This window comes from Streptococcus oralis (assembly GCF_016127915.1).
In the GTDB taxonomy this organism is placed as follows: Bacteria; Bacillota; Bacilli; order Lactobacillales; family Streptococcaceae; genus Streptococcus; species Streptococcus oralis_BO.
In genome coordinates, this window is record NZ_CP066059.1 from 57672 (window position 1) to 115342 (window position 57671).

56 protein-coding genes (2 of these 56 cut by a window edge) are annotated in these 57671 nt (G+C 40.6%); 38 read left to right on the forward strand and 18 right to left on the reverse strand.

Annotated features, from left to right (window positions below; genetic code table 11):
* The 5 genes from I6H78_RS00255 to I6H78_RS00275 form a co-directional block, all read left to right on the forward strand.
* On the forward strand, positions 1–367 hold the end of the coding sequence (locus I6H78_RS00255) for a Tex family protein (protein ID WP_198459544.1). It extends 1763 nt beyond the left edge of the window; only the last 367 of its 2130 coding nucleotides appear in the window; its start codon lies beyond the left edge, outside the window; the stop codon is at positions 365–367.
* Positions 354–797, forward strand: coding sequence for a SprT family protein (locus I6H78_RS00260; RefSeq protein ID WP_198459545.1), 444 nt, complete (start codon positions 354–356; stop codon positions 795–797). Before I6H78_RS00255 ends, I6H78_RS00260 begins: the two co-directional genes overlap by 14 nt.
* Positions 798–856: 59 nt before the next feature.
* Entirely contained in the window at positions 857–1129 is a 273-nt protein-coding gene (locus I6H78_RS00265) for a PspC domain-containing protein (RefSeq protein ID WP_001060204.1), read from the forward strand.
* 380 nt (positions 1130–1509) lie between these two features.
* Positions 1510–2268 (forward strand): ABC transporter ATP-binding protein, encoded by a 759-nt coding sequence (locus tag I6H78_RS00270; protein ID WP_000173369.1) that lies wholly within the window; start codon positions 1510–1512, stop codon positions 2266–2268.
* Position 2269: 1 nt separating this feature from the next.
* Positions 2270–4258 carry an FtsX-like permease family protein gene (locus tag I6H78_RS00275; protein WP_198459546.1) on the forward strand — a complete coding sequence of 663 codons (1989 nt, stop codon included), beginning with the start codon at positions 2270–2272 and terminating at the stop codon, positions 4256–4258.
* Positions 4259–4295: 37 nt separating this feature from the next.
* Here I6H78_RS00275 and I6H78_RS00280 read toward each other — a convergent pair whose 3' ends face one another.
* A complete protein-coding gene (locus tag I6H78_RS00280; protein WP_198459547.1) occupies positions 4296–4991 on the reverse strand; it encodes a VIT1/CCC1 transporter family protein in 696 nt (231 codons plus the stop codon).
* 205 nt (positions 4992–5196) lie between these two features.
* On the opposite strand from I6H78_RS00280, the gene I6H78_RS00285 reads away from it, so the two are divergent.
* The 3 genes from I6H78_RS00285 to ftsY are packed head-to-tail and all read left to right on the forward strand — an operon-like array spanning position 5197 to position 8111.
* Positions 5197–5988 carry a Cof-type HAD-IIB family hydrolase gene (locus I6H78_RS00285; RefSeq protein ID WP_198459548.1) on the forward strand — a complete coding sequence of 264 codons (792 nt, stop codon included), beginning with the start codon at positions 5197–5199 and terminating at the stop codon, positions 5986–5988.
* The gene (locus I6H78_RS00290; protein ID WP_198459549.1) at positions 5988–6806 is read left to right on the forward strand and encodes a Cof-type HAD-IIB family hydrolase; all 819 of its coding nucleotides are present in this window, start codon (positions 5988–5990) and stop codon (positions 6804–6806) included. Before I6H78_RS00285 ends, I6H78_RS00290 begins: the two co-directional genes overlap by 1 nt.
* Positions 6807–6809: 3 nt before the next feature.
* Positions 6810–8111, forward strand: a complete 1302-nt coding sequence (gene ftsY / locus I6H78_RS00295) for a signal recognition particle-docking protein FtsY (RefSeq protein ID WP_198459550.1) — start codon at positions 6810–6812, stop codon at positions 8109–8111.
* Between the two features lie 43 nt (positions 8112–8154).
* Here the strand turns inward: ftsY and zwf are convergent, their stop codons facing one another.
* From zwf to I6H78_RS00310, 3 genes are all read right to left on the reverse strand, one after another.
* Positions 8155–9642, reverse strand: a complete 1488-nt coding sequence (gene zwf, locus I6H78_RS00300) for a glucose-6-phosphate dehydrogenase (RefSeq protein ID WP_198459551.1) — start codon at positions 9640–9642, stop codon at positions 8155–8157.
* Positions 9643–9790: 148 nt separating this feature from the next.
* On the reverse strand, positions 9791–10531 hold the full coding sequence (locus tag I6H78_RS00305; protein ID WP_001096337.1) for an amino acid ABC transporter ATP-binding protein: 741 nt from the start codon (positions 10529–10531) through the stop codon (positions 9791–9793).
* Complete coding sequence (locus I6H78_RS00310; RefSeq protein ID WP_198459552.1) at positions 10531–12696, reverse strand: ABC transporter substrate-binding protein/permease; 2166 nt, start codon at positions 12694–12696, stop codon at positions 10531–10533. The genes I6H78_RS00305 and I6H78_RS00310 overlap by 1 nt, the downstream gene beginning before the upstream one ends.
* Before the next feature lie 180 nt (positions 12697–12876).
* Here I6H78_RS00310 and uvrB point away from each other — a divergent pair, with 180 nt between their 5' ends.
* From uvrB to I6H78_RS00350, 8 genes are all read left to right on the forward strand, one after another.
* Complete coding sequence (gene uvrB, locus I6H78_RS00315; RefSeq protein WP_198459553.1) at positions 12877–14865, forward strand: excinuclease ABC subunit UvrB; 1989 nt, start codon at positions 12877–12879, stop codon at positions 14863–14865.
* Positions 14866–14879: 14 nt separating this feature from the next.
* A complete protein-coding gene (locus I6H78_RS00320; RefSeq protein ID WP_198459554.1) occupies positions 14880–15506 on the forward strand; it encodes an NAD(P)H-dependent oxidoreductase in 627 nt (208 codons plus the stop codon).
* 8 nt (positions 15507–15514) lie between these two features.
* A complete protein-coding gene (locus I6H78_RS00325; protein WP_198459555.1) occupies positions 15515–16078 on the forward strand; it encodes a GNAT family N-acetyltransferase in 564 nt (187 codons plus the stop codon).
* Positions 16044–16565: a GNAT family N-acetyltransferase gene (locus I6H78_RS00330; protein WP_198459556.1), complete on the forward strand. Its 522-nt coding sequence runs from the start codon at positions 16044–16046 to the stop codon at positions 16563–16565. The genes I6H78_RS00325 and I6H78_RS00330 overlap by 35 nt, the downstream gene beginning before the upstream one ends.
* Before the next feature lie 71 nt (positions 16566–16636).
* On the forward strand, positions 16637–17140 hold the full coding sequence (locus I6H78_RS00335) for a hypothetical protein (RefSeq protein WP_198459557.1): 504 nt from the start codon (positions 16637–16639) through the stop codon (positions 17138–17140).
* Between the two features lie 546 nt (positions 17141–17686).
* Entirely contained in the window at positions 17687–18169 is a 483-nt protein-coding gene (locus tag I6H78_RS00340; protein ID WP_198459558.1) for a hypothetical protein, read from the forward strand.
* On the forward strand, positions 18147–18590 hold the full coding sequence (locus tag I6H78_RS00345) for a hypothetical protein (RefSeq protein WP_198459559.1): 444 nt from the start codon (positions 18147–18149) through the stop codon (positions 18588–18590). Before I6H78_RS00340 ends, I6H78_RS00345 begins: the two co-directional genes overlap by 23 nt.
* A 23-nt stretch (positions 18591–18613) precedes the next feature.
* The gene (locus tag I6H78_RS00350; protein ID WP_198459560.1) at positions 18614–19081 is read left to right on the forward strand and encodes an 8-oxo-dGTP diphosphatase; all 468 of its coding nucleotides are present in this window, start codon (positions 18614–18616) and stop codon (positions 19079–19081) included.
* Here the strand turns inward: I6H78_RS00350 and I6H78_RS00355 are convergent.
* Together I6H78_RS00355 and I6H78_RS00360 are read right to left on the reverse strand one after the other, a co-directional pair.
* Entirely contained in the window at positions 19078–19593 is a 516-nt protein-coding gene (locus tag I6H78_RS00355; protein WP_198459561.1) for a transcription repressor NadR, read from the reverse strand. The two genes, I6H78_RS00350 and I6H78_RS00355, sit on opposite strands and share 4 nt — an antisense overlap.
* A gap of 11 nt (positions 19594–19604) precedes the next feature.
* Positions 19605–20132: an ECF transporter S component gene (locus I6H78_RS00360; RefSeq protein ID WP_198459562.1), complete on the reverse strand. Its 528-nt coding sequence runs from the start codon at positions 20130–20132 to the stop codon at positions 19605–19607.
* 135 nt (positions 20133–20267) lie between these two features.
* On the opposite strand from I6H78_RS00360, the gene I6H78_RS00365 reads away from it, so the two are divergent.
* A complete protein-coding gene (locus I6H78_RS00365) occupies positions 20268–20627 on the forward strand; it encodes a hypothetical protein (protein ID WP_198459563.1) in 360 nt (119 codons plus the stop codon).
* A 41-nt stretch (positions 20628–20668) separates the two neighbouring features.
* Here the strand turns inward: I6H78_RS00365 and I6H78_RS00370 are convergent, their stop codons facing one another.
* The 3 genes from I6H78_RS00370 to coaB are packed head-to-tail and all read right to left on the reverse strand — an operon-like array spanning position 20669 to position 22468.
* Positions 20669–21232 (reverse strand): ECF transporter S component, encoded by a 564-nt coding sequence (locus I6H78_RS00370; protein WP_198459564.1) that lies wholly within the window; start codon positions 21230–21232, stop codon positions 20669–20671.
* Complete coding sequence (gene coaC / locus I6H78_RS00375; RefSeq protein WP_198459565.1) at positions 21216–21767, reverse strand: phosphopantothenoylcysteine decarboxylase; 552 nt, start codon at positions 21765–21767, stop codon at positions 21216–21218. The genes I6H78_RS00370 and coaC overlap by 17 nt, the downstream gene beginning before the upstream one ends.
* 11 nt (positions 21768–21778) lie before the next feature.
* Positions 21779–22468, reverse strand: coding sequence for a phosphopantothenate--cysteine ligase (gene coaB / locus I6H78_RS00380; RefSeq protein ID WP_198459566.1), 690 nt, complete (start codon positions 22466–22468; stop codon positions 21779–21781).
* A 231-nt stretch (positions 22469–22699) separates the two neighbouring features.
* On the opposite strand from coaB, the gene I6H78_RS00385 reads away from it, so the two are divergent.
* The 4 genes from I6H78_RS00385 to radC all read left to right on the forward strand — a co-directional run bounded on the left by I6H78_RS00385 (position 22700) and on the right by radC (position 28062).
* Complete coding sequence (locus I6H78_RS00385) at positions 22700–24370, forward strand: formate--tetrahydrofolate ligase (RefSeq protein ID WP_198459567.1); 1671 nt, start codon at positions 22700–22702, stop codon at positions 24368–24370.
* 76 nt (positions 24371–24446) lie between these two features.
* A complete protein-coding gene (locus I6H78_RS00390) occupies positions 24447–24959 on the forward strand; it encodes a GNAT family N-acetyltransferase (protein ID WP_198459568.1) in 513 nt (170 codons plus the stop codon).
* Between the two features lie 88 nt (positions 24960–25047).
* Complete coding sequence (gene pcrA / locus I6H78_RS00395; protein ID WP_198459569.1) at positions 25048–27339, forward strand: DNA helicase PcrA; 2292 nt, start codon at positions 25048–25050, stop codon at positions 27337–27339.
* Positions 27340–27381: 42 nt separating this feature from the next.
* A complete protein-coding gene (gene radC / locus I6H78_RS00400) occupies positions 27382–28062 on the forward strand; it encodes a RadC family protein (RefSeq protein ID WP_000286942.1) in 681 nt (226 codons plus the stop codon).
* Here radC and I6H78_RS00405 read toward each other — a convergent pair.
* The 7 genes from I6H78_RS00405 to I6H78_RS00435 form a co-directional block, all read right to left on the reverse strand.
* The gene (locus I6H78_RS00405; RefSeq protein ID WP_198459570.1) at positions 28059–28748 is read right to left on the reverse strand and encodes a gamma-glutamyl-gamma-aminobutyrate hydrolase family protein; all 690 of its coding nucleotides are present in this window, start codon (positions 28746–28748) and stop codon (positions 28059–28061) included. The genes radC and I6H78_RS00405 overlap by 4 nt on opposite strands.
* Positions 28749–28763: 15 nt before the next feature.
* Complete coding sequence (locus I6H78_RS00410) at positions 28764–29405, reverse strand: redox-sensing transcriptional repressor Rex (protein WP_000653409.1); 642 nt, start codon at positions 29403–29405, stop codon at positions 28764–28766.
* A gap of 82 nt (positions 29406–29487) precedes the next feature.
* Positions 29488–29703 (reverse strand): DUF4649 family protein, encoded by a 216-nt coding sequence (locus I6H78_RS00415; RefSeq protein ID WP_000286094.1) that lies wholly within the window; start codon positions 29701–29703, stop codon positions 29488–29490.
* Between the two features lie 6 nt (positions 29704–29709).
* A complete protein-coding gene (locus I6H78_RS00420) occupies positions 29710–30057 on the reverse strand; it encodes a DUF1831 domain-containing protein (RefSeq protein ID WP_198459571.1) in 348 nt (115 codons plus the stop codon).
* 4 nt (positions 30058–30061) lie between these two features.
* A complete protein-coding gene (locus I6H78_RS00425; RefSeq protein ID WP_198459572.1) occupies positions 30062–31177 on the reverse strand; it encodes a cysteine desulfurase family protein in 1116 nt (371 codons plus the stop codon).
* A 9-nt stretch (positions 31178–31186) separates the two neighbouring features.
* Entirely contained in the window at positions 31187–32146 is a 960-nt protein-coding gene (locus tag I6H78_RS00430) for a ribose-phosphate diphosphokinase (protein WP_001283843.1), read from the reverse strand.
* Between the two features lie 111 nt (positions 32147–32257).
* A complete protein-coding gene (locus tag I6H78_RS00435; RefSeq protein WP_198459573.1) occupies positions 32258–32827 on the reverse strand; it encodes a CYTH domain-containing protein in 570 nt (189 codons plus the stop codon).
* Between the two features lie 128 nt (positions 32828–32955).
* Between I6H78_RS00435 and I6H78_RS00440 the strand changes: the two genes are divergently transcribed.
* The 8 genes from I6H78_RS00440 to I6H78_RS00475 all read left to right on the forward strand — a co-directional run bounded on the left by I6H78_RS00440 (position 32956) and on the right by I6H78_RS00475 (position 40518).
* Positions 32956–33627, forward strand: a complete 672-nt coding sequence (locus tag I6H78_RS00440) for a GTP diphosphokinase (RefSeq protein ID WP_000151555.1) — start codon at positions 32956–32958, stop codon at positions 33625–33627.
* Entirely contained in the window at positions 33611–34429 is an 819-nt protein-coding gene (locus I6H78_RS00445) for an NAD kinase (protein WP_198459574.1), read from the forward strand. The genes I6H78_RS00440 and I6H78_RS00445 overlap by 17 nt, the downstream gene beginning before the upstream one ends.
* Positions 34426–35322: an RluA family pseudouridine synthase gene (locus tag I6H78_RS00450; protein WP_198459575.1), complete on the forward strand. Its 897-nt coding sequence runs from the start codon at positions 34426–34428 to the stop codon at positions 35320–35322. Before I6H78_RS00445 ends, I6H78_RS00450 begins: the two co-directional genes overlap by 4 nt.
* Before the next feature lie 43 nt (positions 35323–35365).
* Positions 35366–36340 (forward strand): phosphate acetyltransferase, encoded by a 975-nt coding sequence (gene pta / locus I6H78_RS00455; protein WP_084859882.1) that lies wholly within the window; start codon positions 35366–35368, stop codon positions 36338–36340.
* Between the two features lie 82 nt (positions 36341–36422).
* Complete coding sequence (gene mutY / locus I6H78_RS00460) at positions 36423–37601, forward strand: A/G-specific adenine glycosylase (protein WP_198459576.1); 1179 nt, start codon at positions 36423–36425, stop codon at positions 37599–37601.
* Positions 37602–37657: 56 nt separating this feature from the next.
* Positions 37658–38365, forward strand: a complete 708-nt coding sequence (gene yycF, locus I6H78_RS00465) for a response regulator YycF (protein WP_000722058.1) — start codon at positions 37658–37660, stop codon at positions 38363–38365.
* Positions 38358–39707, forward strand: coding sequence for a cell wall metabolism sensor histidine kinase VicK (gene vicK, locus I6H78_RS00470; protein ID WP_061407142.1), 1350 nt, complete (start codon positions 38358–38360; stop codon positions 39705–39707). The genes yycF and vicK overlap by 8 nt, the downstream gene beginning before the upstream one ends.
* A 1-nt stretch (position 39708) precedes the next feature.
* Positions 39709–40518: an MBL fold metallo-hydrolase gene (locus tag I6H78_RS00475; RefSeq protein WP_198459577.1), complete on the forward strand. Its 810-nt coding sequence runs from the start codon at positions 39709–39711 to the stop codon at positions 40516–40518.
* Between the two features lie 34 nt (positions 40519–40552).
* Here the strand turns inward: I6H78_RS00475 and I6H78_RS00480 are convergent, their stop codons facing one another.
* On the reverse strand, positions 40553–40900 hold the full coding sequence (locus I6H78_RS00480; RefSeq protein WP_198459578.1) for a thioredoxin domain-containing protein: 348 nt from the start codon (positions 40898–40900) through the stop codon (positions 40553–40555).
* Between the two features lie 111 nt (positions 40901–41011).
* Positions 41012–42730 carry a phospho-sugar mutase gene (locus I6H78_RS00485; protein WP_198459579.1) on the reverse strand — a complete coding sequence of 573 codons (1719 nt, stop codon included), beginning with the start codon at positions 42728–42730 and terminating at the stop codon, positions 41012–41014.
* 410 nt (positions 42731–43140) lie between these two features.
* Between I6H78_RS00485 and I6H78_RS00490 the strand changes: the two genes are divergently transcribed.
* From I6H78_RS00490 to I6H78_RS00530, 9 genes are all read left to right on the forward strand, one after another.
* Positions 43141–44295 carry a DUF4352 domain-containing protein gene (locus I6H78_RS00490; RefSeq protein ID WP_198459580.1) on the forward strand — a complete coding sequence of 385 codons (1155 nt, stop codon included), beginning with the start codon at positions 43141–43143 and terminating at the stop codon, positions 44293–44295.
* Between the two features lie 78 nt (positions 44296–44373).
* On the forward strand, positions 44374–46275 hold the full coding sequence (locus tag I6H78_RS00495; protein ID WP_198459581.1) for an ABC transporter ATP-binding protein: 1902 nt from the start codon (positions 44374–44376) through the stop codon (positions 46273–46275).
* Between the two features lie 3 nt (positions 46276–46278).
* Entirely contained in the window at positions 46279–47142 is an 864-nt protein-coding gene (locus I6H78_RS00500) for an XRE/MutR family transcriptional regulator (protein ID WP_198459582.1), read from the forward strand.
* A gap of 80 nt (positions 47143–47222) precedes the next feature.
* The gene (locus tag I6H78_RS00505; RefSeq protein ID WP_198459583.1) at positions 47223–48401 is read left to right on the forward strand and encodes an MFS transporter; all 1179 of its coding nucleotides are present in this window, start codon (positions 47223–47225) and stop codon (positions 48399–48401) included.
* A 90-nt stretch (positions 48402–48491) separates the two neighbouring features.
* Complete coding sequence (gene ligA, locus I6H78_RS00510) at positions 48492–50450, forward strand: NAD-dependent DNA ligase LigA (RefSeq protein ID WP_198459584.1); 1959 nt, start codon at positions 48492–48494, stop codon at positions 50448–50450.
* Positions 50451–50606: 156 nt separating this feature from the next.
* On the forward strand, positions 50607–52892 hold the full coding sequence (gene pulA / locus I6H78_RS00515) for a type I pullulanase (protein ID WP_198459585.1): 2286 nt from the start codon (positions 50607–50609) through the stop codon (positions 52890–52892).
* Positions 52893–53089: 197 nt separating this feature from the next.
* Positions 53090–54514: an NADP-dependent glyceraldehyde-3-phosphate dehydrogenase gene (locus tag I6H78_RS00520; RefSeq protein WP_198459586.1), complete on the forward strand. Its 1425-nt coding sequence runs from the start codon at positions 53090–53092 to the stop codon at positions 54512–54514.
* 272 nt (positions 54515–54786) lie between these two features.
* Positions 54787–56682, forward strand: coding sequence for a 1,4-alpha-glucan branching protein GlgB (gene glgB / locus I6H78_RS00525; protein WP_198459587.1), 1896 nt, complete (start codon positions 54787–54789; stop codon positions 56680–56682).
* Between the two features lie 159 nt (positions 56683–56841).
* Positions 56842–57671, forward strand: the 5' portion of a protein-coding gene (locus I6H78_RS00530) for a glucose-1-phosphate adenylyltransferase (RefSeq protein ID WP_198459588.1). The gene runs 313 nt beyond the window's last position; 830 of the gene's 1143 nt are visible here — the first part of the coding sequence; the start codon lies at positions 56842–56844; the stop codon falls past the right edge of the window.

The window sequence follows — 57671 nt, forward strand, 5'->3', positions numbered from 1 at the left end:
GCAAGAACTAGATCTTGGCCCAGAAACCCTTAAAGATATCATTGCTGATCTTCTCAAACCAGGTCGAGATTTTCGTGACTCTTTTGATGCTCCTGTACTCCGTCAAGATGTCTTGGATATCAAGGATTTAAAAGTCGGCCAAAAGCTGGAAGGTGTGGTGCGTAATGTCGTTGATTTCGGTGCATTCGTTGATATCGGGATTCACGAGGACGGCCTCATTCATATTTCCCACATGAGTCGCAAATTTATCAAACATCCTAGTCAAGTGGTGTCTGTTGGAGATTTGGTAAAGGTTTGGGTTAAGAAAATCGATACCGAACGTGAAAAAGTCAATCTGTCGCTCCTAGCTCCAGATGAATCTAACTGAGTACGTTCAGTCTGTTTCACTCGAAGACTTTGGTAGACCTTTTATACACCAAGCCCGGTGGAATTCTCGTCTGCGAACGACAGGTGGGCGATTTTTCCCTAAGGATGGGCATTTGGATTTTAATCCCAAGGTCTATAATGAACTTGGTTTGGAGGTTTTTCGGAAAATCGTGCGCCATGAACTCTGTCACTATCACCTTTATTTTCAGAAAAAAGGATATCGACATAAGGACCGAGATTTTAAAGAACTTTTGAAAGAAGTGGATGGACTACGCTTTGTTCCCCCTTTGAAAGACCAAAGTACCTACCAAGTTTATCAGTGTCAATCTTGCCAGCAAACTTGTCAGCGCAAGCGTAGGATTGATACCATACGCTACCGATGTGGCGTATGCCGTGGCAAACTCGTCATCTTAAATCGGCCTAAGGACTGATGTTTGTGAACCCGTTTCATGCTATACTACTTGTAAGAATACCGAAAGAGGAACAAATCATGAATAACAAATTTTATAAAATGAAACGAAACAGCATGGTGTCGGGAGTTTTAGCTGGTCTATCAGACAAGTGGAATTTTGATGTAACTTTAGTCCGCTTTCTCTTTGCCATTTTTACCATATCAAATTTTGGGATTGGTGTGATTATTTACATCATTCTTGCGTCTATCCTACCAACTAAGGAAGAAATCGAAGCAGAAATGTACGGAACAGGACCACGCAAACGCAAGGAAGCCGAAGCCATTGATGACAATGATGGACGGTTTTGGTGAGTCAGATTTGAAAATAGTTTATAGATACTTTTCTTACTTCTAAAAGTAGTCAGAAAAAAAGTGAATCTTAACCCTTGCATCCGGCAAGGGTTTTCTTCTTGCCTTTCTTTTATGGTAAAATATTGATAGCGAAATTGCTTGATATTCTTCAATCTTACAAAAATGTAAGATTAAAGTCTCTTTTGTAAGGTTAGGTTATGGCAGGCAGTCCTTTTTTGCGATAAACTAGACTCATAAAGAACAAAGGAGCAAAACCATGAAAAGAATTTTACAAAAGAAAACAAGAAAACCAAGTCAAAAAGATATCGAGCGTGTTCAACTGGGATGCGCTATGATGCAAGCACAGTTTCAAATGATGGGATATTAAGAAGGAGAAAATCATGACACTTTTAGATGTAAAACACGTTCAAAAAATCTACAAAACACGTTTCCAAGGAAACCAAGTAGAAGCACTCAAAGATATTCACTTTACCGTAGAAAAGGGTGACTACGTTGCCATCATGGGTGAGTCTGGTTCGGGGAAATCAACCCTGCTCAACATCCTAGCTATGCTGGATAAACCAACTCGCGGGCAGGTTTACCTAAACGGAACAGACACAGCAACCATTAAAAATTCACAGGCTTCTAGCTTCCGTCGTGAGAAGTTAGGCTTCGTCTTCCAAGACTTTAACTTGCTAGATACCTTGTCTGTTAAGGACAATATCTTGCTTCCGTTAGTGTTATCACGAAAACCTATCACAGAGATGATGAAGAAATTGGTAGTGACAGCTGAAAATTTGGGCATCAACCAATTGCAAGAGAAGTACCCTTACGAGATCTCAGGTGGTCAAAAACAGCGGGTAGCAGTAGCACGCGCCATCATCACAGAACCTGAAATTCTCCTTGCTGATGAGCCAACAGGAGCCCTTGACTCCAAGTCATCTGCAGCACTTCTGGATGTATTTGATGAAATCAATGAGCGCGGTCAAACCATTCTGATGGTAACCCACTCAACGGCAGCAGCAAGTAGGGCCAAGCGTGTACTCTTTATCAAGGACGGCATTCTTTACAACCAAATCTACCGTGGAGACAAGACAGAGCGTCAGATGTTCCAAGAAATCTCTGATACTTTGACTGTTATGGCAAGCGAGGTGAATTAGTATGTTCCGATTAACCAATAAGTTAGCGGTATCTAACTTGATTAAAAACCGCAAACTCTACTACCCCTTTGCCCTTGCTGTTCTCTTAGCAGTGACCATCACCTATCTCTTTTACTCACTGTCACTTAATCCTAACATTGGCAAGATCCGAGGGGGAGAAACTATCTCTATGACCCTGGCTCTCGGTATGGTGGTTGTTACCATCGCTTCTGGAATTATTGTCCTTTATGCCAATAGTTTTGTCATGAAGAACCGCTCAAAGGAGCTGGGTGTATATGGTATGCTGGGTCTTGAAAAGCGCCATTTAATCAGTATGATTTTTAAGGAGCTTCTTATTTTTGGTTCCTTAACCTTGACAGCTGGTCTCGGCCTAGGAGCTCTCTTTGATAAGCTAATCTTTGCCCTTCTTCTGAAGCTGATGAAGATGAAAGTGGAGCTCGTTTCGACTTTCCAACCAATTGTCTTTATCCTAGTTCTCATCGTCTTTGGAGCTATCTTCCTAGGTTTGATTTTTATCAATGCCTTTCGCATCGCCCGCATGAATGCCCTTCAGCTCTCTCGTGAAAAGGCCAGTGGTGAGAAAAAAGGACGTTTCTTAGGCCTTCAAACTATTCTAGGTCTAATCAGTTTGGGAGCTGGTTATTACCTAGCAGTAACAGTTGAAAATCCACTTTCTGCTGTTCTGATTTTCTTCGTAGCAGTTTTGTTAGTTATTTTGGGAACTTATCTTCTCTTCAATGCAGGGATCACAGTTTTCCTACAAATCTTAAAGAAAAACAAGCGTTATTATTACCAACCCAACAACATGATTTCTGTATCCAATCTCATTTTCCGTATGAAGAAAAATGCGGTTGGTCTAGCGACGATTGCTATTCTTTCAACCATGGTCTTGGTGACCATGTCTGCTGCAACAAGTATCTTTAAGGGCTCTGAAACTTTCAAGAAAGTCATGAATCCACATGATTTCGGAATTACAGGACAGAATGTTGAAAAAGAAGACATAAATAAACTCCTAGACCAGTATGCTAGTGATAAGGGATTGACTGTTACAAAGAAAGAAGTCCTTACATACAGTAGCTTTGCTGTAGCAAATCAAGAAGGCACGAAATTGACTATTTTTGAGGAAGGTCAAAATCGTGTTAAACCGAAAACTGTTTTTATGGTCTTTGACCAAAAAGACTACGAGAATATGACGGGTCAGAAACTCGCACTTTCAGGAAAGGAAGTTGGATTGTTTACTAAAAACAAAGAACTTCAAGGACAGAAAGAACTGACTCTGAATGACCAGACCTACACGATCAAAGAAGAAATCAAAAAAGATTTTATTCTTGAACATGTCCCAAATCAGTACAATATTCTAACTTCGGACTATAATTATCTGATTGTTCCTGACTTACAAGCCTTTCTTGACCAGCATCCTAATTCTTCCATCTTTAATCAATACTACGGTGGTATGAACGTAACGGCTAGCGAGGAAGAGCAGCTTAAAATTGCAGATGATTATTCAAAATTCGTCAACAACTTTAATAGAGAATTAAGCAAAGAAGGAAGCTATGTTTATGGAAGCAATCTAGCTGATAGCAGTGCGCAGGTGAGTGCTCTCTTTGGTGGAGTCTTCTTCATCGGTATCTTCCTCTCTATCATCTTTATGGTGGGGACAGTTCTTGTCATCTACTACAAACAAATCTCTGAAGGCTATGAAGATCGTGAACGCTTTATCATTTTGCAAAAAGTTGGTCTCGATCAAAAGCAAATCAAGCAAACTATCAACAAACAGGTGCTAACTGTATTCTTCCTCCCATTGCTCTTTGCCTTCCTACACCTTGCCTTTGCCTATCATATGCTTAGCCTCATCCTAAAAATCATTGGGGTGCTAGATGCGACCATGATGTTGACAGTCACACTGTCCATCTGTGCGATCTTCCTCATTGTCTATGTCTTAATCTTTATGATTACCTCAAGAAGTTATCGCAAGATTGTGCAAATGTAAAAAAGATACCTCGATGTTTATCGAGGTATCTTTTATCTTAAATGCTAAAGAGTTGTCCAAACAGGTAAGTTACTGCCATGGTAAGAAGTCCGATACAGAGGTTACGGATCATAGCTGTTTTCGTAGGAGCCTTACCTAGTTTAGCACTGGTATAGCCAGTGACGAGAAGGGAAAGGGCCACGATAAAGACAGTAGCAGGAATGCGATAGTCATTTGGAAAGATAGTGATAGAAAGCATAGGAGGAAGACTTCCCAGTACAAAGGCGATAAAGCTAGAGATCGCAGCATGCCAAGGATTGGTAAATTCTTCGTACTCGATACCGTATTTTTCCTCAACCAAGGCTTTCAGTGGATTTTTTAAAAAGGCCTTGTTGGTCAAGAGTTGGGCGGACGTTTCACACTCACCATTTTGAAGGTAAGCCACATAGAGGGATTGTTTTGCAGATTCGATGTCTTTATCCAAGAGCAACTGTTCTCTGGCAACAGCGGCTTCTTCCGTGTCTTTTTGAGTGGATACAGAGACATATTCGCCACCAGCCATAGAAAAAGCACCAGCGAGGATAGCAGCCAAACCTGATAAAAAGATAATCCAGATACTGCTTGTCGCACTGGCAACACCGATAACGACTCCAGCGATGGAAATAATCCCATCATTGGCTCCCAGAACACCTGCGCGTAGGATATTGAGTCGTCCTGCAAAGTTTGCATCAATTTCATGTTTTATTTCAGTCATAGTCATCTCCTTTCTCTCCATTATAGAGAAAAGAGTAGGGGAATACAAACTTTTTAAACTATCTGAAAAAAGTTCTACGATTCTAATTTTTAGGCCCTTTGAAGTTTCACCGAAAAAGTAGTGCTATCCTACTGTACTGGACCTTTTTAAACTTATCTATGGTATAATAGAAGATAGATTTATCAATTGGAGAACGAAGGATTTTATGATTAAACTTGTAGCAACCGATATGGATGGAACCTTTCTAGATGGAGAGGGTCGGTTTGATATGGAACGCCTCAAAAACGTACTTGTTTCCTACAAGGAAAAGGGGATTTATTTTGCTGTAGCTTCAGGTCGTGGTATTCTGTCCCTGAAAAAGTTGTTTGCGGATGTGCGTGATGAAGTGATTTTTATAGCTGAAAACGGGAGCTATGTTGAGTTTCATGGTGAGGATATGTATGAGGCTACGATGTCTCGGGATTTTTACTTGAGCACTTTTGAAGCTTTAAAGAAATCACCATATTTTGATGAAAGAAAGATGCTCTTGACGGGGAAAAAAGCTTGTTATGTTTTGGACACAGTGGATGAAACTTATCTTAAGTTAAGTAGTCACTACAATGAAAATATTCAAAAAGTAGCGAGTTTGGAAGATATCACGGATGAGATTTTTAAATTCACCACCAACTTTACAGAAGAAACGATAGAAGTTGGTGAGGCCTGGGTCAACGAAAATGTTCCTGGTGTGAAAGCCATGACCACAGGTTTTGAGTCCATCGATATTGTCTTAGACTATGTTGATAAGGGTGTGGCTATTGTTGAGCTGGCAAAAAAACTTGGTCTAACCATGGATCAGGTTATGGCGTTTGGCGATAATCTCAATGACCTTCATATGATGCAGGTTGTTGGGCACCCAATCGCTCCTGAAAATGCGCGACCAGAGATTTTAGAATTAGCAGAAGCAGTGATTGGCCACCATAAGGACCAATCAGTGATGGCTTATATGGAGGGCTTGTAATGGCAGATATTAAATTGATTGCACTCGATTTAGATGGAACCTTGCTGACAACGGATAAAAAGCTGACAGATCGTACCAAGGCGGTCCTCAAAGCTGCGCGTGACCGTGGCATCAAGGTCGTTCTGACAACGGGACGTCCTCTGAAGGCTATGGATTTCTTTCTCCATGAGCTAGGGACTGATGGTCAGGAGGATGAGTACACCATCACCTTTAATGGTGGTCTAGTGCAAAAAAACACAGGAGGGATTCTCGATAAAACCGTCTTTTCAATCGACGATGTGGCACGCTTGTACGAGGAAACTGAAAAACTGAGATTACCGTTAGATGCCATTTCAGAAGGAACCGTCTATCAAATCCAGTCTGACCAAGAAAGTCTCTATGCCAAGTTCAATCCAGCCCTGACCTTCGTACCTGTCGCTTTTGAAGATCTATCTAGTCAGATGACATATAATAAATGTGTGACTGCCTTTGCCCAAGAACCTTTGGATGCAGCGATTCAACAGATTTCTCCTGAATTGTTTGACCAATACGAAATCTTCAAATCGCGTGAACTCTTATTGGAATGGTCGCCGAAAAATGTCCACAAGGCAACAGGGTTAGCGAAATTAATTAAACACTTAGGAATCGACCAAAGTCAAGTCATGGCTTGTGGGGACGAGGCCAATGACCTTTCCATGATTGAGTGGGCAGGTCTGGGAGTTGCCATGCAAAATGCAGTTCCAGCAGTTAAGGCAGTTGCCAATGTCATTACCCCGATGACCAACGACGAGGAAGCCGTTGCCTGGGCTATCGAAGAATACGTGCTAAAGGAGAACTAGAATATGGGATTGTTTGACCGTCTATTCGGGAAAAAAGAAGAGCCGAAAATCGAAGATATTGTAAAAGAAGCACTGGAAAATCTTGATTTGTCAGAAGAGGTTGAAGAAAACCAAACGGCAGTCGAAGAAGCTGCTCAGGAAGAGACAACAAAAGACAAAGTGGAAGAAACACCTGCTCAAGAAGAAATTCCTCAGACTTTGACAGAAGAAGTTATTGAACCAGAAGCAGTCGAAGAAACTGCTCAGGAAGATCTTGAGCTAGAAGCTGATGAACTGGAACGATTCAAAGAGCCAGAAGAAATTTTAGAAGAAGAGAACCAAGAAACTGAAGAAGAGCTAACTTCAGAAGTAGTAGAAGAAGAACTTCCTCAGGTTGAAGAAACCGTACAGGAAAAATATGACCGCAGTCTCAAGAAAACCCGTACAGGATTCGGTGCTCGTTTGAATGCCTTCTTTGCCAACTTCCGTTCTGTTGATGAAGAATTCTTTGAAGAATTGGAAGAACTGCTCATCATGAGCGACGTCGGTGTGCAAGTCGCTTCAAACTTAACAGAAGAACTACGCTATGAAGCTAAACTCGAAAATGCTAAGAAACCTGATGCACTTCGTCGTGTCATTATCGAAAAATTGGTTGAGCTCTACGAAAAGGATGGCAACTACGATGAACAAATCCATTTCCAAGATGGTTTGACCGTCATGCTCTTTGTCGGAGTCAATGGTGTTGGGAAAACAACTTCTATCGGAAAATTGGCTCATCGCTACAAACAAGCTGGCAAGAAAGTCATGCTGGTTGCGGCAGATACCTTCCGTGCGGGTGCTGTGGCCCAGCTAGCTGAATGGGGTCGACGTGTGGATGTTCCGGTTGTGACGGGGCCTGAAAAGGCTGATCCAGCAAGTGTGGTCTTTGATGGTATGGAACGCGCCGTAGCCGAAGGGATTGATATTCTCATGATTGATACAGCAGGTCGTTTGCAAAACAAGGACAACCTTATGGCCGAGTTGGAAAAGATTGGTCGCATTATCAAACGTGTCGTTCCTGAAGCACCTCATGAAACCTTCCTGGCACTCGATGCTTCAACTGGACAGAACGCCTTGGTACAAGCTAAGGAATTTTCGAAGATAACACCATTGACTGGTATTGTTTTGACAAAAATTGACGGAACTGCTCGCGGTGGTGTCGTTCTGGCTATCCGAGAGGAACTCAATATCCCTGTAAAATTGATTGGTTTCGGTGAAAAAATCGATGATATTGGTGAGTTCAACTCAGAAAACTTTATGAAAGGTCTCTTAGAGGGCTTGATTTAATACAAAATAAATATCCTGCAAGTCATCTTGCAGGATATTTTTACTATTCTAAACGGCCATCTTCACGATAGGCGATATCTGGTTGCCAGGTCCATTTGGCTCCATACTTTTCAAGTAAGTCAAAGCTAGCTTGAGGTCCCATACTTCCGGCTTTATAGTCATGAAGTGGGGCGCCATTTTCAGCCCAGAGTTCTTCGATACGGTCAATCAATTTCCACGAAGCACTTACCTCATCCCAGTGGCTAAAGTTGGTAGAGTTGTTATTCAAGACATCGTAGATTAATTTCTCGTATGGGTCTGGTGAGGCCCCAGTAGCAGTAGCATCTGTACGGTAATCCAGAGAGCTTGGTGCCAGGTTAAATTCTTCACCGACTTGCTTCCCATTTAGGCTAAGAGAGAATCCTTCAGTTGGTTGGATATAGATGGTCAAGATATTTGGCGCCAAAGGCTCGCCGAAGATTGAGTCCATTTGCTTAAAGACGATATTGACATGAGTTCCTTTTTCTGTCAGGCGTTTCCCTGTACGGAAGAAGAAGGGAACACCACGGAAGCGATCGCTGTCTACAAAGAAGGCACCAGATGCAAAGGTTTCTGTTGTAGATTCAGGATCGACATTTGGCTCGCTTCGATAGGAGATGTATTTCATGCCATCGATTTTACCAGAGCGATATTGACCACGGATAAACTGTTCTTTCAATTCTTCCTCAGTTGGATGATAGAGGTTTTTAAAGACTTTTATCTTTTCAGCACGAATCTCATCCTTTGTAAAGCTAGCTGGTTTGTCCATGGCTAGAAGAGAAAGGAGTTGGAGTGTATGGTTTTGCACCATATCACGAAGAGCACCAGATTGATCATAGTAGCCACCGCGTTCCTCAACACCCAAACGTTCCGCAAAGGTAATCTGAACATTATCGATGTGTTCGCGATTCCAAACATTCTCAAAAATCATGTTGGCAAAACGAATAGCAAAGATACTCTGAATCATTTCTTTACCTAGGTAATGGTCAATACGGTAGATTTGCTCCTCATCAAAGGCTGCAAGGAGATCTTCATTGAGTTTGCTAGCTGTTTCGTAGTCTGTACCAAATGGTTTCTCAACGATCAAGCGCTCAAAACCTTTGCCATCGACAATGTTTTCAGATTTGAGGTGCTTGGCAATGGTTCCAAAGAACTGAGGTGCCATAGACAAGAAGAAGAGCTTATTGTGTTCAGCTTGGTATTTTTCATTGAGCTCAGCTTGTAATTGGCGCAAAGCAATGTAATGTTCCGTATCATTCACATCATGGCTTTGATAGTAGAAGTGGCTAGCAAATTCTTGGGCTTGCTCGGTACTATCTGCCAAATCAAGGATGGACTCGACAACTACAGATTCAAAATATTCCTTACTCCAAGGTCTACGAGCTGTTCCGATAACTGCAAAATGTTCAGAGAGATTGCCTGATTTATAGAGTCTGAAAAGGGAAGGGTAGAGTTTGCGTTTAGCTAAATCTCCACTCGCACCGAAAATTGTAACAATAACCTTTGATGACATCTAGCTACCTAATTTCTATATTTTTTCCTAGTTGGACTAGGGATGAGATTTTCTCATTGTCATAGCTTTTATTTTATCATAATTTTCAAAAAAATCAAAAATCCAATACGCAATTAAAAAAGTGTAAGGAGAACCTCACACTTTCGTTTTATACGTTTAAGACCTTGTCCAAAAATTCTTTTAGACGAGGGTGTTGCGGATTATCAAAGATTTGATCTGGTGTCCCATCTTCCAGGAATTCACCATCAGCCGTAAAGATAACACGGTTGGCTACCTGACGAGCAAATCCCATCTCATGGGTTACGATAATCATAGTCATGCCTTGCTCTGCTAATTCCTTCATAACGTTTAGTACATCTCCGACCATCTCAGGGTCAAGAGCGGAAGTTGGTTCATCAAAGAGCATGATATCAGGATTCATGGCAAGTCCACGAGCGATAGCGACACGCTGTTTCTGACCACCTGAAAGGCTATCTGGGTTGGCATTAGCTTTATCTGCTAGTCCTACCTTTTCAAGCAGCTCCATCCCCAATTTTTCAGCTTCTTCTTTGGTCATCCGTTTGTGTTCAATAGGTGCAAAAGTGATATTTTCTAGGACGGACATGTGTGGGAAGAGGTTGAAGTGTTGGAAGACCATTCCCACGTTTTCGCGAACATGATCGACATTGGTTGATTTTTCAGTCAGATCATAACCATTTACTGTGATGTGGCCACTCGTTACCTCCTCGAGGAGGTTAAGGCTACGGAGGAAGGTCGATTTACCAGAACCAGAAGGACCGATGATACAGACAACATCTCCTTCATAGAATTTAGTCGTAATGCCTTTTAAAACTTCGTTTTTTCCATAATACTTATGCAAATCATTTACATCAATTTTTAGTTTTGCCATTAACGAATCCTCTTTTCTAAGCGTTTCGCTAGTCTAGTCAAAAGCGTGATAATTACAAGATAGAAGATAGCAAGGATTGCATACATCTTGAAACTTTGGTAGTTACGGGCGATGATGATCTTACCAGTTTGGAAAAGTTCAACCAAACCGATAGCAGACACGATGGTTGTATCTTTAAGAGCGATAACGAATTGGTTGACGAAGTTTGGCAACATCAATTTAGTCGCTTGTGGCAAGATAATCTTACGCATGGTTTTTCCATAAGAGATACCTAGACTGCGGCTGGCTTCCATTTGACCAACTGGAACGGCTTGGATCCCACCACGAACAATTTCAGCGATATAAGCAGCTGCATTGAGTGAGAGGGCGATAGTACCAGCTACAAAGTCGTTAATTGGACTTTGTTGGCCTGTGATGGACTCGATGAAGTTTGGAATTCCCCAGAAGATAAAGGCTGCAAGAATCATCAATGGAATACCGCGGATAACGTCAACGAAAATCTCAGAGATCAGACGAAGAGATTTGTATGGGCTAACGCTAAACATACCAAAGATAATACCGATGACAATGGCAATTGCAAATGAGATAAGCGCTAGAGCAAGAGTGATTCCAAGTCCACTAAGAAGTTGTTTGTAGTTGTTTTGAAGCAAGCCCCAGATAGTTGTTTCGTCAACTGTACTTGTAGAGTCAGTTGAAGTTTCGCTAGCTAGATACTTGTCAAGAATTTTTTGGAATTCTCCGTTAGCTTTGAGGTTGGCAAGTCCATTATTGAACATCTGGATCAATTCTGGATTTGTACCTTTTTTAACCGCAAAGGCTGTTTCACCGATTGGAGTTCCAGCGATTGGCGTTTTCAATTTTTGCCCTTGACTGATAGAATACTTGAGAACTGGCTCATCATCCATCACAGCATCGATAGATCCAGTGTTCAGACTGTCATACATAGAAGCCCCATCTGCAAAGGTTTTAATCTTATAGCCGTATTTGCTTTGGTTTTCAGTAAGGAACGTTTGAGAAGCAGTCCCGTTTTTAACACCAACAGTTTTATTCTTGAGGTCTTCATAAGAAGCGATGGTGCTTGATTCTTTCACACCGAGAATCGTATTTGCTGTGTAGTATGATTCTGAGAAGTCGAAGGTTTCCTTACGAGCATCTGTTACAGACATACCAGCAATGATACCATCTGCTTGTCCAGCTTGAACAGCGCTGATTGCTGCATCAAATCCTGGGTTGGTAATTTCAATTTCAAAACCTTGGTCTTTAGCAATAGCCTTGATGAGGTCCATATCAATACCGGTGTATTGATTACTTGAATTTTGAAAAACGAATGGGGCGAAAGATGAGTCGCTGGCAATAATGTACTTGTTTTTCACGGGAGTAGCTTTTTGCCCAGCAGAAGTAGTTGTCGTTGGGGTTGCCGTTGTTGTAGAAGCTGTCCATTTTTGGATGATTTGCTCCAAGCTACCATCCTTCTTCATTTGTGCTAAAGCTTCGTTAAACTCGGTAACCAAGTGTTCATACTTGCTTCCTTTCTTGACACCAAAGGCAAAGCTTCCAACTGCCTCACCATCCATATTGATGCTGAGATCTTGTCCTTGGTTAATCGCATACTCAATAACAGGTTTATCATCCATGATGGCGTTCACAGCACCAGCACTTAAACTGTTATTCATCAAATCACCTGTATCAAAGGTTTTGATAGAGAAACCGTATTTATCTTTGATACTTTCGAGGAAACGTTGAGCGGCAGTTCCGTTCTTAACTCCAACTGTTTTCCCGCTAAGTTCTTCATATTTGGTGATTTTATTTGCCTTTGTGGTAGCAATGACAACTTTTGTATCATAATAAGTATCAGACATGGTAAAGACATTTTCACGTTCTTTAGTTTTTGTCATACCTGCTATAATGGCATCTGCTTGACCTGACTGCACTGCATTTACAGCTGCATCAAAGCCAGGATAAGACATTTGGATGTTCCATCCTTTGATTTCTGCGACTTTATTGATAATATCAACATCAATCCCTTTATAGGTTTGATCTGAATCTTTAAACTCAAAAGGTGCGTAAGCTGTATCAGACACAATCTTAACAGTATCAGCTTTTGCCATACCTAGTGAGAAAATGGGAAATAAAATGAGCAAACATGCTAGTATTTTTTTCTTCATTTTTAGTCTCCTTTTCCGAATATTTTCCCATTATATCAGAAAATGAATGAAAAGGCAAATTTTATGAATTTTATGTAAGGAAATGTAACATGAAATACTCGCTCTTATCAATTTAGAGTAGAGTCTGAAAAGTAAATTTATGGTAAAATAGAAGGATAGAAAAATGCAGATGAGGCAATCATGATTAATAGAATTACAGATAATAAATTTAAACTAGTATCAAAATATGAACCTTCAGGAGATCAACCACAAGCGATTGAGCAGTTGGTTGACAATATCGAAGGTGGAGAGAAGGCCCAAATTTTGATGGGGGCGACGGGTACAGGGAAGACCTATACCATGAGTCAGGTCATTTCCAAAGTCAATAAACCAACTTTGGTCATTGCTCACAACAAAACCCTAGCTGGCCAGCTCTATGGGGAGTTCAAGGAATTTTTCCCTGAAAATGCTGTTGAGTACTTCGTATCCTACTATGATTATTACCAGCCCGAGGCCTATGTCCCTTCTAGTGATACCTATATAGAGAAGGATAGCTCGGTCAATGACGAGATTGACAAGCTCCGCCACTCGGCGACTTCAGCCCTTCTGGAGCGCAATGATGTCATCGTAGTGGCTTCTGTCTCTTGTATCTATGGTTTGGGTTCGCCAAAGGAATATACTGACAGTGTTGTTAGTCTCCGTCCAGGTCTGGAGATTTCTCGTGATAAACTTTTGAATGACTTGGTTGATATCCAGTTTGAACGTAATGATATTGATTTCCAACGGGGAAGATTTCGCGTTCGCGGGGATGTGGTGGAGATTTTCCCAGCTTCCCGTGATGAACACGCTTTTCGAGTAGAGTTTTTCGGGGATGAGATTGACCGTATCCGTGAAGTTGAGGCTTTGACAGGTCAGGTATTGGGAGAAGTGGATCATTTGGCGATTTTCCCTGCCACTCACTTTGTGACCAATGATGATCACATGGAAGTTGCTATTGCCAAGATTCAGGCAGAGTTGGAGGACCAGTTAGCTGTCTTTGAGAAGGAAGGTAAACTGCTAGAAGCTCAGCGTTTGAAACAGCGGACAGAGTATGATATCGAGATGTTACGTGAGATGGGTTATACAAATGGGGTTGAGAACTACTCACGTCACATGGATGGTCGTAGCGAAGGAGAGCCCCCTTATACGCTTCTCGACTTCTTCCCAGATGATTTCTTGATTATGATTGATGAAAGTCACATGACCATGGGGCAGATCAAGGGCATGTACAATGGAGACCGTTCTCGTAAGGAAATGTTGGTCAATTATGGTTTCCGTTTGCCGTCCGCCTTGGACAACCGTCCTCTCCGTCGGGAGGAGTTTGAAAGCCATGTGCATCAGATTGTTTACGTTTCAGCGACACCTGGTGACTATGAGAATGAACAGACCGAGACAGTGATCGAGCAAATCATCCGTCCGACTGGTCTTCTAGATCCAGAGGTGGAAGTTCGTCCGACTATGGGACAGATTGATGACCTTTTAGGTGAAATCAATGCCCGTGTTGAAAAGAATGAGCGTACCTTTATCACCACCTTGACCAAGAAAATGGCCGAAGATTTGACGGACTACTTCAAAGAAATGGGCATCAAGGTCAAGTACATGCACTCAGATATCAAGACCTTGGAGCGTACTGAGATTATCCGTGACTTGCGTTTAGGAGTCTTTGATGTCTTGGTCGGAATTAACCTGCTCCGCGAAGGGATTGACGTTCCTGAGGTAAGTTTAGTTGCCATTCTAGATGCTGATAAGGAAGGTTTCCTTCGTAACGAACGCGGTCTCATCCAGACCATTGGACGTGCTGCCCGTAATAGCGAAGGGCATGTCATCATGTATGCGGACACGATGACTCAATCTATGCAACGTGCTATCGATGAAACGGCTCGTCGTCGAAAAATCCAGATGACTTATAATGAAGAGCATGGTATCGTCCCTCAGACAATCAAGAAAGAAATCCGTGACTTAATTGCCGTGACTAAATCAGTAGCTAAGGAAGAGGACAAGGAAGTCGATATCAATAGCCTCAACAAACAAGAACGCAAGGAACTCGTCAAGAAACTCGAAAAACAAATGCAAGAAGCCGTCGAAGTACTTGATTTTGAACTGGCAGCTCAGATACGTGACATGATGTTGGAAGTGAAGGCGTTGGATTAGATAGGAGAAAACGAATGAAAATTTTAGTCATCAATGGACATCCTGACAAGGAAAGTTTCTGTCAAGAAATTTTTCGAACGATTGTAGAAAATATTGACTCAAATCATCATGAGCTTGAATCTATTAACCTAAATGAGATAGATTTTGATCCTGTATTACGTTATGGTTATCGAAAACGGATGGAAGAGGACTCTTTCATACTTCGCTCTCAGGAATTAATCCAGTGGGCAGATCATTTCATTTTTGTTTATCCAATTTGGTGGAGTAGTATGCCTAGCTTATTGAAGGGTTTGATTGATCGTGTTTTCACGCCAGGAATTGCGTACTCTGCCAATATTCAAGGAAGTTTTATTTGGAATTACTTAAGAGGTCAGCAGTTTAAAAAGTTACTAAAAGGAAAATCAGCCAGTATTTACGCAACATCCATGGCACCAACATGGTGGTACAAAGTATTCTCAGGTCCTATCAGTATCCCAGACAGTTATGGAATATCAGTATTAAAGAATGCTGTCCTAAATCACTGCGGTATTAAAACAAAGAAAGTTTCAATTTTGGGTGAGTTAGGGCGTGAGGTGAATACAAGTTCAACAAGAGAAAAGTATCTACAAAAAGTAGCTGAGGAAGTCAAGGCGTTGGGGTAGGAAAAAGTATGGTTTATTTAAGAAAACTAATTGAAGAAGATCTGTTGTCTTTGTGGAAAATTGCTTATTCACAATCTGATCCAATTTGGAAGCAGTATGATGCTCCCTATTATGACGATTATCAGCATTTTCCTAATTTTCAAGAATTTAAACTACAAAAATCAGAATCCGCTCTAAACAACTCAAATCGCCTTGGTATTTTTGTTGATGATAAACTAGTTGGGACTGTTTCGCGCTACTGGGTATGTAAACAAACAAGATGGATGGAATTGGGAATTTGTATTTATGACAAGAAATTTTGGAACTTTGGAATTGGAAAAGCTGCTATGCTACAGTGGATAGATCAGACATTTCAGGATTACTTGGAGTTGGAGCATCTTGGTTTGACAACTTGGTCAGGAAATCTTGGTATGGTAAAACTTGCTGAAAAATTAAGAATGAAAAAAGAAGCTCATATTCCAAAAGTTCGTTATTACCAAGGCAAATATTTTGATAGTATTAAATATGGTATTTTGAGAGAAAAATGGGGGAAAATAAATGAATCTTACTATCAAAAAGATGGAAACTCCTGAAGAGATAGAAGGTAAATCCCTCGTTCACTGGCAAGCGTGGAGAGAGGCTTATGACGACCTTTTGCCTGCAGAATTTCAGGAGACAATCACATTAGAAAGATGTCGATTCTTTAGTCAAAAGTATACAGAAAATACATTGATTGCGATAGATGGCATGAAGGTAGTTGGTTTTATCAGTTATGGAAACTTTCGTGATGAGACTATTCAAGCTGGTGAAATTATGGCTTTATATATTTTAAAAGACTATTATGGAAAAGGTATCGCACAAAAGTTAGTGAAAGCAGCTTTGAATGCTCTTGATCATTTTTCTGAAATTTTCTTATGGGTATTGAAAGATAATAAGCGTGCCATTGCTTTCTATCAAAAAATGGGTTTTACTTTTGATGGACAAGAAAAGATGCTTGACCTTGGAAAACCTATCACTGAAATTAGAATGGTACGTAAGAAATTATCAAAATCTGATAGTCAAATACTGGTAGAATTGTGATTTTGTTTTCAGATGACTCAATGAACAAACAATCATGTTTTAGAAAATATTTTTAATGGAAAGAAGTTATTATGAATTTGAAAGAGAAGAATTATAAGAAATCATCAGGCTTAGATTCAGTACGTTTTTGGTTACAAGGGCATCGATTTGTCAAATTTATGCTTGATATTATCTTTTATATCAGCTTGTTCCTAGTTATAGAATTTACAACATCACAGAACAAAAGCATTCCAGCTGATTTTAGGTACAGAGAACTCTTATTTCCCTTGCAATTAAATCTTTTTATCTTGGGAAACAGGCTCTGTGCTCTCTTTTTGTCAGTGAAAACTGAAAAAGAAAGGACCCTTAAAAGATTTTGTGAACCCTTTATTTATATCAATATCCTTAGCTTCATTTTTCAACTGATTGGTGTGAGAAAAAGAGGTAGAGTCGTTCTCTCACCTTTGTTTTCACTGGAGTCATCCTATATCTGGTTCCCTATTGTCGTCTACCTTCTAGTCTTGATGTTAACTTTGGCAATCTTCTTTCTCTCTAAAGGTTCAAAAAAAGGAGTAGATGAAAATGAAGATGAGTAGACAAATGAAGTACAAGACAAAAGAAAAGTCTTCTTGGACTAAGAGGTTTTCTCTTTGGACGGAAAGGCACCGAAGGATTGGTCAACTCTTGGATACGAGTGTATTATTTGGATCTATGTTTCTATCATTTCTCGCCGTCTCTTTCATTAGTTACCCATTACCGAACATAAACTATCTTTTCCCCTTAAGCTTCAATCTTTTTCTTCTGATCTTCTCAACCTATTTCCTTGTTTTTTATTCTGAAAGTGATAAACTTCAGAAATGGCGTTACTTTTCATGGATATTTATCGGTTTCAATGGTTCTCTTTTTCCTTTTCATCTCTTGGTGGGACTGAATTGGCTAGGACGTCGTAAGTCAACGAATTTCCCTCCCATAATTTCTATGGATCCAGCATATGTCTGGGTCCCTATTGTAAGTTATCTCTTTTTCTTTTTCTTGGGGCTGGGCATTCTGCTTTTGATTATACGGATAGAAAAGCGAAGAAGGAGGCGCAAATGGAATGAGAGACCAAGAGACAAAAGAAGGTCAAACTAAAGAAGATCAAAATGAGAAAAATCCATAAAAAGTATTCTTTGGTAGCTCACGTCCAATTGTGGCTGGAAAGACATTCAAAGCTTGCTTCTTTTATGGATGGTGGTATAATATTATTTTCTATTTTTAGTATCATGTATGTGTTGTTCGGGACATCACTTATCCCGAAACCATATCAAGAACTGTCCTATGTCTTTTTGGTGCACACACTCTATCAAGGTATTTTTAGAGATGGTTTTAGCAATAAGGTTTCAGTACAAGGATTTTTAAAAACTTTTCTATTCATAAACGGACCTATTTTTCTCCTCCACTTAATTGTGGGGGTGAAAGGGAGAAATGTTAAAAAAATTCCTTCCTTATTATCTGTTGATTATCACTACATCTGGCTTCCAATTGCTACCTATCTAATCTTTTTCATCATTCCAGCGATATTGATGGTGATTTTGAAATATAAGGACAAAAAGAGGAAAAATCATGACAAAAGAAAATCGAACTAAGTTATTTTCATTTAAAACTCTCTATTTGACTTTGCTAGCTTTTGTGATTCTTCATTTGGTGTTGTTGGTTTTTGGTCTATCCTTTACTCCAGTTTTGTGGAATAGTTGGTTTTTCATTCTTTGTTTGACCTTCTTAATCCATCCCTGGAGAATTTTTTATAGGACAAGAGATTTTCAATGGTATCACCTAATTTTCCAGTTATTTAGTGGATTGGTGGCACTTTATCTTTGGTTTGCAGCATTTTTTGTTTTGTCCATTATGTCGGATCCAGCTATTCCCATCAATATAGACTATCACATACAAGATAAGGAAATCATTATTGTTAGAGGTTTTGTGGTCCACAGTACCTATGAACATCATGAGTTGATCAATCCCTTTATCATGAAGTCAGAAGTAAAATACAACGAAGATACATTTTAATAACTTAGAAAGCGAGCAAATCTATGTCCCGTGCCCAAGCAACCATTTTAACCAACATCTGTCTGATTGAAGACCTCGAAACCCAGCGCGTGGTGATGCAGTATCGTTCACCCGAAAACAATCGCTGGTCTGGCTATGCCTTTCCAGGAGGACATGTTGAGAATGGCGAGGCCTTTGCCGAGTCTGTCATTCGTGAGATTTATGAAGAAACAGGTCTAACCATTCAGAATCCACAACTAGTCGGCATTAAAAACTGGCCCTTAGATACAGGTGGGCGCTACATCGTCGTTTGCTATAAAGCGACAGAGTTTAGTGGAAATCTCCAATCCTCAGAGGAAGGAGAAGTATCTTGGGTGCAAAAAGACCAGATTCCAAACTTGGATCTGGCCTATGATATGTTGCCTTTGATGGAAATGATGGAAGCACCTGACAAGTCTGAATTCTTCTATCGCCACCGCACAGAGGATGGCTGGGAAAAAGAAATTTTCTAGTCTTTTACTAAATAACCTAACTGATCCAAGGCCTCCTCGATATAGTGGAGGTCTTGTTGTGTCTCGGCTTCAACAAGGTGGTAATGGATGCCGTCTGTCAATTCAGCAAGGGGTCTAAAGTCTGAATTCTCGACTTGTTCCAGAAAGTGCTGGACATCTCGGAGGCAAGTTAGTTTGAGTAGGGTTTCAATTTCTCCATAAACGGGATGATCGATTAAGATATTTTGAACACGACCGCCATTATCTACAATGGCTAGTAGTTCCTGACCGATTTCTTCCAGTTCATGTTTTACTTTAAAGAGTTTGTGGACGTAGGGGCTGGCATCATTTTCTTTGTAGATATAACCACGATTGGTGGATAGGATAGGAGCTCCATCTGCTCGGAGAATAGCGATGTCCTGTACAATGACTTGGCGCGTAACATGAAAGTGTTCAGCCAAGGTTTGGCCATTGAGGGCTTTTGGTGCCTCTTTTAACAGTTTAAGAAGAGCCTGTTTGCGATCTTTTGTCATAGTTTTTCCTTTTAGCGACGTTTTCGAAGCACTTTAAATACAGCTAGTGCTAAGGTATAGTCTACCATACTATGGACAATTGTTCCAAAACCAACTAGGACAAATAGAACATAAAACATATTTTCAACGTTTGTCCCTGAAGTAGCATAGAAGATGATACAAGCTACCACCTCAGCGATAGCATGAACAACACCCAAAACAATGTTAAAAATCCAAGATGCCTTTGGTTTATCCAAGGTTTCAGGGAATTTCTTTAAGTACAAAGCTCCCAGAATACCAAAAACGATGTGAGAGAAGGCACGGAGTACAATAACAGGCGGATAGCCTGCCATCAGAAAACCGAGACTAGAAGCAATAATCACAAAAGCAGCCATCAAAGGCGAGAGAAACATGGCGATAAAGATGGCGATATGACTTCCCAAGGTGTAAGAAGCCGGTGGGATAACGATTTTAAATGGCATAACGATTGGAATCAAAATCGCTATTGCAGTGAGTAGGGCAGTCATAGTCATAAACTGCGTTTTTTTCCGTATATCCATAAGAACCTCCATTTATCTGTATATACACAAGTATAGTACAATAAATCCCCAATCAAGTCAAGAAGCATTATTGATTTTTCAGGAAAATTTGGTTAAAATGTGGTAAAGAATAATAGGAACTGAGGAGAAAATGTGATGGTACTTTTTGTTTACCTAATCGTGGTAATCGTGATGATGTCAAAACAGAAAAGTGAAGGAAAAGTAGTCTCAGGTTGGACTCGCTTCCTAGTTTATAGTTTATTAGTCCTTTCGCTACTCTCTCTATTAGCAAGTGGCCTGGCTGTTTCACTCTTTAGCCTTCCTTTATTAGGTTTTCTTTTGATGGCAGCAATACTCGAAATTGCTTATTTCGTCAGATTGGTGATTGCATTTGGTTTGGTTTTACTATCTCTAACCCTATACTTGGATAGCCAGAAAAGCCAGCAACCTACCCCTCTTTCGTATCATCTCTTGCGCTTTGGCTTTCACATTCTATTGATGTTTCTCATGTTTTAAATGCTAAACTCCACCTTCAGGACGAAAGTGGAGTTGTTTTTTTATTTCTTCAGAGTTTCGAGACGGGGAACAATTGCTACTGTTAGAACGGCAGAGATGACAAGCTCGGCAATTGAGTTTGTAGAAATAACGGTTGCCAGGAGTTTTTGGATATTGCCATCGAAGACATTTCCAAAAAGGAAGAAGATTCCCCCAAGGACAAAGACGGTGTTGGTAAGGGAACCGAGAGCACCAGCAAAGATGAGACCTGTTCTGTTTTTTAATAATTTATAAACCAAGCAAGGTGTCAGCCCAATCAAAACGCGAGGGACAATAGCGATAATCGCAGAGTAAATGTTTCCGTTCGGTACGAATGGTGAGAAGAGGTAGCTGGTTGGAAGGATGGTAATCGTATTTACCGTTAAGCTCAATAGTCCCATAAGAAAACCAAGTGTAACCCCAACCCGAGGGCCATAGATGATACTAGCAATAATGACTGGAATATGAACGATAGTTGGTTTGATTGGAAATGGGAAGAGATTAAAGAGGAGAGAACTCAAAAAGTGGATAACGAGCATAACTGCAAAAAAGATAGCAATCGGTGCAATGTTAGAGCGTTTGTTCATCGAGGGTTTCCTTTATTCTTTCTAAAATAGTATTCAGGTCAGCTAGGGCGCCTTTGCCGTGATCGCCACAGGCTAGTAGAGATTCTTTTGGAGAGATGATCTGATAACCATAGGTCTCTAATGTTTTTAGATTAGCCTGACTTGCCGGATGGTCATACATCTTTGTATTCATGGCTGGTGCGACTAACTTTTTGACGTGGTCTGGCAGAGCAAGCGCTGTGCTTGTCACCATGTTGTCCGCAAATCCGTGGGCTAACTTTGCGATGGTATTAGCAGTAGCTGGGGCTACAATAAAAAGGTCAGTCCTTTTGCCTAGTTCGATATGATTGACTTGATCAGGATAAGGTTCCTTCATGACATCAAGATGGACAGGATTTTGAGAAAGGACCTGTAGTGTCAACGGTTGGATAAACTCTCTCGCTGCCTCAGTCATTAAGACAGTGACATCATGGCCTTGTTTTTTTAAAGAACTGACTAAATCAGCTGATTTATAGGAGGCGATGGAACCTGTCACTGCGATGAGAATATTTGCCATGGCTTTCCTTTCTATGAATCGTATGCTTGAATTTTTTCAAGGAGGAGGTTTGCTATTTCCTCTTTGGTTTGAACGGTTTGGAGTTGCTCTTCCTCAACAAAGATTGCATGATGCTGATTTGCTGAGATTTGAGTCAGGTCATTTGCGATGATTAAGTCTGCTTGGTTCTTGATGAGACTTTTTCTAGCAATGTCAACCAGATGATCTTCTGTAACATCAACCAGCAGTTTAAAGCCAATCAGATGAATAGCTGGATTCCATTCCTTGACTAGAGAGATGATTTTGGGTGTTTTTTTCAGGAATAAAACCTGAACTTCATCAGTTGAAGAAATCTTAGCTTCTTTATTTTTCTTATCTAATAATTCTTCCAGGTTAGAGCTCGTCTTAACTTCATCTAGTCCAGTCATATAAACAGGAGTGTAGTCAGACACAGCCATTGAGTGGATTAAGACCTGATATTCCTTAACAAGTTCTTGCATCCCAACTAGAAGGTCGTTGGTATTATCAATCTCTAGAATGCTTAGGTTGGGATGAGCTTCTGGCTTCAGAGCTCGTTTTGTCGTTATCAAACAAACTTCATGCCCCGCAGCAAGTAAGGTTTCTGTAATGATTTTTCCCAAGCGACCTGTAGAATGGTTAGTGATAGCGCGGACGCTATCGATAGCTTCACTGGTACCGCCCGATGTAACTAAAATTTTCATAGCACTATTGTACACAAAAATAAACGGTAAGTAAAATGAAAGTGATAAAATTTTTGGGTAAAAACGAAGCTCTACTATAGTTTCAAACTATAAAGCCATATAAAATTTTTCAAAGGACTCTAAAAATCTTTAAAATAAGGATATTTACGAACGTTTAGAGAGTTTAAGGATGTTAAAAATCTTGTTTTGTGTTATAATGAATTATCACATTAGAGGCTAGAGGAGTTTTGAATGAAAACAGATATTGAAATTGCACAGAGTATTAAGTTGAAACCAATCGTTGATGTTGTAGAGAAATTGGGTATTTCTTACGACGATTTGGAATTGTATGGAAAGTACAAAGCTAAGCTCAGCTTTGATAAAATTCGTGCAGTTGAGAGCAATCCAGTTGGGAAATTGATCTTGGTAACTGCTATCAATCCAACGCCTGCAGGTGAAGGGAAATCAACCATTACCATTGGTCTTGCGGATGCCTTGAACAAGATTGGTAAGAAAACCATGATTGCTATTCGCGAACCATCTCTTGGCCCAGTAATGGGTATTAAGGGTGGTGCTGCTGGTGGTGGTTATGCCCAAGTGTTGCCAATGGAAGACATCAACCTTCACTTTACTGGGGATATGCATGCCATTACAACTGCTAATAATGCCCTTTCTGCCTTGATCGACAATCACTTGCACCAAGGAAATGAGCTGGGAATCGACCAACGTCGTATCCTCTGGAAACGTGTTGTGGACTTGAACGACCGCGCTCTTCGTCATGTGACTGTTGGACTTGGTGGCCCTCTAAACGGTATTCCTCGTGAGGACGGTTTTGATATTACAGTTGCTTCTGAAATCATGGCCATTCTTTGCTTGGCGACTGATATTGAAGACTTGAAACGCCGTTTAGCTAATATTGTTATCGGTTATCGCTATGACCGTACACCAGTTTCTGTAGGTGATTTGCAGGTTGAAGGTGCTTTAGCATTGATTTTGAAAGATGCTATTAAGCCAAACTTGGTTCAGACAATTTACGGTACACCTGCCTTTGTACACGGTGGTCCATTTGCCAATATCGCTCACGGATGTAACTCTGTTTTGGCAACAAGCACAGCCCTTCACTTGGCTGATTATACAGTCACTGAAGCTGGTTTTGGTGCGGACCTTGGTGCTGAGAAATTCCTTGATATCAAGACACCAAACTTGCCAACTTCACCAGATGCTGTTGTCATCGTCGCAACCCTTCGTGCCCTTAAGATGAATGGTGGTGTGGCTAAGGATGCTTTGACAGAGGAAAATGTAGAAGCAGTTCGTTCAGGTTTTGCTAACTTGAAACGCCACGTTGAGAACATCCGCAAGTTTGGTATTCCAGCAGTTGTAGCTATCAATGAATTTGTTTCTGATACAGAGGCTGAAATTGCAGCCTTGAAAGAACTTTGTGCTTCTATTGATGTACCAGTAGAATTGGCTAGTGTCTGGGCTGATGGCGCAGAAGGTGGTGTAACACTTGCCGAAACACTTGTCAAGACAATCTCTGAAAATCCAGCCAACTATACTCGTCTTTATGACAATGACCTTTCTGTCCAAGAAAAGATTGAAAAGATTGTTACTGAAATCTACCGTGGTAGCAAAGTGAACTTTGAGAAGAAAGCTCAAACGCAAATTGCCCAAATCGTTCAAAACGGATGGGACAAATTGCCAATCTGTATGGCTAAAACCCAATATAGTTTCTCTGATAATCCAAATGCACTTGGAGCTCCAGAAAACTTTGAAATTACCATCCGTGAATTGGTACCAAAATTGGGTGCAGGCTTCATCGTTGCCCTAACTGGTGATGTCATGACCATGCCAGGACTTCCAAAACGACCAGCAGCTCTCAACATGGATGTTGAAAGCGACGGAACAGTCCTAGGCTTGTTCTAATATATTGCAATTGACTTTAAATGAGTTTGGAATACTATCCAAGCTCATTTTCGATTTTAGTTAGAAAGAGGAATATATGCCAACGATCCGAACAGTAAGGGAGTCTGATATTCTAGACCTGCTTGCTATTTATGCTCCTTATGTCCTTAATACAGCCATTACATTTGAATATGAGGTGCCAAGTGTTGAAGAATTTCAAAGAAGAATCCAAAAGACCTTGCTTAAATATCCTTATCTAGTATTAGAGGAAGAGGGCAAAATTTTGGGATATGCCTATGCTTCCACCTATTATGATAGGAGAGCCTATGATTGGTCAGTCGAAGTGTCAATTTACTTGCATCAAGAAGCCAAAGGTCGAGGGTTAGGGAGTCTACTCTATGACCGTCTGGAGGAAGAACTAGTGTCTAGGGGTTACTTACGCTTCTTAGCTTGTATTGCTTTACCGAATGATAGAAGCATTTCTCTTTACCAAAAGAGAGGCTATGAACAAGTAGCTCATTTCCCTAAGATAGGCTATAAGTTTGGAAAATGGCATGATATCGTTTGGATGCAAAAGTCATTGACTCCTCCTGATGATATGAGAGAGTAGAATTCAACACGTAACCAGTCTAGGTAAAGATATTTTCCCTAATTTCTGATATAATAGAAACATTGACTTCAAGAGTAAGGAAGAGAAAATGAACGCATTATTGAATGGAATGAATGACCGTCAGGCTGAGGCGGTGCAAACGACAGAAGGGCCATTATTGATCATGGCTGGGGCTGGTTCTGGGAAGACTCGTGTTTTAACTCACAGAATCGCCTACTTGATTGATGAAAAGATGGTCAATCCTTGGAATATTTTGGCCATTACCTTTACCAATAAGGCTGCGCGTGAGATGAAGGAGCGTGCCTATGGGCTCAATCCAGCAACCCAGGACTGTCTGATTGCGACCTTTCACTCCATGTGTGTTCGTATCCTACGTCGCGATGCGGATCATATTGGCTATAACCGAAATTTCACTATTGTGGATCCAGGTGAACAGCGAACCCTCATGAAACGCATTCTCAAGCAGTTGAACTTGGATCCGAAAAAATGGAATGAACGGACCATTTTGGGAACCATTTCTAATGCCAAAAACGATTTGATTGATGATGTGGCTTATGCTGCTCAGGCTGGCGATATGTACACGCAAATCGTGGCTCTGTGTTATACAGCCTATCAAAAAGAGCTTCGTCAGTCTGAGTCCGTTGACTTTGATGATTTGATTATGTTGACTTTGCGTCTCTTTGATCAGAATCCTGATGTCTTGACCTACTATCAGCAGAAGTTCCAGTACATTCATGTTGATGAGTACCAAGATACCAACCATGCCCAGTACCAATTGGTCAAACTTTTGGCTTCGCGCTTTAAAAATATCTGCGTGGTCGGTGATGCGGACCAGTCTATCTATGGTTGGCGTGGGGCCGATATGCAGAATATATTGGATTTTGAGAAAGATTACCCTAACGCCAAGGTCGTTTTGTTAGAGGAAAATTATCGTTCAACAAAAACCATTCTCCAAGCAGCCAACGATGTCATCAAAAACAATCAAAATCGCCGCCCCAAGAATCTCTGGACCCAGAATGCGGATGGAGAGCAGATTATTTACTATCGCGCAAATGACGAACAGGATGAGGCTGTTTTTGTAGTTAAAACTATAGATGAACTTGGTCGAACTCAAAACTTCCTCCACAAGGATTTTGCAGTTCTTTATCGGACTAATGCGCAATCCCGTACTATTGAGGAAGCCCTGCTTAAGTCCAATATTCCTTATACTATGGTCGGCGGGACCAAGTTCTACAGCCGTAAGGAAATCCGTGACATTATCGCTTATCTTAACCTCATTGCCAATTTGAGTGATAATATCAGTTTTGAGCGTATTATCAACGAACCAAAACGCGGAATTGGCCCAGGAACGGTTGAGAAAATCCGTGATTTTGCCAATATGCAAGAGATGTCGATGCTAGACGCTTCAGCCAATATCATGTTATCAGGAATCAAAGGAAAGGCAGCCCAGTCTATCTGGGATTTTGCCAATATGATTCTGGATTTGCGGGAGCAACTGGACCAATTAACCATTACAGAATTAGTTGAAGCAGTATTGGAAAAAACTGGTTATATCGATATTCTTACTGCCCAAGCGACCTTGGAGAGCAAGGCTCGAGTTGAAAATATCGAGGAATTCCTGTCCGTTACCAAGAACTTTGATGACAACCCTGATAGCCAGGAAGAAGAAACTGGTTTGGACAAACTCAGTCGATTCTTGAATGATTTGGCTTTGATTGCAGACACAGATTCAGGCAGTCAGGAGACATCGGAAGTAACCTTGATGACCTTACACGCTGCTAAGGGACTGGAGTTCCCAGTTGTCTTTATCATCGGGATGGAGGAAAATGTCTTTCCACTTAGCCGTGCAGCTGAAGATCCAGATGAACTAGAAGAAGAACGTCGTTTGGCTTATGTAGGAATTACACGCGCAGAAAAGATCCTCTATCTGACCAATGCCAACTCACGCTTGCTTTTCGGTCGTACAAACTATAATCGCCCAACTCGTTTTATCAATGAAATCAGTTCGGACTTGCTTGAGTATCAAGGTTTGGCCCGTCCAGCTAACACTAGTTTCAAAGCTTCGTATAGCAGTGGTGGAGTGGCCTTTGGTCAAGGAATGAGTTTGGCTCAGGCCCTTCAAGAACGGAAACGCAATGCCGCACCAAACTCTATCCAGTCAAGTAGTCTCCCATTTGGACAGTTTTCAGCCGGAAATGAAAAAGATTCGACTGATACAAGTTGGTCTATTGGAGATATTGCTCTCCACAAGAAGTGGGGAGAGGGAACTGTTCTAGAAGTCTCTGGTAGCGGTGCTACGCAGGAATTGAAAATCAATTTCCCAGAAGTAGGACTGAAAAAACTCCTAGCCAGTGTAGCCCCAATTGAGAAAAAAATCTAATTTTTCATCCTTCTCACGAATAATAAAGTGAGGAGGATTTTTATGTACAGTATTTCATTCCAAGAAGATTCACTCTTGCCTAGAGAAAGACTAGTTAAAGAAGGAGTAGAGGCTCTGAGCAATCAAGAATTACTAGCTATTTTGCTCAGAACGGGAACGCGTCAGGCTAATGTTTTTGAAATCGCTCAGAAAGTCTTGAATAGTTTGACCAGTCTAACCGATCTGAAAAAAATGACCCTGCAGGAATTGCAGAGTCTGTCTGGTATAGGACGGATTAAGGCTATTGAACTACAAGCAGTGATTGAACTGGGGCATCGTATTCATAAACACGAAACCCTTGAGATGGAAAGTATTCTCAGCAGTCAAAAGCTAGCCAAGAAAATGCAACAGGAACTTGGTGATAAAAAACAAGAGCACCTAGTGGCGCTCTATCTCAATACTCAAAATCAAATCATCCATCAGCAAACTATTTTTATCGGCTCTGCGACACGCAGCATCGCTGAACCACGGGAAATCCTTCACTATGCTTTGAAGCATATGGCTACCTCAGTGATTCTCGTTCACAATCATCCATCCGGTGCTGTATCTCCTAGTCGAAATGATGACCATGTCACTAAACTAGTCAAGGAAGCCTGCGAACTGATGGGGATTGTTTTCTTGGACCATTTGATTGTCTCACACTCGGATTACTTTAGTTACCGTGAAAAGACGGATTTGATTTAGAGTTCATTAACAACATAGTCAAACAACGTTTTATCTTTGGGGCGGTTTTCAAAGAGAAATTCAGGATGCCATTGAACACCAAGATAAGGGAAGCCGTCCGTAGTGGTCACAGCCTCAATAACTCCATCTTTAGGATCATGTGCTACAACCTTAAGATTTGAAGCTAAATCTTTAATGCTCTGGTGGTGGAAGGAGTTGATATGAGAGATTTCTCCATAGATCTCTCGGAGAATTGTATCAGGTTCCGTTACGAGGTGTTGTGTTGTGTATTCGGCTGAACAGTCCTGCCAATGATCCTCGATATCTTGGTGAAGCGTGCCTCCCATGGCGACATTGAAAAGTTGAGTACCCCGACAAACAGAGAAAATTGGTTTCTTCTGCTTAATCGCTTCTTTGATAAGTGCTAGTTCAAAAATATCTCTTTGAAGGTGGTAGTCATCACTATCAATAGCCTTTGGTTCACCATAGTATTTTGGATCAACATTTTGCCCACCCGTTAAGATGAGCTTATCAATGATACTGATGTAATGGGTAGCCATTTCTTGATCACCAATCGGTAGGATGATTGGAATTCCGCCAGCGTCCTTGACTCCTTCAACAAAGCCTTTTGCTGCATAGCTCATCATGATGTCATCATCTGGATGAGCTTTTTCATTTCCTGTAATCCCAATAACTGGTTTTTTCATAAATGCTTTCGCTTTCTAATCCTCTTTACGCATAAAATAGAGGAGGGTTTGGAGTTCGCTTGTCAAATCGACATACTGAACGACTACATCTTTTGGGAGGTGAAGGTGAACAGGTGAAAAACTGAGAATACCTTTTATACCTGCATCAACCAAAAGGTTAGCAACTTCTTGTGATTTAACACTTGGAACTGTTAGGATAGCAGTTTTGACATCTGCTTCTTTGATTTTTTCTTTAATCTGTGAGATACCATAGATTGGAATTCCATCAGGTGTCTGGCTTCCAACTTCTGGATGGTCATCTAGGTCAAAGGCCATGATAATTTTCATCTTGTTACGCTCGTGGAAGCGGTAGTGGAGAAGGGCATGGCCCATATTTCCGATTCCAACCAACATAACATTTGTAATTGAGTTATCATTTAGGAGATCAGCAAAAAAATTCATCAATTTTTTGACATCGTAACCAAAACCACGACGACCTAGTTCGCCAAAATAGGAAAAATCCCGACGAACGGTCGCAGAATCGATACCGATAGCCTCTGCAATTTGCTTGGAGTTGGCACGTTCGATTTTTTCTGCATGAAATCGCTTGAAAATTCGATAGTAGAGAGAGAGTCTTTTTGCTGTTGCTTTTGGAATAGCAGACTGTTTATCTTTCACAAAATCACAACCTTTCTATTCTTCTATTTTATAGAAACATTGTGAAAAAATCAACAAAAACAAGAAAAAACTAAGAAATTTCTTAGTTTTTATCTGAAAAATGAACTTGTGATAGAAAACGGTAGAGATCGCCAACCAATCCTTGATAAATCACCTTATCATTCAGCGTTAAGGAGCTGATTAGGAGAGTATCAGGTAGGGTCACACAGCCTGATAGAGATAACATAAGCTCTTCGTAATCCTTATATTCAAGTGTACGTTCTACGTGATAGTTATCTTGATAGGTAAGTCGATACATAGTCAATTATCTTTCTTCTTTAGTGAAGATACTGCGTTCTACTAAACTGTCCATGAGGAAGTAGAATTTTTCCTGATGAATGTGGTTGTCTTCTGATTTAAAGATATTAACCAAACGAAGGCCTGACTTGTCAGTGATGTTGAGTTTAGCACCTGTAAGGTTTTTGTTGATGATGATTTTTAGCTTGAAACCTTCACCGCTGTTGGGTACTTTTTCAAGTAGACGAGTTAGTTCGAAGTTTCCTACCTTTGTTTCAAAGAAAGTATTGTCTTTCAGTGTGAACTTTTTGACAGATGGGTTAAGTGTGTAGTCGTAGCGGCAGTTTTGTAGTTTAATGGTTTTTTCGAATGCCATTAGATTAATCTCCAATAATATTTTTTAAAGTTTGTGCGAGTTGTTTCAGTTCTTCCTCAGTGTTAAGAGGAGAAAGACTGATACGGACAGATTCTGTTAAACGATGTGAATCTGGTCCATAAAAAGCTTCAAGCACATGACTGGTTTGCACAATACCAGCAGTACAAGCTGAACCGGTAGAAATTGAAATTCCCTCAAGGTCTAACCGAAGTAAAAGCAAATCATTTTTCTGACCAGGAAAGCCAATGTTGACAACATAAGGTAGTTGGTGATTGCTTTCATTGAGATAGTAATCGAGACCTGCAATTTCTTCTAAAAAAGCAGATTTGAGTGCGCTTAGTTTTTGGTAATGCTCAACTTGATAATCCAGATCTTCTTTGAGAGCAGCAACCATGCCTACAATGGCTGCAAGGTTTTCTGTTCCAGCCCGTTTTTTTTGCTCTTGGTCCCCGCCGTGAAGGTAGGAATCAAAGTCCATAGATGAAGCGTAGAGGAAACCAACTCCTTTTGGTCCATGGAATTTGTGGGCAGAAGCACTAAGGAAATCAATTCCTAATTCCTCAGGATGGATAGGAATTTTCCCGATGGCTTGTACAGCATCTACATGATAAGCAGCAGGATGGTCTTTTAAAATATGTCCAATCTCAGCGATAGGTAAGAGACTCCCTGTTTCATTATTAGCATACATGGTTGAAACGAGGATGGTATCGTCACGTAAAGCTTCTTGAATTTGCTGGGCAGTTATTTCTTGATTTACTGGTTGGATGATGGTTGCTTCAAAACCAAAATGTTGAACCAGATAATCGATAGTCTCAAGCACAGAATGGTGTTCAATAGCTGTAGTAATGATATGTTTTCCACGTTCTTGATGACGGAGACAATAGCCGATAATGGCTGTATTGTTACTTTCTGTACCGCCAGATGTGAAAAAGATATGTTGAGGTTTGGTTCCTAGTAAGTGAGCTAAGTCCTGACGAGCTTCTCGTAAGAGTTTACCAGCCTGCCGACCATGACCATGAATACTAGAAGGATTACCATGAGTTTCTTTCATGACCTTGGTCATTTCTGCAATAGCTACTGCTGACATAGGAGTCGTTGCAGCATTGTCCAAATAAATCAAAGAATCACCTTATTTCTTTTTGTTGTAAGCAAAGAGTGGGCTGACTGGTTTTCTTTCATGGATGCGGACGATAGCATCTCCGATTAATTCGCTAGCAGTAATGTAGCATACATTTTCTGGAGTTCTTTCTTTGGTCGCTACGGAGTCTGTCACAAGGATTTCCTTGATGTTTGTAGCATCAAGAAGATCTGCTGCCCCTTCAACAAATAAACCGTGACTAGATACTGCATAAATCTCAGTTGCGCCTTCACGTTCAACGATTTTGGCTGCTTCAGAGAAAGTACGACCAGTATTTAGGATATCGTCAATCAAGATAGCCTTTTTGCCTTCAACATCCCCAATGATATAGCCTTCGTTACGATCAGAATCGTCTTGGGCGTAGTCAATGATAGCGATAGGAGCATCAAGATATTCAGCCAAACTACGTGCACGTTTAACACCAGAGTTCTTTGGACTGACAACAACAACATCAGAACCAAGAAGCCCTTTATCACAGTAGTGCTTAGCAAATAGAGGAACAGTATAAAGATTATCTACAGGAATATCAAAGAAACCTTGGACCTGAACAGCGTGGAGGTCCAGCGTTAGAACACGGCTTACACCAGCTTTGACAAGCATATTGGCAACCAGTTTCGCAGTGAGGGGTTCGCGAGAAGAAGCGATACGATCCTGACGCGCATAACCAAAGTAAGGAAGGACAACGTTGATACTATGTGCACTTGCGCGTACACAAGCGTCAACCATGATCAACAACTCCATCAAGTGGTTGCTAACAGGGTAGCTGGTTGACTGGATGATGTAGACATCGTAACCACGGACACTTTCTTCAATGTTGACCTGGATTTCGCCGTCAGAAAATTGTCGAGAGGATAATTTCCCGAGAGGTACACCAACTGTATCCGCAATCTTTTGAGCGATTTCATGATTAGAGTTTAGGGTGAAAAGTTTCATGTTGTTTCTATCTGACATTATAGACCGTCCTCTGTAAACTTTGCGAATCTTCTTTGAGAAACCTTTGTTTTTCAAAGCCAGATTCTTTTATTTTTATCTTTTCTATTTTACCAAAAAAAGGAGATTATTTCAGCTTTTTTTCATGCTTTTAATAAAACGAATTAATTTTGATGGAGCTTTCTGATAAGTTATCTGATTTTCATCTAAAAATCTCTTAAAATCAGCTTTCCCTTTTTCATGGTCGGTGACTTCAAGCTCGAGTTCATAGTCCGTCTGGTCAAAGTAGTGACTTTCATCTAAAGCCATTAAGCCAATCTCAGTTTTCATTTCATAACGAAGGGTTGAAAGGCAGCCTAGAACAAGCCAGTCATGGCTTTCAATACCAATCTTAGCGAGCTTCTCTAGAACGAGCCCTTGAGGTAGTTTTTGTTTTTCTAGGTATGATTCAGCTTCTGGAAGAGTTAGTTTCTGGTTGTATTCCATATTTCCTACAGTTTGAGGTAATTTCAAGGTCAACTCCGCCCAATCTGAAAAGGTGCGAAAGCGCATGGCAACCTTCTTTTCACGCAATTGGAAATCTGGCGTGTCAATGTAGTAGTTCTTCTGAAGAACGGGTTGGATATGGGAAAACTGTTTTTTTAGATGATCATATTCCTCTTTTTTCAGAAGTGTTTTCAATTCTATTTCTAAATGTTTCATTTTTTCAACCTTTTCTATATCTTTGAAAGCGATTTATGGTATAATGGACAATGTATTTATTGTATACGAATGTACTGAAAAAATCAAAGATTTTCGACAGAGCAATCAAACATTATAAGGGAGAGAGTATGACCATAGAATGGGAAGAATTTTTAGATCCTTACATTCAGGCTGTTGGTGAATTGAAGATTAAACTTCGGGGGATTCGCAAACAGTATCGTAAGCAAAACAAGCATTCTCCGATTGAGTTTGTAACGGGTCGGGTAAAACCGATTGAAAGTATTAAAGAAAAAATGGCTCGTCGAGGAATTACTTATGCAAGTCTAGAACATGATCTGCAAGATATTGCTGGTTTACGTGTCATGGTTCAGTTTGTTGATGACGTTAAAGAGGTAGTTGAGATTCTACGTAAACGCCAAGATATGAGAGTCGTTCAGGAACGAGACTATATCACTCATCGTAAGGCTTCGGGCTATCGTTCTTATCACGTGGTTGTTGAGTACACGGTTGATACGATCAACGGGGCTAAGACGATTTTGGCGGAAATTCAAATACGGACTTTAGCCATGAATTTCTGGGCTACGATTGAACACTCGCTCAATTATAAATATCAGGGCGATTTTCCAGAAGAAATCAGGAAAAGACTGGAAATCACGGCCAAAATAGCCTATCAACTGGATGAAGAAATGGGTAAGATTCGTGATGATATTCAGGAAGCGCAGGCTCTCTTTGATCCATTGAGCAGAAAACTAAACGATGGTGTAGGAAATAGTGACGATACAGATGAAGAATACAGATAAACGAGTTGACCTCATAGCAAATAGAAAGCCACAAAGTCAGAAGGTCTTGCATGAGCTGAGGGAAAAACTCAAGAAACAACATTTTATACTGAACGATACCAATCCCGACATCGTGATTTCGATTGGTGGTGACGGGATGCTTTTGTCCGCTTTCCACAAGTATGAGAATCAGTTAGACAAAGTTCGATTTGTAGGTGTTCATACAGGGCATTTGGGATTTTACACAGATTATCGTGATTTTGAGCTGGATCAGTTGGTGACCAATCTTCTGCTAGACACTGGTGCCAAAGTTTCCTATCCAGTCTTGAATGTCAAGGTAACGCTTGAAAATGGAGAAGTGAAAATCTTCCGGGCCTTAAATGAAGCGAGTATCCGTCGATCAGACCGGACCATGGTGGCAGATATCATCATTAACCATGTTCCGTTCGAGCGATTTCGTGGAGATGGAGTGACTGTTTCAACGCCGACGGGAAGTACTGCCTACAACAAGTCCTTGGGTGGAGCTGTCTTGCATCCGACCATTGAAGCCTTGCAGTTGACAGAGATAGCAAGTCTTAACAACCGAGTCTATCGCACTTTGGGTTCATCAATCATTATCCCTAAAAAAGATAAGATTGAACTATTACCGACACGCAATGATTACCATACGATATCAGTCGATAACAGCGTCTATTCTTTCCGTAATATCGAACGGATTGAGTATCAAATCGACCATCACAAGATTCACTTCGTAGCGACTCCAAGCCACACTAGTTTCTGGAATCGTGTCAAAGATGCCTTCATCGGCGAGGTGGATGAATGAGGTTCGAATTTACCGCAGATGACCACGTCAAAGTTAAAACTTTCCTCAAGAAACATGAGGTTTCTAAGGGACTTTTGGCTAAGATTAAGTTTCGAGGTGGGGCTATTCTGGTCAATGGCCAACCTCAAAATGCGACTTATCTCTTAGATGTTGGAGACAGGGTAACTATTGATATTCCAGCAGAGGAAGAATTTGAGAGCCTTGAAGCTATTGATCGACCACTTGATATCTTGTATGAGGATGATCATTTTCTGGTTTTGAATAAACCTTATGGAGTAGCTTCCATCCCCAGTGTCAATCATTCCAACACCATTGCCAATTTTATCAAGGGCTACTATGTCAAGCAAAACTATGAAAACCAGCAAGTTCACATCGTGACTAGGCTTGATAGAGATACTTCTGGTTTGATGCTTTTTGCCAAGCACGGCTACGCTCATGCACGTTTAGACAAGCAGTTACAACGAAAGTCTATCGAGAAACGTTACTTTGCTTTGGTTAAGGGAGCTGGTGTCTTGGAGCCTGAAGGGGAGATTATTGCCCCGATTGCGCGTGATATGGACTCCATTATCACGAGACGGGTTGCAAAAGGTGGGAAATACGCCCATACGTCTTATAAAGTTGTAGCGTCTTATGGAAATATTCACCTAGTCGATATTCGCCTGCATACTGGACGAACTCATCAGATCCGAGTGCATTTTTCTCACATCGGTTTTCCTCTTTTAGGAGACGATCTCTATGGAGGAAGTTTAGACGACGGCATTCAACGTCAAGCTCTGCATTGCCATTATTTATCTTTTTATCATCCTTTTCTAGAGCAAGATTTGCAATTAGAAAGCCCCTTACCGGATGATTTCAGCAATCTTATTACTCAGTTATCAACTAATACTCTTTAAAATCTATTTGGAGTATAATTTATTTTCTTAAAGGAGAAAACTCATGGAAGTTTTTGAAAGTCTCAAAGCCAACCTGGTTGGCAAAAATGCTCGTATCGTTCTCCCTGAAGGGGAAGAGCCACGTATTCTTCAAGCGACAAAACGCTTGGTAAAAGAAACAGAAGTAATTCCTGTTTTGCTTGGAAACCCTGAAAAAATTAAAATTTATCTTGAAATTGAAGGGATCATGGATGGTTATGAAGTGATTGATCCCCAACATTATCCTCAATTCGAAGAAATGGTTGCTGCCTTAGTAGAGCGTCGTAAGGGCAAAATGACTGAAGAAGAAGCGCGCAAAGTTTTGGTTGAAGATGTCAACTACTTTGGTGTGATGCTAGTCTACTTGGGCTTGGTTGACGGTATGGTATCTGGTGCGATTCACTCAACTGCCTCAACAGTTCGCCCGGCCCTACAAATCATTAAAACTCGTCCAAACGTAACTCGTACTTCAGGTGCCTTCCTTATGGTACGTGGGACAGAACGTTACCTATTTGGAGACTGTGCCATTAACATCAATCCAGATGCAGAAGCCTTGGCTGAAATTGCGATCAACTCAGCAATCACAGCTAAGATGTTTGGTATTGAACCTAAAATTGCTATGCTAAGCTATTCTACTAAAGGTTCAGGATTTGGTGAAAGTGTTGATAAGGTCGTAGAAGCAACTAAAATTGCTCACGACTTGCGTCCCGACCTTGAGATTGATGGTGAGTTGCAATTTGACGCTGCCTTTGTTCCTGAAACTGCAGCTCTTAAAGCTCCAGGAAGTAATGTAGCTGGTCAAGCAAATGTCTTTATCTTCCCAGGTATCGAAGCAGGAAATATTGGGTACAAGATGGCAGAACGTCTCGGTGGTTTTGCGGCTGTAGGACCTGTTTTGCAAGGTTTGAACAAACCTGTTAACGACCTTTCTCGTGGATGTAATGCAGATGATGTGTACAAGTTGACCCTTATCACAGCAGCTCAAGCAGTTCATCAATAAGATTTAGTCCTCTTTCCCATGGGAAGAGGCTTTTTAGTACTGAGAAAAGGACAGTTAGAAGCTTCTATGTTATACTAGATATATGTTAGATTTGAAAGAATACGGTATCGTCATGTGGCCAGAGGAGAAGATTATTTCTTTTCGTGAAAAACTCCTCAACTGGTATGATGAAAACAAGCGAGATTTACCATGGCGTAGAAGTAAAAATCCTTATCACATCTGGGTATCTGAAATCATGCTCCAGCAGACCAGAGTGGATACAGTTATTCCATACTACGAACGATTCTTGGACTGGTTTCCAACTGTTGAAAGTCTGGCGAATGCCCCTGAAGAGCGTCTGCTGAAGGCTTGGGAGGGTTTGGGCTATTATTCTCGAGTACGCAATATGCAGGCTGCAGCGCAGCAGATTATGACTGACTTTGGGGGTCAATTTCCAAACACCTATGAAGGCATTTCTAGTTTAAAAGGGATTGGCCCTTACACTGCGGGAGCTATTTCCAGTATCGCTTTTAATTTGCCTGAGCCAGCGGTTGATGGCAATGTCATGCGGGTTTTGGCACGCTTGTTTGAGGTTAATCATGATATCGGAGTTCCCAGCAATCGAAAGATTTTCCAATCCATGATGGAAATCTTGATTGACCCGAAACGACCAGGTGACTTTAACCAAGCTCTGATGGATTTAGGGTCTGACATAGAGGCTCCAGTTAACCCTCGACCAGAAGAAAGCCCTGTTAAGGACTTTAGCGCAGCCTATCAGAATGGCACCATGGGTCGTTATCCGATTAAAGAACCCAAGAAAAAGCCTCTCCCAATTTATCTCAAGGCTTTAGTTGTACGCAATGACCGTGGTCAATATCTACTTGAAAAAAATGAAAGCGAGAAACTACTAGCTGGTTTTTGGCATTTCCCACTGATTGAAGTTGACGATTTTTCAAGTGATGACAATCAACTAGATCTCTTTTCACAAGTCACAGAGGAAAGCAGAGTATTTGGGCCAAGTCCTCAAGAAAACTTTGAGCAAGATTATGATTTAGAAGTGAATTGGTCCCAGCAAGTATTTGACCAGGTCAAGCATGTTTTTAGTCATCGGAAATGGCATATTCAAATTCTAGCTGGTCAAGTGTCGGAAACAAAACAGTTTTCGGACAGAGAAATTCGCTGGATTTCTCCTCAGGAGTTTTCTGACTATCCACTTGCGAAACCTCAACAAAAAATTTGGCAGGCTTATAAAACAACTCTTGAAGATGAAGGCTTACAGTAGCCATTTGTGCCTTCTTTGCATTTTTTTGTTATAATAGATAGAGAAAAGGTGATAAAATGAAAAAAATATTAATTGTAGATGATGAGAAACCAATCTCAGATATTATTAAGTTTAATATGGCCAAGGAAGGTTATGAAGTTGTTACAGCCTTCAATGGTCGTGAGGCAATCGAGCTATTTGAAGCTGAGCAACCAGATATTATTATCCTTGACTTGATGCTACCTGAAATCGATGGTTTAGAAGTTGCTAAAGCTATTCGTAAGACTAGTAGCGTGCCGATTATCATGCTATCAGCTAAGGATAGCGAGTTTGACAAGGTTATTGGTTTAGAGTTAGGTGCAGATGATTATGTTACAAAACCTTTCTCAAATCGTGAGTTGCAGGCTCGTGTCAAGGCCCTGCTTCGTCGTACAGACCTGGTTTCAGTAGATAGCCAAGAGTCTGATGAGAAGAAGACGCAGCCTTTACAAATTGGTGATTTGGAAATCGTTCCAGATGCTTACGTGGCTAAGAAATATGGTGAGGAATTAGATTTGACCCACCGTGAGTTTGAACTTTTGTATCACTTGGCATCTCATATTGGTCAAGTGATTACGCGTGAACACTTGCTTGAGACTGTATGGGGATATGACTATTTTGGTGATGTTCGTACAGTGGACGTGACCATTAGACGCTTGCGTGAGAAAATAGAAGATACTCCAAGTCGTCCAGAGTACATTCTCACACGTCGTGGTGTTGGATACTATATGAGAAATAATGATTGAAGATATTAGACAAACTATTCTGACCAGCGATTTTATTTTTATCTTGATTTTACTGGGCTTTATCCTGGTGGTGACCTTGCTGTTACTGGAAAATCGTCGGGATAATATCCGTCTGAAGGAGATAAATCAAAAGGTTAAGGACTTGATTGCAGGTGATTATTCTCAAGTTTTGGACTTACAGGGCAGTACAGAAATCACCAATATTACCAATAACCTTAATGATTTGTCAGAAGTTATTCGTTTGACCCAAGAAAATCTGGAACAAGAGAGTAAAAGACTGCATAGTATTCTTTCTTACATGACAGATGGAGTGCTTGCGACTAATCGCCGTGGGCAGATTACCATGATTAACGACATGGCCAAGAAACAATTAGGTGTGCAGAAAGAGGATGTCCTTAACAAAAGCATTTTAGAATTGCTTAAGATAGAGGATGAGTATGAACTGCGTGACCTGATTACACAGATTCCTGAGTTGATGATTGATTCCCAAGATGTGAATGGTGAATTCCTGAGCCTTCGTGTACGTTTCGCTTTGGTTCGCCGTGAGTCTGGATTCATCTCGGGTTTGGTTGCCGTTTTACATGATACAACCGAGCAGGAGAAGGAAGAACGCGAACGGAGACTCTTCGTTTCAAACGTGAGTCATGAGCTGAGAACTCCTTTGACCAGTGTTAAATCTTATCTTGAAGCCTTGGACGAGGGAGCCTTGTATGATCCTGTAGCCCCTGATTTTATCAAGGTTTCACTCGATGAAACCAACCGTATGATGCGGATGGTGACAGATCTCTTGCATCTCTCTCGTATTGATAATGCGACTACTCAGTTGGATGTGGAGTTGATTAACTTTACGGCCTTCATCACCTTTATTCTCAACCGCTTTGATAAGATGAGAAGTCAGGATGACGAGAAAAAATATGAACTTGTTAGAGATTACCCAATAAACTCAGTTTGGATTGAGATTGATACCGATAAGATGACTCAGGTGATTGATAATATTCTTAACAATGCCATTAAGTACTCACCAGATGGTGGCAAAATTACTGTTAGCATGAAGACCACTGACGACCAGATGATTTTATCCATCAAAGACCAAGGTTTAGGTATTCCAAAGCAAGATTTGCCGAAGATTTTTGACCGCTTCTACCGTGTGGATCGTGCAAGAAGCCGGGCTCAAGGTGGTACCGGTCTAGGTCTGGCTATCGCAAAAGAAATCATTAAACAACACAATGGCTTTATTTGGGCCAAAAGTGAATACGGTAAGGGCTCAACCTTTACCATTGTGCTCCCTTATGATAAGGATGCCGTAAAAGAAGAAATATGGGAGGACGAAATAGAAGACTAGAATGAGTGAAAAAGGCTTTAAATACAGTATCTTAGCGTCAGGTTCCAGTGGAAATTCCTTTTATCTGGAAACCCCAAAAAAGAAAATCCTAATAGATGCGGGCTTGTCTGGTAAGAAAATTACAAGTCTGCTAGCTGAAATCAATCGCAAACCTGAAGATCTGGATGCGATTCTGATTACGCATGAGCACTCAGACCATATCCATGGGGTCGGTGTCTTGGCTCGCAAATATGGTATGGATCTTTACGCCAATGAAAAGACTTGGCAGGCTATGGAAAATAGCAGGTATCTTGGCAAGGTTGATTCTTCGCAAAAGCATATCTTTGAAATGGGTAAAACCAAAACCTTTGGCGATATCGATATTGAGAGTTTTGGTGTCAGCCATGATGCAGTTGCACCCCAGTTTTACCGATTTATGAAAGACGACAAGAGTTTTGTCGTGTTGACCGATACAGGCTATGTAAGTGACCGTATGGCTGGAATAGTCGAAAATGCGGATGGCTATCTTATTGAGTCAAACCATGATGTAGAGATTTTGCGAGCAGGATCTTATGCATGGCGACTCAAACAGCGAATTCTATCGGATCTCGGTCACCTTTCTAACGAGGATGGTGCTGAGGCCATGATTCGTGCAATGGGAAATCGGACTAAGAAAATCTATCTTGGGCATTTATCCAAGGAGAACAATATCAAGGAGCTGGCTCATATGACTATGGTAAACCAGCTAGCGCAAGCTGATCTGGGAGTCGGAGTAGACTTTAAGGTTTATGATACCTCACCAGATACTGCAACACCATTAACAGATATATAAAAAGAAGGCGGGTGCCTTCTTTTTTATATATCTTTTACAATCCTGCAAATTCTTTGATTTCTTGTGCTGACATGGAAGAGTCGCAACGGACCTTGATTTGGCCATCTGCAATGTGAACAAATCCTGGTACGGTTGGAATTCCATAGCGTGAACGGAATTCTTGTAACTCATTGAGTTGACTTGGTTCTTCACTGTTGATGAAGTAGATGTGGGCTTTGGTTTCATCTACGACACCTGCCAATGTGCCTGCAAATTTACGGCAGTAAGGGCAAGTTTTACGGCCAATAAAGAAGGTTGCTGTTTCTTTATTATCGAGTGTTTCTTGTGCACGCGCAACTGTAGTGACTTCAAGGTCTTTGATGTTTTCTAAAAATTGTTCCATGAGATTACCTCGCTTTCATTGATAAGTCTAGTATGCCATAAAGTTTCTAAAAATGCTTAGATTTGATACGAAAAAAAGATGAGATTGGTTGGTCTCATCTTTTATAATTTCTTATTTAACAAAAGCATTGATTTCTGCTTCGATGTTGGCAATCTTAGCTTGTGAATCTTCATTACTTTCACCCACAACGGCAATGTAGAATTTGATTTTTGGTTCAGTACCAGAAGGGCGAACAGCAATCCATGAACCGTCAGCAAGTGTATATTTCAATACATCACTTGGAGGAGTTGTCAAGTTTGTAACAGTACCATCAGCAGCAGTAGCAGTTTGAGCCTTGAAGTCTTCTACGACAGTGATAGCTGTTGCGTTCCATTCTTTTGGAGCATTGTTACGGAACTTAGCCATGATTTCCTTGATTTGTTCTGCACCATCAACACCAGAAAGGGTCACAGAGATGGTCTTTTCAGCGTAGTATCCGTATTCTTTGTAGATTTCTTCGATACCGTCTGCAAGTGTCAAACCACGTGAACGGTAGTAGGCAGCAAGTTCAGCAACGACAAGAACAGCTTGGATAGCGTCTTTATCACGCACGAACGGTTTGATCAAGTAACCGAAGCTTTCTTCAAATCCCATCATGTAGGTGTGGTTGTGCTTTTCTTCGAATTCTTGAATCTTTTCAGCGATAAATTTGAAACCAGTCAAGACGTTGAACATAGTTGCGCCGTAGCTCTCAGCAATCTTCGTTACCAAGTCAGTTGATACGATTGATTTGCAGAGGGCTGCATTTTCAGGAAGAGTTCCAGCGTTTTTGTGGGCTTCCAAGATGTATTTAGCCATGATAGCACCGATTTGGTTACCTGAGAGGTTGAGGTAGCTGCCATCTTTTTGAAGAACTTCAACACCAACACGGTCAGCGTCAGGGTCAGTCGCGACAAGAACGTCTGCACCAACTTGACGACCAAGTTCTTCAGCAAGGGCAAAGGCTGCCTGGCTTTCTGGGTTTGGAGACTTAACAGTTGAGAAGTCAGGGTCAGCTGTTGCTTGCGCTTCAACGACTTGAACTGAGTCAAATCCTGCTTGGGCAAGAGCACGACGAGCCAACATTTCACCCGTACCATGAAGTGGTGTGTAGACAATCTTCATGTCTTTACCGAATTCTTCAATCAATGTTGGGTTGATGTTTACGTCCTTAACTTCTTTAAGATATTCAACATCGACAGCTTCGCCAATGACTTCAATCAAACCAGAAGCTTTTTCTGCTTCGACATCAGCAACTTCCACAGCGAATGGATTTTCGATTGCACGAATGTAAGTTGTCAAAGCATCTGCATCATGTGGAGGCATTTGTCCACCGTCTTCTCCATAAACCTTGTAACCGTTAAATGGAGCAGGGTTATGGCTAGCAGTAATCATGATACCTGCAAAACAGTTGAGGTGACGAACAGCGAATGAGAGTTCTGGAGTTGGACGGAGGCTTTCAAATACGTAAGATTTGATACCGTGTTTAGCAAGAACTGCCGCAGATTCAAAGGCAAACTCAGGTGAGAAGTGACGGCTATCGTAGGCAATTGCCACACCACGTTCTTTTTCATTTCTACCTTTTGATTCAATCAAACGAGCCAAACCTTCGGTAGCTTGACGAACAACGTAGATGTTGATGCGGTTTGTACCAGCACCGATCAAACCACGCATACCAGCAGTACCAAATTCAAGATTGGTATAAAAGGCATCTTCCTTCGTTTTTTCGTCCATATTTTCCAAATCTTGGCGAAGGTAGTCTGGAAGGTCAGCAAAATCGACCCATTTTTGATAATTTTCTTGGTAAGTCATAGAGTGTCTCCTTTGTTTATTTGCTTTAATCGCTTTCATTATATCACGATTTGACATTTTAGTAAAACGTTAGCATAACTTAAAATGTAGGAAATTAATTTTTGCACTTTAGCGGGAAAATGGTGGGGACTGTGCTTACTTATACTAAGTTAGGGATGAAAATTAATTATTAGATACTTTATAACATGAAAGTTTATAATTCATTTTGTAGGTTTGTTGAAGAAAAAAATCAAAAATATTGTTATATTCTATTCTTTTTATAAAGAATCCTTTAATGTCTCAAACGAACATATAGAAAAATTTAATGTAAAACTCTATAAATTTAAGATATTTTGAAAATATCTGGTTTCTGTTTTGATTTTTATTCTGCGTATGGTAAAATATAGTAAATCATTAAAGGAGAATCCATTATGAAAAAAATTCTTAAGCATTCTGCTTTGCTTTTGTCAGCTTTAGCACTTGTTGCCTGTGGAGCTCAAAAAAAAGCAAGCGACAATGGTACTGCCTCGAACTCAAACTTTGAAGTTTCTGTGAAAGATGGTATGTTTGTATTGCCTAAAGATGAAGATTCATCTTCAAGCTACCTTGCACTTCAAGTCGAAATCAAGAACAATCGTGATAAACAGTTTAGTTTTACTAGCCAAGATATTACGCTTTATAATGAAAAAGATGAAAAATTACAACCAATTCAAATCTACGAAAGCGACAGTAAAACCAAGTTTATGTCATATGGAGACAGTCTTTCTAAAGGAAAGAGCGTTGCTGGTTATGTAGTGTATGAAGTCGATAAGAATGCTAAGTATGAACTTCACTTCGCACCTAGCTTTTATGATGACATCAAAGAAAATTCTAAAAAGAATAACGATGTAGCTATTAAGGTTGATCCAAGTCAATATGAAGACAATATTGATGAAGCAAAAGATGTAATGAAAAAATATGTCGATGCTGTTTACCTCAATGGGGAAAGTTCTGGTGGTGGAACGAACCTAAGTGCTACTGATAATAAGTCGCAAGTTGTTGCGCTTGCTGATGATAAAAAGTCTTCTGATGACAGCGCTGAGTTCACAAACGATGCGAAAGCTGATAAAGAAGAGTTTATCAAGAAATTTACAGAGTCATTCGGAAAAGGCTTCTATAACTACAAACCGTCTGATTCAGAACTTAGAACATTTGCAGATGCCTACATCAAAGCAAATGCTAAGAGAGCAAAAGTTGATTACAAGGTGAAGACATATTTGCCAGATTATGCTGTTGTATATGTTAGACCAGAAACAATTGACTTGGATAATTTGAATGTTCATGAATTGAGCCGTAAATTCTACGAAGAAAACAAAGGTAAATATAGCAACTACTCAGAAGCTATGAAAGCTGGTGAGAAGTACATTTTAGAAAATGCACCAAGTCAATTTGATTCAACTCCTCTAGATACAAGCGATAACATGAAAAAAGAGGGTTATGAAATTAAAATGGCTAAGAAAGATGGTAAATGGACCATCGATACCTCTTCTAAAAACTACGACTTAAAAGATATGGCTCGCACATTCCGTGGAGGCATTGGATACTAAGATGAAAGGTTCGAGTTTTTGACTCGAACTTTTTTTGTTGCAATTGTGCAAAAGAGAAAAAGATAGTAAAATAGATGTATGATTATTTTACAAGCTAATAAAATTGAACGCTCTTTTGCAGGCGAGGTTCTCTTTGATAATATCAATCTGCAGGTTGATGAGCGAGACCGGATTGCCTTAGTTGGAAAAAATGGTGCAGGTAAGTCTACTCTTTTGAAGATTTTGGTTGGAGAAGAGGAGCCAACTAGTGGAGAAATTAATAAGAAAAAAGATATTTCTCTGTCTTACCTAGCCCAAGATAGCCGTTTTGAGTCTGAAAATACTATCTATGATGAGATGCTTCATGTCTTTGATGACTTGCGTCGGACAGAGACACAACTGCGTCAGATGGAATTAGAGATGGGTGAAAAATCTGGTGAAGATTTGGATAAATTGATGGCAGATTATGATCGTTTATCAGAGAATTTTCGCCAAGCAGGTGGCTTTACCTACGAAGCTGATATCCGCGCTATCTTGAATGGTTTCAAGTTTGACGAGTCTATGTGGCAGATGAAAATTGTCGAGCTTTCGGGTGGTCAAAATACTCGTCTGGCACTGGCTAAAATGCTCCTTGAAAAGCCCAATCTCTTGGTCTTGGACGAGCCTACCAACCACTTGGATATCGAAACCATCGCCTGGCTAGAGAATTACTTGGTAAACTATAGTGGCGCCCTCATTATTGTTAGTCACGACCGTTACTTCTTGGACAAGGTTGCAACGATTACTCTGGATTTGACTAAGCATTCCTTGGATCGCTATGTGGGGAATTACTCTCGTTTTGTGGAGCTGAAGGAGCAAAAACTAGCTACTGAGGCAAAAAACTATGAAAAGCAGCAGAAGGAAATCGCTGCTCTGGAAGACTTTGTCAATCGCAATCTAGTTCGTGCTTCGACGACCAAACGTGCCCAATCTCGACGTAAACAACTGGAAAAAATGGAGCGTTTGGACAAGCCTGAAGCTGGTAAGAAAGCAGCCGACATGACCTTCCAGTCGGAAAAAACGTCAGGTAATGTTGTCCTGACTGTTGAAAATGCGGCTATTGGCTATGATGGGGAAATATTGTCAGAGCCTATCAATCTGGATCTTCGTAAGATGAATGCTGTCGCTATCGTTGGTCCAAATGGTATTGGGAAATCAACCTTTATCAAGTCTATCGTTGATCAGATTCCTTTTATCAAGGGAGAAAAATGCTTTGGCGCTAATGTTGAGGTTGGCTACTATGACCAAACCCAAAGCAAGCTGACAGCGAGTAATACTGTACTGGATGAACTCTGGAATGATTTTAAACTGACACCAGAAGTTGAAATTCGTAACCGCCTTGGTGCCTTCCTTTTCTCTGGTGATGATGTTAAAAAATCAGTTGGAATGCTCTCTGGTGGCGAACGAGCTCGTTTGTTGCTTGCCAAGCTTTCAATGGAAAACAATAACTTCTTGATTTTGGACGAGCCAACCAACCACTTGGATATTGATAGCAAGGAAGTGTTGGAAAATGCCTTGATTGACTTTGATGGAACCTTGCTTTTTGTCAGCCACGACCGTTACTTTATCAATCGTGTCGCTACCCATGTTCTAGAATTGTCTGAAAATGGTTCGACCCTCTATCTAGGAGATTATGACTACTATGTTGAAAAGAAAGCAGAAGTAGAAATGGCTCAGGCTGAGGAAGATTTAACTAGCAATCAAGCCAAAGAAGCAAGTCCAGTTAATGACTACCAAGCTCAGAAAGAAAGTCAGAAAGAAGCCCGTAAGCTCATGCGACAAATCGAGAACTTGGAGGGTGAAATCGAAGAGCTAGAAAGTCAAAGTCAAGCCATTTCTGAACAAATGCTGGAAACCAACGATGCAGGTAAACTCATGGAATTGCAGGCTGAACTGGACAAAATCACTCATCGTCAGGAAGAGGCTATGCTTGAGTGGGAAGAATTATCGGAGCAGGTGTAAGAAATGGAACATCTTGGAAAGGTATTTCGTGAATTTCGAACAAGTGGGAAATACTCCTTGAAAGAGGCGGCAGGTGAATCATGTTCAACCTCTCAGTTATCTCGCTTCGAGCTTGGGGAGTCTGATCTAGCAGTTTCTCGTTTCTTTGAGATTTTGGACAATATTCATGTGACTATTGAAAATTTCATGGACAAGGCTAGAGATTTTCAAAATCATGAACATGTTGCCTTGATGGCACAGATTATTCCGCTTTACTACTCAAATGATATTGCAGGTTTTCAAAAGCTTCAAAAGGAACAGCTTGAGAAAGCAAAGAGTTCGACCAATCCCCTCTATTTTGAGTTGAATTGGATTCTGCTACAAGGACTGATTTGTCAAAGAGATGCTCGTTACAGTATGGAACAGAGTGATTTGGATAAGGTGGCGGATTATCTTTTTCAAACAGAAGAATGGACTATGTATGAGTTGATTCTTTTCGGGAATCTCTATACTTTCTACAATGTGAACTATGTGACTCGGATTGGCAGAGAAGTCATGGAGCGAGAAGACTACTACAAAGAAATTGGTCGGCATCGAAAACTTGTTTTGATTTTAGCTCTTAACTGTTACCAGCATTGTTTGGAAAATCGGTCCTTTGCGGATGCGGACTATTTTGAGGGCTATGTGGAGAAGTTGATTGGAAATGGTATCAAGCTTTATGAGCGCAATATTTTCCATTATCTCAAAGGTTTTGCCCTCTATCAGAGAGACTTGAAAGAAGATGGTTGTAGTCAGATGCGGGAAGCTATGCATATTTTTGATGTGCTTGGACTTCCAGAGCAAGTGGCTTACTATCAGGAACATTATGAAAAATTTGTAAATGCTTAAATTTCCCAAATAAGGGAAATTTAAAGAGACTCCTTTCAGTTTTGATACAATAGTTTCAAAATTTGAGAGGAGTTTTTTATATGAATCGACATGCAATCCAGTTGATTAGTCGTGGGGCTATTAATAAAATAGGAAATATGCTCTATGATTATGGAAACAGTGTGTGGTTGGCATCAATGGGAACGATAGGACAGACTGTTCTTGGTATTTATCAAATTTCTGAGTTGGTTACATCGATTCTAGTCAATCCCTTTGGTGGAGTGATTTCAGACCGCTTTTCACGTCGCAAAATTTTGATGACAACAGACTTGATTTGCGGTATTCTCTGTTTAGCTATTTCGTTTATCAGAAATGACAGCTTGATGATTGCTGCTCTGATCTTCGCAAATATTGTTCAGGCGATTGCCTTTGCATTTTCTCGTACGGCCAACAAAGCCATTATAACTGAGGTTGTAGAGAAAGACGAGATTGTGACCTATAATGCTCGCTTAGAGCTCGTTTTGCAGGTTGTAGGTGTCAGCTCCCCGGTACTTTCTTTCATCGTTTTACAATTTGCCAGTCTTCATATGACACTTGTTTTAGATGCCATTAGCTTTTTCATCGCATTTACCTTAGTAGCTTTTCTTCCCAAAAAAGAGACTCAGGAACAAGAGAAAAAGACTTTCAGCTGGAAAAATATTTTTGCTGATATGAAGGAAGGGATTCGCTATATTTGGCGGCAGCAAGAGATCTTTTTCCTTTTGTTAGTAGCTTCCAGTGTTAATTTCTTTTTTGCAGCTTTTGAATTTCTCCTCCCTTTTTCAAATCGGCTATACGGGGTAGAAGGAGCTTATGCAAGTATTTTGACTATGGGCGCTATTGGTTCGATTATCGGAGCTCTTCTAGCTAGCAAAATAAAGGCAGGTGTTTATAATCTTTTGATTCTATTGGCCTTGACTGGAGTTGGAGTTTTTATGATGGGGTTACCACTGCCAACTTTTCTCTCCTTTTCTGGAAATTTAGTTTGTGAACTGTTTATGACGATTTTTAATATTCACTTTTTTACTCAGGTGCAAACCAAGGTTGAGGGGGAATACTTGGGAAGAGTCCTAAGTACAATTTTTACTTTAGCCATCCTATTTATGCCGATTGCAAAAGGCTTTATGACGGTGCTACCAAGTGTTCATCTTTCTTCTTTTCTGATAATTGGAAGTGGGGTTGTCATCCTGTCTTGTTTATCCCTGATTTATGTGCGAAGCCATTTTGAAAAAGAGTTATAATTTCACTATCTTTAGAAAATATTTCAATACCAACCATTTTTCAGCCCTTCTCTATTGTGAGGAGGGCTTGCTTTGTGGTAAAATGGGATTATGAATGAAAGAATGAATGAGTTAGTTGCCTTACTTAACCGCTATGCGACCGAGTACTATACGAGTGACAATCCCTCGGTTTCAGATAGCGAGTATGATCGCCTCTACCGAGAGTTGGTCGAGTTGGAAGCCGCCTATCCAGATCAAGTTTTAGCGGACAGTCCGACCCATCGTGTTGGTGGTAAGGTTTTAGATGGTTTTGAAAAATACAGTCATCAGTATCCTCTTTATAGTTTGCAGGATGCTTTTTCACGTGAAGAGTTAGAAGCTTTTGATGCGCGTGTTCGAAAGGAATTGCCTCAAGCGACCTATATTTGCGAGCTGAAAATCGATGGTTTGTCTATCTCGCTTACGTATGAAAAAGGGATTTTGGTTGTTGGTGCTACACGTGGAGATGGTTCTATCGGTGAAAATATCACAGAAAACCTCAAGCGTGTCAAGGACATTCCTTTGACCTTGCCAGAAGAACTTGATATCACTGTTCGTGGAGAGTGTTACATGCCACGCGCTTCGTTTGACCAGGTTAACCAAGCTCGCCAAGAAAATGGTGAGCCTGAATTTGCCAATCCTCGTAATGCAGCAGCAGGAACCCTCCGTCAGTTGGATACAGCAGTAGTGGCCAAGCGCAACCTTGCGACTTTCCTCTATCAAGAAGCAAGCCCTTCAACTCGTGATAGCCAAGAAAAGGTCTTGGAGCATCTTGAACAGCTTGGCTTTGTGGTTAATCCTAAACGAATTCTGGCTAAAAGTATAGATGAGGTATGGGATTTCATCCAAGAGGTAGGACAAGAAAGGGAGAAACTGCCTTACGATATCGATGGAGTGGTCATCAAAGTCAACGACCTAGCAGGTCAAGAAGAACTCGGCTTTACCGTTAAAGCGCCCAAGTGGGCAGTCGCCTATAAATTTCCTGCTGAAGAAAAAGAAGCCCAGCTCCTTTCAGTTGACTGGACAGTAGGTCGTACTGGAGTTGTCACGCCAACTGCCAATCTAACACCCGTTCAGCTTGCTGGGACAACTGTTAGCCGTGCCACTCTTCACAACGTAGATTATATTGCTGAAAAGGACATCCGAAAAGACGATACGGTTATCGTTTATAAGGCTGGAGATATCATCCCTGCTGTTTTGCGTGTAGTAGAGTCCAAGCGTGTTTCTGAAGAAAAACTAGATATTCCGACTAACTGTCCGAGCTGTGACAGTCAATTGCTTCATTTTGAAGATGAAGTGGCTCTTCGTTGTATCAATCCTCGCTGTCCTGCCCAAATCATGGAAGGTTTGATTCACTTTGCCTCTCGAGACGCCATGAATATTACAGGCCTTGGTCCATCTATCGTTGAAAAACTTTTTGATGCCAATTTAGTCAAGGATGTGGCGGATATTTACCATTTGAAAGAAGACGATTTCCTCCTTTTAGAAGGTGTCAAGGAAAAATCAGCCTCTAAACTGTATCAAGCCATTCAAGCATCCAAGGAAAACTCTGCTGAAAAGCTCTTGTTTGGTCTGGGAATTCGCCATGTCGGAAGCAAGGCTAGCCAACTCTTGCTCCAACATTTCCACTCTATTGAAAATCTAGCCCAAGCAGACCCAGAGGAAGTAGCAAGTATCGAGAGCTTGGGTGGAGTGATTGCCCAAAGCCTTCAGACTTACTTTGCTACAGAAGGATCGAAGATTCTCTTAGATGAGTTGAAAGAAGCTGGAGTCAATCTGGACTACAAAGGACAGACTGTAGTAGCAGATGCAGCCTTGTCAGGTTTGACAGTTGTATTGACAGGAAAATTGGAACGTCTCACTCGCTCAGAAGCCAAAAGCAAACTCGAAAGTCTAGGTGCCAAAGTTACAGGCAGTGTATCTAAGAAAACGAATCTTGTCGTAGCAGGAGCAGATGCAGGAAGCAAGCTCCAAAAAGCACAAGAACTTGGAATCGAAGTTCGAGATGAAGCTTGGCTAGAAAGTTTGTAAAGAATAGTTGAAAACTAGATGTTAGATAGTCTGGAACTATCTTTCCTGATGTGTTTTTATATCTATTAATGCTATTCTCTATTGTGCTGAATTTCCCGCTAAATTTTTCAGCATGACTTAAAAAAATAAAATTGAAATTAGGAATTAGGAAAAGAAATGTATAGATACCCAGTAGTCATCCATTTTCACCGAAAAAATGGGGATTATGCCGCTTGTTCATTCAGTAGAAAACAGGCAGATGTTAAAGAAAATTTGTATTATGAAAATGACTATTTTGGAGCAAAATTCTCCTTTACAGTCACAAGTGCAGAAAGGCTCGATTCTTTGACCTTTTCTGTCGAAATAGATGGTAAGACAAAAGACTATCTTCTACGGTTTAACTATTATCCACTGTTGACTGAGGTTTGGATTTTGGATGGTGATGAGACGGTTTATTATTCTGAAAATCCAGCCATTGCAAGTCCTTGCTATAAAGATCGAAACCCGTTTGCTTTTGATAAAGCCTTTCACAGTGAAAGTTTTGATCACCATTGGGGATACCAAGGAGAGTTGGGCTATAGTATCTCTGACTATCAGACAAGTTTTAAACTCTGGGCTCCAACCGCTACAGCAGTCCAAGTGGTCGTTTATGAAAATACAAGTAACGACGCGCCGATTTGGAAAACCTTTAATCTTGAGCGTGGGAATAGCTATTCATACAGTCATAAGTACAATACCATTGGTGTTTGGAGTGTAGATTTAGACGAAAATCTTGCAGGTAAAGCCTATCAGTATCAGATTGAGTTTCCACACCATCAGACTTTGACACGAGATCCTTACACTATTGCTACAAGCCCTGACGGGAAACGTTCCGTCATTCTCTCTCAGCAAGATAGACAGGTAGAAGGATTTAAAGTCAAGCATGGGACAGACGCTCCTTGGCGTTTGGAAAACCCATGTAAAGCGGTTATCTGTGAGATGCACATTCGTGATTTTACAAAATCGCCGACGTCTGGAGTGGCAGAGCATCTCCGTGGAACTTTCCTTGGCGCTGCGCAGACAGGAACGGTTAACCAGTATGGTCAAGCAACAGCCTTTGACTATATCAAAGAACTCGGCTGTAATTATGTTCAACTCCAACCAATCTTTGATCGCCATAAGGAATATGACGAGGACGGGAATGTAACCTATAACTGGGGCTATGACCCTCAAAACTACAATGCACCAGAACCAAGTTTCTCAAGTAATCCAGATGATCCTGGACAGGTTATTCGAGACCTCAAGACCATGATTCAGGCATATCATGATGCGGGAATCGGTGTTATTATGGATGTCGTTTACAACCATACTTTCTCAACGGTTGATGCACCTTTCCAAACAACTGTCCCTGATTATTACTATCGTATGAATCCAGATGGAACCTTCCAAAACGGAACAGGTGTAGGAAATGAAACCGCAAGCGAACACGAAATGTACCGCAAGTATATGATTGACTCACTCCTTTATTGGGTGAAAGAATACAATATTGACGGTTTCCGTTTCGACTTGATGGGAATTCACGATGTCAAAACCATGCAGGCAATTCGTTGGGCGCTAGATGAGGTTGATCCCCGTATTATCACTTATGGAGAAGGCTGGGATATGGGAACCGGTCTTGCACCTTATGACAAGGCCAAGAAAGACAATGCCTACCAGATGCCAAATATTGGATTCTTCAACGACGATCAGCGTGATGCCATCAAAGGAGGAGAAGTTTACGGCTCAATCAAGGCAGGATTTGTTAGCGGTGCAGCTACAGAACCGATTGTAGCCAAAGCTATTCTTGGTAGCCGAGAGTTGGGTTCATATCTTAGTCCAAACCAAGTTCTTAACTACGTGGAAGCCCACGATAATTACAACTTACATGATTTGTTAGTAACCCTTCATCCAGAACACAGTTCAGATAAGATTATGCGCCAGGTCGAGACGGCAACAGCGATGAGCATTCTTATGCAAGGAATGTCCTTTATAGAGCTAGGTCAAGAATTTGGACGCACCAAACTCCTTGCTACTGGAGAAAATGGCGAGCTGACTGCGGCAGATAGAGAACGTGCCATGAATAGTTACAATGCTCCAGATAGTGTCAACCAGGTCAACTGGGATTTAATCAATGAGAGACAAGAGAGCATTGACTTTATTCGCCAGATTATTCGCCTAAAAACACAAACACGTGCTTTCTCTTATCCTACATATGAAGAAGTTTATCGTCATGTCTTTGTCCATACAGCTGCTGAAAATAGTGGGTGGATTGTTTACGAGATTCATGGTGAAGCAGAGCACTTATTGGTGGTATTCAATGCTAAAGGAACTTCTTTTTACTTTGAAAATGCAGGAAATCTTGAAATGCTGGTATCCAATAGTCGTTCTCAAGAGTCTAATGTGATTGATGATATCAGCGTTGCAGTCTTGAAGGTACTTTCATAGTAAATGCCACAAAAAGGTTTAGTTAACTCTAGACCTTTTTTGATTTTTATTGAAAAACCAATATCTAATAGGAATAAATTTCAAATAATTTGAAGAATCAAGTTTGTGAAAAAAATATCAATATTTTCTAAAAAGGGGTTGTAATTTTCTGAAAATTTGATAAAATAAGGTTTAATCATTTTCAGGAGGAAGAGAATTTGACAAATTATCAGAATTTAGTGAATGGAAAATGGAAATCATCAGAGAATGAAATTGCCATCTATTCTCCCATCAATCAAGAAAAGCTGGGTACAGTACCTGCTATGAGTCAGGTTGAAGTAGATGAGGCTATGAAAGCAGCGCGTACAGCTCTCCCAGCATGGCGTGATTTAGCACCAGTTGAGCGTGCAGCCTATTTGCATAAGACAGCAGACATTTTGGAACGAGATAAAGAAAAAATTGGTACCATTCTTGCCAAAGAGGTTGCAAAAGGGATTAAAGCAGCCATTGGAGAAGTAGTACGTACAGCAGATTTGATCCGTTTTGCTGCTGAGGAAGGTCTCCGTATTACTGGACAAGCAATGGAAGGTGGCGGTTTTGAAGCTGCAAGTAAAAACAAACTAGCCATTGTCCGTCGTGAGCCAGTTGGAGTTGTCTTAGCTATCGCGCCATTTAACTACCCAGTCAACCTTTCTGGATCCAAGATTGCTCCGGCTTTGATTGCAGGGAATGTTGTTATGTTTAAGCCACCAACGCAAGGATCTATTTCTGCTCTCTTGCTAGCTAAAGCATTTGACGAAGCAGGAATCCCAGCAGGTGTCTTTAACACTATCACTGGACGTGGTTCTGAAATCGGAGACTACATCATCGAACACAAGGAAGTGAACTTCATTAACTTTACAGGTTCAACACCGATTGGTGAGCGTATCGGTCGTTTGGCTGGTATGCGCCCAATTATGCTGGAGCTTGGTGGGAAAGATGCAGCAATTGTCTTAGAAGATGCAGATTTAGAAAATGCAGCTAAGCAGATCGTAGGTGGTGCCTTTAGCTACTCTGGTCAACGTTGTACTGCTATCAAACGTGTTTTGGTTGTGGAAAGCGTAGCAGACAGATTGGCTGAATTGCTCCAAGCTGAAGTTGCTAAGCTAACAGTGGGGGATCCATTTGACAATGCAGATATCACACCTGTTATTGATAATGCTTCAGCTGATTTCATCTGGGGATTGATTGAAGATGCTCAGGAAAAAGGAGCCAAAGCGCTCAGCACAATCAAACGTGAGAACAATCTCATTTGGCCAGGACTTTTTGATTATGTCACAAGAGATATGAAATTAGCCTGGGAAGAACCATTTGGACCTGTTCTCCCAATTATCCGTGTCGCTGATGCGAATGAAGCAATAGAAATTGCTAATGAATCAGAGTTCGGTCTTCAATCTTCAGTCTTTACAAATGACTTTAAGAAGGCGTTTGAAATTGCTGAAAAACTTGAAGTGGGTACCGTTCATATTAATAATAAAACACAGCGTGGACCAGATAATTTCCCATTCCTTGGTGTAAAGGGTTCTGGTGCAGGAGTACAAGGAATTAAATACAGTATCGAAGCGATGACAAATGTCAAATCCATTGTTTTTGATGTGAAATAATCTATAAAATCAGGAAAATAGCTTCCTGATTTTATTTTATTCAAAAAAATACAGTTTAAAATTGATAAAAAACGAATATTCTGGTATTATAATAAAAAAATATATGGAAATTGTTTCGTATTCTATTTTCTGGATATCTTTTTTAAAATGCTAGGAAATTTTTTGAAGGCTTTCATAAAAAAATATGATTTCCTTCGTAAATTACTTGAAAGTTATCTTAAAAGAGTGTATAATAGAATTATAGAAAACGCTTACAAAAGAAAGGGGATTGAATGAATAATCAAGAAGCATTAAGAACCTTTACTACAGGTGAGAACTTTCACCTTCAGCATTATTTAGGGGCGCATAGAGAGGAAAAAAACGGAGAAATAGGCTATACCTTTAGGGTTTGGGCCCCAAATGCACAAGCAGTTCATCTAGTTGGGGATTTTACTAATTGGGTTGAGAATCAGATTCCTATGGTTCGTAATGAAGCAGGTGTTTGGGAAGTCTTTACGAGTCAAGCTCAGGAAGGTCAGATTTATAAATATCATATCACGCGTGCAAATGGTTACCAGATTATGAAGATTGATCCTTTGGCAGTTTATTTTGAAGCTAGACCAGGTACAGGAGCAGTTCTGACCAATATCCGTGAAAAGAAATGGAAAGATGGTCTTTGGCTAGCACGTCGCAAACGTTTGGGATTTTTCGAGAGACCAGTTAATATATACGAGGCCCATGCAGGATCTTGGAAGAGAAATCCAGATGGTAGTCCCTATACTTTTTCGCAACTGAAGGACGAGTTGATTCCATACTTAGTTGAGATGAACTATACACATATTGAGTTCATGCCTTTAATGGCTCACCCACTTGGATTGAGCTGGGGCTATCAACTTATGGGTTATTTTGCTTTTGAACATTCCTATGGTACACCTGAGGAATTCCAAGATTTCGTAGAAGAGTGTCATATAAATAATATCGGTGTTATCGTAGACTGGGTTCCAGGTCATTTCACTATTAATGATGATGCCTTGGCATATTATGATGGTACACCAACTTTTGAATACCAAGACCACAACAAGGCTCATAACTACGGTTGGGGTGCGCTGAATTTTGACCTCGGAAAAAATGAGGTCCAGTCTTTCTTGATTTCAAGTATTAAATTTTGGATTGATTTTTACCATTTAGATGGTATTCGGGTCGATGCAGTGAGCAATATGCTGTATCTAGATTATGATAATGCTCCTTGGACTCCAAACAAAGACGGTGGAAACCTTAATTACGAGGGTTATTATTTCCTTCAACGTTTGAATACAGTTGTCAAGCTAGCTCATCCAGATATCATGATGATTGCAGAAGAAAGTTCATCAGCGACAAAGATTACTGGCATGAAAGAAATGGGTGGTCTTGGATTTGACTATAAATGGAATATGGGCTGGATGAACGATATCCTCCGTTTCTACGAGGAAGATCCGATTTATCGCAAGTATGACTTTAATCTTGTGACTTTTAGCTTTATGTATGTCTTCAATGAAAACTATCTCTTGCCTTTCTCACATGATGAAGTAGTTCATGGTAAGAAGAGTATGATGCATAAGATGTGGGGGGATCGCTACAATCAGTTCGCTGGTCTGCGCAATCTCTACACCTATCAAATTTGTCATCCAGGTAAGAAACTCTTGTTCATGGGTAGTGAGTACGGGCAATTCCTCGAGTGGAAGTCTGAGGAGCAGTTGGAGTGGTCTAATCTAGAAGATCCGATGAATGCCAAGATGAAGCATTTTACTTCTCAACTCAATCAATTCTATAAAGACCATCGCTGTCTGTGGGAAATTGATACTAGTTACGATGGCATCGAGATTATCGATGCTGATAATAGAGATCAGAGTGTCCTTTCCTTTATTCGTAAGGGCAAGAAGGACGAAATGTTAGTCTGTGTCTTTAATATGGCACCAGTTGAACGTAAGGACTTTACGATTGGTTTACCTGTTGCAGGTATTTACGAAGAAGTTTGGAATACAGAATTAGAAGAATGGGGAGGTGTGTGGAAAGAGCACAATCAAACAGTTCAGACTCAAGAAGGCTTATGGAAAGATTATGAGCAGACTTTGACCTTTACCTTGCCTGCCATGGGAGCAAGCATCTGGAAGATCAAGCGTCGTTTGAAACCAGCTAAGAAAAAAGAATAATGGGTTGTTGATGATATTTTTTAGATTTTAAAAACAGATGTACTTGTATTGGACTTGAAACACAAGAGAAATGGATTTCCTATTATTTTTATAAAAAAGTTTGATTTCCGACCTTCTTTCGATTTTAACGTTCACATGTCTTTATAAAAGGAGTAGAAAATGAAGAATGAAATGCTAGCTTTGATCCTTGCGGGTGGGCAAGGAACACGTCTCGGAAAACTCACTCAAAGCATTGCCAAACCGGCAGTGCAATTCGGTGGGCGCTACCGTATCATTGACTTCGCTCTTTCCAACTGTGCAAACTCTGGAATCCATAATGTTGGTGTGATTACTCAGTACCAACCTCTTGCTTTGAATAACCATATCGGAAATGGTTCTAGCTGGGGATTGGATGGCATCAGTTCAGGTGTCTCTATTTTACAACCTTATTCAGCCAGCGAAGGAAACCGTTGGTTTGAAGGGACTAGTCACGCTATCTACCAAAACATTGACTACATCGACAGTGTTAATCCTGAGTATGTTTTGATTCTTTCTGGTGACCACATCTACAAGATGGACTACGATGACATGCTTCAGTCCCATAAGGATAACAATGCCAGTTTGACAGTAGCAGTCCTAGACGTACCTCTCAAAGAAGCTAGCCGTTTTGGTATCATGAATACAGATGCCAATAACCGTATCGTTGAATTCGAAGAAAAACCTGCGCAACCTAAGTCTACAAAGGCTTCTATGGGAATTTATATTTTTGACTGGAAACGACTTCGCAATATGCTTGTTGCTGCTGAAAAGAGCAATGTGGATATGTCAGACTTTGGGAAGAACGTTATCCCTAACTATCTCGAGTCTGGTGAAAGTGTCTATGCTTATGAATTTAATGGCTACTGGAAAGATGTTGGTACGATTGAGTCACTTTGGGAAGCCAATATGGAGTACATTTCGCCAGAAAATGCTTTGGATAGCCGCAATCGTCAATGGAAAATTTACTCAAG

What these genes read in the sequence shown, in the direction of transcription:
- I6H78_RS00260 (WP_198459545.1), top strand. Translation starts at nt 354, where the DNA reads ATGAATCTAACTGAGTACGTTCAGTCTGTTTCACTCGAAGACTTTGGT.
- I6H78_RS00265 (WP_001060204.1), top strand. Translation starts at nt 857, where the DNA reads ATGAATAACAAATTTTATAAAATGAAACGAAACAGCATGGTGTCGGGA.
- I6H78_RS00270 (WP_000173369.1), top strand. Translation starts at nt 1,510, where the DNA reads ATGACACTTTTAGATGTAAAACACGTTCAAAAAATCTACAAAACACGT.
- I6H78_RS00275 (WP_198459546.1), top strand. Translation starts at nt 2,270, where the DNA reads ATGTTCCGATTAACCAATAAGTTAGCGGTATCTAACTTGATTAAAAAC.
- I6H78_RS00280 (WP_198459547.1), bottom strand. Translation starts at nt 4,991, where the DNA reads ATGACTGAAATAAAACATGAAATTGATGCAAACTTTGCAGGACGACTC.
- I6H78_RS00285 (WP_198459548.1), top strand. Translation starts at nt 5,197, where the DNA reads ATGATTAAACTTGTAGCAACCGATATGGATGGAACCTTTCTAGATGGA.
- I6H78_RS00290 (WP_198459549.1), top strand. Translation starts at nt 5,988, where the DNA reads ATGGCAGATATTAAATTGATTGCACTCGATTTAGATGGAACCTTGCTG.
- ftsY (WP_198459550.1), top strand. Translation starts at nt 6,810, where the DNA reads ATGGGATTGTTTGACCGTCTATTCGGGAAAAAAGAAGAGCCGAAAATC.
- zwf (WP_198459551.1), bottom strand. Translation starts at nt 9,642, where the DNA reads ATGTCATCAAAGGTTATTGTTACAATTTTCGGTGCGAGTGGAGATTTA.
- I6H78_RS00305 (WP_001096337.1), bottom strand. Translation starts at nt 10,531, where the DNA reads ATGGCAAAACTAAAAATTGATGTAAATGATTTGCATAAGTATTATGGA.
- I6H78_RS00310 (WP_198459552.1), bottom strand. Translation starts at nt 12,696, where the DNA reads ATGAAGAAAAAAATACTAGCATGTTTGCTCATTTTATTTCCCATTTTC.
- uvrB (WP_198459553.1), top strand. Translation starts at nt 12,877, where the DNA reads ATGATTAATAGAATTACAGATAATAAATTTAAACTAGTATCAAAATAT.
- I6H78_RS00320 (WP_198459554.1), top strand. Translation starts at nt 14,880, where the DNA reads ATGAAAATTTTAGTCATCAATGGACATCCTGACAAGGAAAGTTTCTGT.
- I6H78_RS00325 (WP_198459555.1), top strand. Translation starts at nt 15,515, where the DNA reads ATGGTTTATTTAAGAAAACTAATTGAAGAAGATCTGTTGTCTTTGTGG.
- I6H78_RS00330 (WP_198459556.1), top strand. Translation starts at nt 16,044, where the DNA reads ATGAATCTTACTATCAAAAAGATGGAAACTCCTGAAGAGATAGAAGGT.
- I6H78_RS00335 (WP_198459557.1), top strand. Translation starts at nt 16,637, where the DNA reads ATGAATTTGAAAGAGAAGAATTATAAGAAATCATCAGGCTTAGATTCA.
- I6H78_RS00340 (WP_198459558.1), top strand. Translation starts at nt 17,687, where the DNA reads ATGAGAAAAATCCATAAAAAGTATTCTTTGGTAGCTCACGTCCAATTG.
- I6H78_RS00345 (WP_198459559.1), top strand. Translation starts at nt 18,147, where the DNA reads ATGACAAAAGAAAATCGAACTAAGTTATTTTCATTTAAAACTCTCTAT.
- I6H78_RS00350 (WP_198459560.1), top strand. Translation starts at nt 18,614, where the DNA reads ATGTCCCGTGCCCAAGCAACCATTTTAACCAACATCTGTCTGATTGAA.
- I6H78_RS00355 (WP_198459561.1), bottom strand. Translation starts at nt 19,593, where the DNA reads ATGACAAAAGATCGCAAACAGGCTCTTCTTAAACTGTTAAAAGAGGCA.
- I6H78_RS00360 (WP_198459562.1), bottom strand. Translation starts at nt 20,132, where the DNA reads ATGGATATACGGAAAAAAACGCAGTTTATGACTATGACTGCCCTACTC.
- I6H78_RS00365 (WP_198459563.1), top strand. Translation starts at nt 20,268, where the DNA reads ATGGTACTTTTTGTTTACCTAATCGTGGTAATCGTGATGATGTCAAAA.
- I6H78_RS00370 (WP_198459564.1), bottom strand. Translation starts at nt 21,232, where the DNA reads ATGAACAAACGCTCTAACATTGCACCGATTGCTATCTTTTTTGCAGTT.
- coaC (WP_198459565.1), bottom strand. Translation starts at nt 21,767, where the DNA reads ATGGCAAATATTCTCATCGCAGTGACAGGTTCCATCGCCTCCTATAAA.
- coaB (WP_198459566.1), bottom strand. Translation starts at nt 22,468, where the DNA reads ATGAAAATTTTAGTTACATCGGGCGGTACCAGTGAAGCTATCGATAGC.
- I6H78_RS00385 (WP_198459567.1), top strand. Translation starts at nt 22,700, where the DNA reads ATGAAAACAGATATTGAAATTGCACAGAGTATTAAGTTGAAACCAATC.
- I6H78_RS00390 (WP_198459568.1), top strand. Translation starts at nt 24,447, where the DNA reads ATGCCAACGATCCGAACAGTAAGGGAGTCTGATATTCTAGACCTGCTT.
- pcrA (WP_198459569.1), top strand. Translation starts at nt 25,048, where the DNA reads ATGAACGCATTATTGAATGGAATGAATGACCGTCAGGCTGAGGCGGTG.
- radC (WP_000286942.1), top strand. Translation starts at nt 27,382, where the DNA reads ATGTACAGTATTTCATTCCAAGAAGATTCACTCTTGCCTAGAGAAAGA.
- I6H78_RS00405 (WP_198459570.1), bottom strand. Translation starts at nt 28,748, where the DNA reads ATGAAAAAACCAGTTATTGGGATTACAGGAAATGAAAAAGCTCATCCA.
- I6H78_RS00415 (WP_000286094.1), bottom strand. Translation starts at nt 29,703, where the DNA reads ATGTATCGACTTACCTATCAAGATAACTATCACGTAGAACGTACACTT.
- I6H78_RS00420 (WP_198459571.1), bottom strand. Translation starts at nt 30,057, where the DNA reads ATGGCATTCGAAAAAACCATTAAACTACAAAACTGCCGCTACGACTAC.
- I6H78_RS00430 (WP_001283843.1), bottom strand. Translation starts at nt 32,146, where the DNA reads ATGTCAGATAGAAACAACATGAAACTTTTCACCCTAAACTCTAATCAT.
- I6H78_RS00435 (WP_198459573.1), bottom strand. Translation starts at nt 32,827, where the DNA reads ATGAAACATTTAGAAATAGAATTGAAAACACTTCTGAAAAAAGAGGAA.
- I6H78_RS00440 (WP_000151555.1), top strand. Translation starts at nt 32,956, where the DNA reads ATGACCATAGAATGGGAAGAATTTTTAGATCCTTACATTCAGGCTGTT.
- I6H78_RS00445 (WP_198459574.1), top strand. Translation starts at nt 33,611, where the DNA reads ATGAAGAATACAGATAAACGAGTTGACCTCATAGCAAATAGAAAGCCA.
- I6H78_RS00450 (WP_198459575.1), top strand. Translation starts at nt 34,426, where the DNA reads ATGAGGTTCGAATTTACCGCAGATGACCACGTCAAAGTTAAAACTTTC.
- pta (WP_084859882.1), top strand. Translation starts at nt 35,366, where the DNA reads ATGGAAGTTTTTGAAAGTCTCAAAGCCAACCTGGTTGGCAAAAATGCT.
- mutY (WP_198459576.1), top strand. Translation starts at nt 36,423, where the DNA reads ATGTTAGATTTGAAAGAATACGGTATCGTCATGTGGCCAGAGGAGAAG.
- yycF (WP_000722058.1), top strand. Translation starts at nt 37,658, where the DNA reads ATGAAAAAAATATTAATTGTAGATGATGAGAAACCAATCTCAGATATT.
- vicK (WP_061407142.1), top strand. Translation starts at nt 38,358, where the DNA reads ATGATTGAAGATATTAGACAAACTATTCTGACCAGCGATTTTATTTTT.
- I6H78_RS00475 (WP_198459577.1), top strand. Translation starts at nt 39,709, where the DNA reads ATGAGTGAAAAAGGCTTTAAATACAGTATCTTAGCGTCAGGTTCCAGT.
- I6H78_RS00480 (WP_198459578.1), bottom strand. Translation starts at nt 40,900, where the DNA reads ATGGAACAATTTTTAGAAAACATCAAAGACCTTGAAGTCACTACAGTT.
- I6H78_RS00485 (WP_198459579.1), bottom strand. Translation starts at nt 42,730, where the DNA reads ATGACTTACCAAGAAAATTATCAAAAATGGGTCGATTTTGCTGACCTT.
- I6H78_RS00490 (WP_198459580.1), top strand. Translation starts at nt 43,141, where the DNA reads ATGAAAAAAATTCTTAAGCATTCTGCTTTGCTTTTGTCAGCTTTAGCA.
- I6H78_RS00495 (WP_198459581.1), top strand. Translation starts at nt 44,374, where the DNA reads ATGATTATTTTACAAGCTAATAAAATTGAACGCTCTTTTGCAGGCGAG.
- I6H78_RS00500 (WP_198459582.1), top strand. Translation starts at nt 46,279, where the DNA reads ATGGAACATCTTGGAAAGGTATTTCGTGAATTTCGAACAAGTGGGAAA.
- I6H78_RS00505 (WP_198459583.1), top strand. Translation starts at nt 47,223, where the DNA reads ATGAATCGACATGCAATCCAGTTGATTAGTCGTGGGGCTATTAATAAA.
- ligA (WP_198459584.1), top strand. Translation starts at nt 48,492, where the DNA reads ATGAATGAAAGAATGAATGAGTTAGTTGCCTTACTTAACCGCTATGCG.
- pulA (WP_198459585.1), top strand. Translation starts at nt 50,607, where the DNA reads ATGTATAGATACCCAGTAGTCATCCATTTTCACCGAAAAAATGGGGAT.
- glgB (WP_198459587.1), top strand. Translation starts at nt 54,787, where the DNA reads ATGAATAATCAAGAAGCATTAAGAACCTTTACTACAGGTGAGAACTTT.